Genomic DNA, 55,741 nt, shown 5'->3' with positions numbered 1-55,741 from the left:
TCCACCGGTGCGCTGTCGGTGTCGATGTCCCACCAGCGGGCGCACTCGATGTGCAGTCGCACGCGATCGGTGTCGACATAGGGGTTGTGGCAGTAGGCCACCGCATGGGAGCCGCGGACGGTCGTACGGCAGGCGGCCCCGAAGAGACTCGGCGCGGGGGGCTTTCCGTCGGCCACGCGCGCGAGGGGCTTTCCGTCGTCCACGCGCGCGTGCGGCTTTCCATCGGCCACGCGCGCGTAGGGCACCGCGTCGTACGGCAGACAGAGCACGAGGGCCAGGGCCACGGTCACCGGGGCCAGGCTTCGGGACAGGCGCACAAGGGGACCTCCTCGGCCGGGCTGGGGAGGGACGCGCAGGGTGGACGCTCGTGTCCAGGGTGTGCCGCCCGAACCGGGGGCGCCCGGCCGGTGGGCCGAACGGGTGACGCCCCGCGCCTCGACATGCGCCGTCACCTGGCCGCATCCGCCGCCCCCGGCCCCTCGCCGCACCTCCCGGTCGTCGCGTCCCCGCCCCCGTCCCCGTCCCTGGAATCCATGCCGCCACCCCGGCCGCCATACCCCCGTCGGCGCTCCCCTCCCCGGGAACCACCTCCTCGCCCCCTCTGGCACGGCCGAGGCCCGCGTCCCCGAGGGGACGCGGGCCTCGGCCGTCGGTCATGCCTGAGCGGCAGCGGTCACGCGCCGATCGCGTGCAGACCACCGTCGACGTGGATGATCTCGCCGGTGGTCTTCGGGAACCAGTCGCTCAGCAGGGCGACGATGCCGCGGCCGGCCGGCTCCGGGTCCTTCAGGTCCCACTCCAGCGGGGAGCGGGAGTCCCACACGGAGGCCAGTTCGCCGAAGCCCGGGATGGACTTGGCGGCCATGGAGCCGATCGGGCCCGCGGAGATGAGGTTGCAGCGGATGTTCTGCTTGCCCAGGTCGCGGGCCATGTAGCGGCTGGTCGCCTCCAGGGCCGCCTTGGCCGGGCCCATCCAGTCGTACTGCGGCCAGGCGAACTGCGCGTCGAAGGTGAGGCCGACGACCGAGCCGCCGTTCTGCATCAGCGGCAGACAGGCCATGGTGAGCGACTTCAGGGAGTACGCCGAGACGTGCATGGCGGTGGCCACCGACTCGAACGGGGTGTTGAGGAAGTTGCCGCCGAGCGCGTCCTGCGGCGCGAAGCCGATGGAGTGCACGACGCCGTCGAGGCCGCCCAGCTCCTCGCCGACGATGTCGGCCAGCCGCCCGAGGTGCTCGTCGTTGGTGACGTCCAGCTCGATGACCTTGGTGGGCTTCGGCAGCTTCTTGGCGATGCGCTCGGTCAGGGTGGGCCGCGGGAACGCGGTCAGGATGATCTCCGCGCCCTGCTCCTGCGCCAGCTTGGCCGCGTGGAAGGCGATGGAGGACTCCATCAGCACACCGGTGATCAGTACGCGCTTGCCCTCGAGGATTCCGCTCATGGTGATCAGTGACCCATTCCCAGTCCGCCGTCAACGGGAATGACGGCTCCAGTGATGTACGAGGCGTCGTCCGAGGCGAGGAACCGCACCGTCGCGGCGATCTCCTCCGGCTGCGCGTAACGGCCGAGCGGCACCTGCGAGACGATGTTCTGGCGCTGCTCGTCGCTGAGCACCTTGGTCATGTCGGTGTCGACGAAACCGGGCGCGACGACGTTGAAGGTGATGTTGCGCGAGCCCAGTTCACGGGCGAGGGAGCGCGCGAAGCCGACCAGGGCGGCCTTGGAGGCGGCGTAGTTCGCCTGGCCCGCCGAGCCGAGCAGGCCGACCACGGACGAGATCAGGATGACGCGGCCCTTCTTGGCGCGCAGCATGCCGCGGTTGGCCCGCTTGACGACGCGGAACGTGCCGGTGAGGTTGGTGTCGATGACCGAGGTGAAGTCCTCCTCGGACATGCGCATCAGCAGCTGGTCCTTGGTCACACCGGCATTGGCGATCAGTATCTCGACCGGACCGTGCTGCTCCTCGATCTCCTTGTAGGCCTGCTCCACCTGCTCCGGGTCGGTGATGTCGCACTTGACCGCCAGGAAGCCGGCCGGCGGCTCACCCGAGCGGTATGTGATCGCGACCTTGTCGCCTGCGTCGGCGAACGCGCGGGCGATGGCGAGGCCGATGCCCCGGTTTCCTCCGGTGACGAGAACCGAGCGGCTCAACGGATCACCCTTTCGATAGCGGTCTGAAGCGGTCGGACTGCCCGCCCGAACACGTCGATGACAGGCGGCTTCATCGAAAACCTATCGGTCGCACCGCACGCTCGGGGAAGCGGGCACCCACAGTGGCTCGGGTGAGTCCCTGTCGGATCCCTACAGAAAGGATCCGGCCGGGACCGAAACCGTGTAGTCCGCGGGGCCGCGTCCGCGTCATGATCGGACCCGACAGGCCACGACAGCAGGGAGACCTCCGTGCCTCATTCCATCGACGAAGCCTTCACGGCGCTTCCGCTAAGGTCCCTCGCCGACGCCGCGCTGGCACGCGCGCGTGCGCTCGGGGCCGAGCACGCGGACTTCCGTCTCGAGCGGGTGCGCAGCGCGTCCTGGCGGCTGCGGGACGCGAGGCCCGCGGGATCGTCGGACACCACCGACCTCGGGTACGCGGTGCGGGTCGTGCACGGCGGTACGTGGGGCTTCGCGTCCGGTGTGGACCTGACCATGGACGCGGCCGCCAAGGTGGCCTCCCAGGCGGTGGCCATGGCCAAACTGTCCGCTCAGGTCATCAAGGCGGCGGGGTCCGACGAGCGGGTGGAGCTGGCCGACGAGCCGGTGCATGCCGACAGGACGTGGATCTCGTCGTACGAGATCGATCCGTTCTCCGTGCCGGACGAGGAGAAGGTCGCGCTGCTCACGGACTGGAGCACCCGGCTGCTGGCCGCGAACGGCGTCAACCATGTGGACGCCTCCCTGCTCACCGTGCACGAGAACAAGTTCTACGCCGACACCGCCGGAACCGTGACGACCCAGCAGCGGGTGCGGCTGCATCCGCAGCTGACCGCGGTGTCGGTCGACGACTCCAGCGGGGAGTTCGACTCCATGCGGACCATCGCGCCGCCCGTGGGACGGGGCTGGGAGTACCTGACCGGCACCGGCTGGGACTGGGACGAGGAACTGGAGCGGATCCCGGAGCTGCTCGCCGAGAAGATGCGGGCGCCGAGCGTGGAGCCGGGCCTGTACGACCTGGTGGTCGACCCGTCCAACCTGTGGCTGACCATCCACGAGTCCATCGGACACGCGACGGAGCTGGACCGCGCGCTCGGCTACGAGGCCGCCTACGCCGGCACCTCCTTCGCCACCTTCGACCAACTGGGCAAGCTGCGGTACGGCTCCGAGCTGATGAACGTCACCGGCGACCGCACCGCCGAGCACGGCCTCGCGACCGTCGGATACGACGACGAGGGCGTCGAGGCGCAGTCCTGGGACCTGGTGAAGGACGGCACACTGGTCGGCTACCAGCTGGACAGGCGGATCGCGCGGCTGACCGGGTTCGACCGGTCCAACGGGTGCGCGTTCGCCGACTCCCCCGCGCATGTGCCGGTGCAGCGCATGGCCAACGTCTCGCTGCGGCCGGACCCGGCGGGGCTGTCCACCGAGGGTCTGATCGGGAGCGTCGACCGGGGCATCTACGTGGTCGGCGACCGGTCCTGGTCGATCGACATGCAGCGGTACAACTTCCAGTTCACCGGACAGCGCTTCTTCAAGATCGAGAACGGCCGGATCACCGGACAGCTGAAGGACGTCGCCTACCAGGCCACGACCACCGACTTCTGGGGGTCCATGACGGCCGTCGGCGGTCCGCAGACCTATGTGCTCGGCGGCGCCTTCAACTGCGGCAAGGCCCAGCCGGGGCAGGTCGCTTCCGTGTCGCACGGGTGCCCGTCCGCCCTCTTCAAGGGCGTCAACATCCTCAACACCACGCAGGAGGCCGGTCGATGAGCGCCCGTACGAACAAGCCGCACGAGATCGTCGAGCAGGCGCTCGCGCTGTCCCGGGCCGACGGCTGTGTCGTCATCGCCGACGAGCACTCCACGGCCAACCTGCGCTGGGCGGGCAACGCGCTCACCACGAACGGCGTGACCCGCGGCCGTACGCTCACCGTGATCGCGACCGTGGACGGCAAGGAGGGCACGGCCTCCGGTGTCGTGTCGCGCTCGGCGGTCACGGCGGAGGAACTGGAGCCGCTGGTGCGCGCCGCCGAGACCGCCGCGCGCGGCGCGGGGCCCGCCGAGGACGCGCAGCCGCTGGTCGGGGGCGTGCCGCAGTCGCCGGACTTCGCGGACGCGCCCGCCGAGACCTCCTCCGCGGTGTTCGCCGACTTCGCCCCGGCGCTCGGCGAGGCGTTCGCACGCGCGCGTGCGGGCGGCCGTGAGCTGTACGGCTTCGCCAACCACGAGCTGGTGTCGACGTACCTGGGCACGTCCACCGGGCTGCGCCTCCGGCACGACCAGCCCACCGGCACTCTGGAGCTGAACGCCAAGTCGCCCGACCGCACGCGCTCGGCCTGGGCGGGCCGCGCCACGCGGGACTTCAAGGACATCGACCCCGGCGCGCTCGACGCGGAACTGGCCGTACAGCTCGGCTGGGCCGAGCGGCGCGTGGAGCTGCCCGCCGGGCGCTACGAGACGCTGCTGCCGCCCACGGCCGTCGCGGACCTGCTGATCTACCAGCTGTGGTCGGCGTCGGGCCGGGACGCGGCCGAGGGCCGGACGGTGTTCTCCAGGCCGGGCGGCGGCACGCGCGTGGGCGAGCGGCTCGCCGAGCTGCCGCTGACCCTGCGCAGCGACCCGAACGAGCCGGGCCTGGAGTGCCCGCCCTTCGTGGTCGCCCACTCCTCCGGCGGGGACCAGTCCGTGTTCGACAACGGGCTGCCGACCCACGCGACGGAGTGGATCAGCGAGGGTGTGCTCAGGCACCTGCCCACCACCCGGCACAGCGCGGGCCTGACCGGGCTGCCGGTCGCCCCGGTGCTCGGGAACCTGATCCTGGACGGCGGGGACGGCCGCTCGCTCAAGGACATGGTCGCGGGCACCGAGCGCGGGCTGCTGCTGACCTGCCTGTGGTACATCCGCGAGGTCGACCCGGCCACGCTGCTGCTCACGGGCCTGACCCGGGACGGCGTCTACCTCGTGGAGAACGGCGAGGTGACCGGGCAGGTGAACAACTTCCGGTTCAACGAGTCGCCGGTGGACCTGCTGCGGCGGGCCACGGAGGCGGGGCGCACCGAAAAGACGCTGCCGCGGGAGTGGAGCGACTGGTTCACCAGGGCCGCGATGCCCGCGCTGCGGATCCCGGATTTCAACATGAGCTCTGTCAGTCAGGGCGTATAACCTCGTAGGCGGTAGTCGATCGACTGCCCGAAGACCATCAAGGAGATACGAGAACCGTGACGGACATCGTCGACGAGCTGAAGTGGCGCGGGCTCATCGCCCTCTCCACGGACGAGGACGCACTGCGCAAGGCGTTCGCGGACGGCCCCGTCACGTTCTATTGCGGCTTCGACCCGACCGCGCCCAGCCTGCACCTTGGCAACCTCGTGCAGATCCTGACCATGCGCCGGATCCAGCAGGCGGGCAACCGCCCGCTGGGCCTGGTCGGGGGGGCCACCGGTCTGATCGGTGACCCGAAGCCGAACGCCGAGCGGACGCTGAACTCTCCGGAGGTCGTCGCCCAGTGGGTGGAGCGGCTGCGCGCTCAGATCGCCCCTCTGCTGGACTTCGAGGGCCCGAACGCAGCGATCATGGTCAACAACCTGGACTGGACCCAGGGCATGTCGGCCATCGAGTTCCTGCGGGACATGGGCAAGCACTTCCGGGTCAACAAGATGATCGCCAAGGAGGCCGTCGCCCGGCGGCTCAACTCCGACGCCGGCATCAGCTACACCGAGTTCAGCTACCAGATCCTGCAGGGCATGGACTTCCTGGAGCTGTACCGGCGGTACGGCTGCACCCTGCAGACCGGCGGCAGCGACCAGTGGGGCAACCTGACGTCGGGCACGGACCTGATCCACCGGGTGGAGCAGGGCGCCGTGGTGCACGCGCTCGGCACCCCGCTGATCACCAAGGCGGACGGCACCAAGTTCGGCAAGACCGAGTCGGGCACGGTGTGGCTCGACCCCGAGATGACGACGCCGTACGCGTTCTACCAGTTCTGGGTGAACGCGGACGACCGGGACATCTCGAAGTTCCTGCGCATCTTCAGCTTCAGGTCCCGTGAGGAGATCGAGGAGCTGGAGCGGCAGACGCAGGAGCGACCGCAGGCCCGGGCCGCGCAGCGGGCGCTCGCCGAAGAGCTGACGACACTGGTGCACGGCGCCGACCAGACGGCCGCGGTGATCGCCGCGAGCCGTGCCCTGTTCGGGCAGGGTGAGCTGGCCGAGCTGGACGGAGCGACGCTGGCCGCGGCGCTGGCCGAGGTGCCGCACATCCAGGTCGCCGAGCTGGGTCCGGTGGTCGACCTGTTCGCCGAGGTGGGGCTCGTCGCCAGCAAGTCCGCTGCGCGGCGGACGGTGAAGGAGGGCGGGGCCTACGTGAACAACGTGAAGGTCGTCGCCGAGGACGCGGTGCCCTCGTCCGAGGATCTGCTGGACGGGCGGTGGCTGGTGCTGCGGCGGGGGAAGAAGAACCTCGCCGCGGTGGAGGTCCTGGGCGCCTGAGCGCCGCGGGGGCGTGGGTGGACTGGTGAGCGCCCCTTACGGGGCGCTCCGGTTCAGGGCGCTGTCCCGCCCGACTGCGTTCACGCTCCCGCTCTCTCCTGCTTCCTCTTCCCCAGCGTCGCCATGTAAAGGGCGTCCACGGCTGCGACGATGATGATCGCGGCCACGAGCTGGAAGATGTGGCGGCTCCAGTCGATACCCCGGGTCGAGGCGACGCCCACGGCGCGGGCGACCGCGTTGCCCACGATGGCGCCGAGCATGCCGCAGATGGTGGTCAGCCAGAGGGGGCTGTGCTGCTTGCCCGGGATGACCGCCTTGGCGATCACGCCCAGCACGAATCCCACGATGATCGCCCACAACCAGCCCATGGCTGCCTCCTCGTACGGCTCGACGTGAGCATTACGCACAGTGTGGGTCGGTGCGCCGTACGGCGCATGTCGACTTCACCCGTGCGCGGCAGGGCCGGTGGCGTCGCCGCAGGCAGCGGGCGCCCCGGTCTCGTGGCCGGTGCAGCCGCGGCGTAACGTAAGAAGGTCGGGCAGGGCCGATGTGGGCGGATGGTGGAATGTGATGCGGAAACAGCACGGCGGCAGCGTCCAGGTGTTCCGGATCACCGGGGCCCGGACGGGACTCGCCGAGGACGTACGGGGCCGGCAGCGCAGGTACGTCATCTCGATGACGATCCGCACGGTGTCGGTGATCCTCGCGGTCTCCCTGTGGAACGTCGAGCGGTACGTCGCCATCGTGGCGCTCGTCGCCGGAGCGCTGCTCCCCTATATCGCCGTGGTGATCGCGAACGCGGGCCGTGAGCGGCCGCCGTCGCTTCCCTCGACGTTCATCGCCACGCCGACGCGGCCGATGATCACCCCGCCGCGGCCGGAGGAGGCGCAGGCGGAATCCGTTCCGGGAGCTGAGCAGCGGGGACAGGGTGGGACGGCTGCATGACCGTGTGCCAAGCTCAAGAAAAGCTCAGATCAATCGTGTAGTTCCAGTGCCGGGCGACGGGGTTGCCGTGACATACTGCGTACGCGCTCCGCATCCCCCGTCGGAGCGACGGACCGACGCCGGGCAGCTCCCCCCGTGGCTGCTCGGCGTCGCCTTGTTGGGGCCCCTTCTGTACGACGAACCCGAGACGAACCCGTGAGTGACGAGACGCCGATCTGCTCCGCCAAGGGCTGCCGTGCCGACGCCGTGTGGGTGCTGGCGTGGAACAACCCGAAGATCCACACGCCGGAACGGCGCAAGACGTGGCTCGCGTGCGAGGAGCATCGCGAGCATCTTTCGCGGTTCCTCGGGGTGCGGGGCTTCCTGAAGGACGTCGTGAGGTTCGCTGATTGGCAGGGTCCCGAAGGGGCCTGACCGTGGCCTAACCGCCGATCGCCGACATCGGCCGGTCCGGCTGCACGAACGACGGGTCGTCCAGTCCGGCTCCCGCCTTCTTGCCCCACATCGCCAGCTTCCAGATGCGGGCGATCTCCTCGTCCGGGGCGCCGGAGCGCAGGGCCGCGCGCAGGTCGGTCTCCTCGGTGGCGAACAGACAGGTCCGTATCTGGCCGTCGGCCGTGAGACGGGTGCGGTCGCAGGCCGAGCAGAACGGGCGGGTGACCGAGGCGATGACGCCGACCCGGTGCGGGCCGCCGTTCACCAGCCAGCGCTCCGCCGGGGCCGAGCCGCGCGCGTCGGCGCCCTCGGGGGTGAGGTCGAAGCGGGTGCGCAGGGAGGCCAGGATGTCGCCGGCGGTGACCATGCCCTCGCGCTTCCAGCCGTGCTGGGCGTCCAGTGGCATCTGCTCGATGAACCGCAGTTCGTAGTCGTGCGCCACGGCCCAGGCCAGCAGGTCGGGGGCCTCGTCGTCGTTCAGGCCCGGCATCAGGACCGAGTTGACCTTGACGGGGGTCAGGCCGGCCTCGCGGGCGGCCTCGAGGCCTTCGAGGACGTCCTTGTGGCGGTCGCGGCGGGTCAGGGTCTTGAAGACGTCGGGACGGAGGGTGTCCAGGGAGACGTTGACCCGGTCCAGGCCGGCCGCCTTGAGCGCGGTCGCGGTGCGCTTGAGGCCGATGCCGTTGGTGGTGAGGGACGTCTGCGGGCGGGGGGCGAGGGCCGCCACGCGCTCGACGATGCCGACCAGGCCGGGGCGCAGCAGCGGCTCGCCGCCGGTGAAGCGGACCTCCTCGATGCCGAGCAGGCGCACGGCGATGTCGACGAGGCGGACGATCTCGTCGTCGGTGAGCAGATCGGGCTTGGCCAGCCACTGCAGGCCCTCCTCGGGCATGCAGTACGTGCAGCGCAGGTTGCACCGATCGGTCAGCGAGACCCTCAGGTCGGTGGCCACCCGGCCGTAGGTGTCGATGAGCACGTGGGCCCCCTCCCTCGAATCCCGGAGCGCTTGTCTTCCGTCACCTGCGAGCCTACGTGACGCCACTGACAACAACAGCGGCCCGTTCCGACGAGGTACGACCCGGCCGCGTCGTAGGACCGTACAGTCCCGGCACGACGCGGCCGTCGTACGAAGGTCAGTGTGCTCCCGTGCCGGTCAGGGACCGCACCTCCAGTTCGGCGTACTTGCCGGCGTCCGGGGCCTCCTTGGACAGCAGGGTGCCCACGACGCCGAGCAGGAACCCGACCGGGATGGAGATGATGCCGGGGTTCTCCAGCGGGAACCAGTGGAAGTCGACGTCGGGGAACATCGAGGCCGGGCTGCCGGAGACGACCGGGGAGAACAGCACCAGGCCGACGGCGGTGACCAGGCCGCCGTAGATCGACCACAGGGCGCCCGAGGTGGTGAACCGCTTCCAGAACAGGCTGTAGAGGATGGTCGGGAGGTTGGCGGAGGCCGCGACCGCGAAGGCGAGGGCGACCAGGCCGGCCACGTTCAGGTCGCGGGCCAGGGCGCCGAGGACGATCGAGACCGCGCCGATGCCGACGGTGGCCCAGCGGGCCGCGCCGACCTCCTGCTGCTCGGTGGCCTGCCCCTTCTTGATGACGTTGGCGTAGATGTCGTGGGCGAAGGAGGACGACGAGGCCAGGGTGAGGCCGGCGACGACGGCCAGGATCGTGGCGAAGGCGACGGCCGAGATGGTGGCGAGCAGGATGGCGCCCCCGTTGGAGTCGACGCCGCCCAGGTGCAGCGCCAGGAGGGGTGCCGCGGTGTTGCCCGCCTTGTTCGAGGCGATGATCTCGCCCGGTTTGATCAGTGCGGCGGCGCCGAAGCCGAGGGCGAGGGTCATCAGGTAGAAGGCGCCGATCAGGCCGATCGCCCAGATGACCGACTTACGGGCGGCCTTGGCCGTGGGCACGGTGTAGAAACGGATCAGGATGTGCGGCAGACCCGCGGTGCCGAGGACCAGGGCGAGGCCGAGCGAGATGAAGTCCAGCTTGGTGGTTCCGGTGGCGCCGTACTTCAGGCCCGGCTCCAGGAACGCCGCGCCCTTGCCGCTGTTGTCGGCGGCCTTGCCGAGCAGGTCGGAGACGTTGAAGTGGAACTTCAGCAGGACCAGGAAGGTCAGCAGCAGGGCGCCGGCGATCAGCAGGACCGCCTTGACCATCTGCACCCAGGTGGTGCCCTTCATGCCGCCGATGGTGACGTAGACGATCATCAGGACGCCGACCAGGGCGACGATGCCGATCTTGCCGCCGTCGCTGGTGATGCCGAGCAGGAGCGAGACGAGGACGCCGGCGCCGGCCATCTGGGCCAGCAGGTAGAAGATCGAGACCACGATCGTGGAGACGCCGGCGGCCGTGCGGACCGGGCGCTGGCGCATGCGGTAGGCCAGCACGTCGCCCATGGTGTACCGGCCGGAGTTGCGCAGGGGTTCGGCGACCAGGAGCAGGGCGACGAGCCAGGCGACGAGGAAGCCGATGGAGTACAGGAAGCCGTCGTAGCCGAACAGGGCGATGGCGCCGGCGATGCCGAGGAAGGATGCGGCGGACATGTAGTCGCCGGAGACGGCGAGGCCGTTCTGGAAGCCGGTGAACTGCCGTCCGCCGGCGTAGAAGTCGGCGGCGTCCTTGGTCTGGCGGCCCGCCCAGACGGTGATGACGAGGGTCGCGGCGACGAACACCGCGAACAGGGTGATGATCAGCGTCCGGTGCTGGCTCGCCTCGCCGGCGGCCAAGGTGATCGCGGGGCTCATGCGCCGCCCTCCATCCGGGACTTGATGGCCTCCGCCTTGGGGTCGAGCCGGGTGGCGGCGTGCCGGGCGTACCACCAGGCGATGAGGAAGGTGGTGAGGAACTGGGCGAGGCCCAGGACGAGGGCCACGTTGATGTTTCCGGCCACCTTGGTGCCCATGAAGCCGCCCGCGTAGTTGGAGAGCAGCACGTACAGCAGGTACCAGGCGGTGAAGGCGATGGCCAGCGGGAAGGCGAACGAGCGGTGGGCGCGGCGCAGTTCGCCGAACTCCGCGCTCTGCTGCACCTCGGCGAACTCCTCGGTGGAGGGAAGTGGGGCCCCCGGTGTGGCGGGGGGCGGTGTCTCGGTGGCCACGGGGTCTCCTCGCGTTGCGGATGCGATGACGAACGGGGAGCTCGATCGTGCTGGCGCTCCCTGCCCAAGGTCCACGGCGCCACGCGAGGACCGGTTCAAGTCCTATGAGTTGTTTCGCAAGTGGTCTTGTCGAGCCATTGCCAAGTCATTGCCGAGCAGTGAGCCGTGGGGTTAGCGTCTGCCTGCACCACGCGTCATGTACCTGCCCGAGCACCGTTCCGTGTCTCGGGCGGTTCTGTATCCGGATGAAGTGGAGATCCCATGGTTCCTCTGCGTTCCAGACGCAGGCTCGCGCTCGCCGTGCCCGTCGTGCTGTCGCTGACCGCCTCGCTCGGCTTCCTGCCGGCAGCGGCCTCGGCTGCCTCCGGTGCGGCCGGTGCGGTGGGCGCGGCGGACGGGCCGAACCTCTCGTACGTGGTCAACACGCGTACGGATCACCGCACGTTCGAGTCCGTGCAGCGGGAGGTCGTCCGCAACGGCGGCTCGGTCGTGGTCGGTTACGACAGGATCGGTGTGATCGTCGCCCACTCCGCGAACCCGGACTTCGCCGCGCGGATGCGCGCGGTGCGCGGGGTGGACTCGGCCGGTGCCACGCGGAACGCGCCGCTGCCCGCCCAGTCCACGACCGATGTCGGCACGCCGCAGGTGCTCAGCGCCGAGCAGGTCGCCGAGGCCGGCGCGCGGGCGAGCGCGGGGCAGGACCCGCTGGAGCCGCTGCAGTGGGACCTGCCGGCCATCAAGGCGGACAAGGCGCACGAGAAGACCCTGGGCAGCCCGGACGTCACGGTCGCGGTCATCGACACCGGGGTGGACGACACGCACCCGGACATCGCGCCCAACTTCGACCGGGCGGCCTCGGTCAACTGCGTGTCGGGAAAGCCCGACACGACGGACGGCGCCTGGCGGCCCAGCGCGTCAGAGAGCCCGCACGGCACGCACGTCGCCGGTGAGATCGCGGGCGCGAAGAACGGCGTCGGCATCACGGGTGTGGCGCCGGGGGTCAGGGTGGCCGGCATCAAGGTCGCCAACCCGGGCGGGTACTTCTACACCGAAGCCGTGGTCTGCGGCTTCGTGTGGGCGGCCGAGCACCACGTCGACGTGACCAACAACAGCTATTACACCGACCCTTGGTACTTCAACTGCACCACCGACCCTGACCAGCGGGCCCTGGTGGACGCCATCACCCGGGCCTCGCGGTACGCGGAGGAGAAGGGCACGGTCAACGTCGCGGCGGCGGGCAACGAGAACTACGACCTCGCGTCCGACTCGATCACCGATCCGGTCTCCCCGAACGACGGCACCCCGTCGGACCGCGTCGTCGACCCGCACACCTGCTACGACATACCGACCCAGCTGCCGGGTGTCGTGACGGTCGCGGCGACGGGCGCGAAGGGCCTGAAGTCGTCCTTCTCCAACTACGGCCTCGGGGTGATCGACATCGCCGCGCCCGGCGGCGACTCGACCGCCTACCAGAAGCCGGAGCCCCCGGCGACCAGCGGTCTCATCCTGGGCCCGCTGCCGGGCGGCAAGTGGGGCTACATGGCCGGTACGTCGATGGCCACGCCGCATGTCGCGGGTGTTGCCGCATTGATCAAGTCAACCCATCCGCACGCCCCGGCCTCCCTGGTCAAGGCGCTGCTGTACGCGGAGGCCGACGCCACGCCGTGCCCGGACCCGTACGACATCAACGGTGACGGCAAGGTCGACGCGGTGTGCGAGGGAGCGAGGAACCACAACGGCTTCTACGGTCACGGCACGGCGGACGCGCTGGCCGCGGTGACCAGGTAAGGCTGGGGCCGACCGCCATATCTTGATTCAGTCAAAGGTGCACTGAGTCAATAATGCATAGTGCAGTCATGACTGCTATCAAGTTCGCCTGGTCCGCGCTGGGTGGCGACCCCGCCCACCTCGCGCGGCTCACCACCATGGCGCGGGAGGGCGCGCTCCGGGCGCGCCTTCCCGTGCGGGAGCTCGCCGGTGCCTGTGTCGGCGCCTGTGCGCTGGCCGCCGCGGAACTGGCGGCCCGCCGCGCCGGGCTCGCCGAGGTGCCCGCCGTCCGGGTCGACGACGGCGCCGTGGCGGCCGCCTTCCACAGCGAACGGCACCTGCTGGTCGACGGGCGGGCACCGGCCGTCTTCGCGCCCCTGTCGCGGTTCTGGCGGACGGCGGACGGCTGGGTGCGCACCCACGCCAACTACCCGCACCACCGGGCCCGGTTGCTCGGCGCGCTCGGCCTGCCTGCGGACGCCTCCGTGGAGACGGTGGCCGCCCGACTCGCCGAGTGCTCCGCGCCGTCCGTCGAAGAGGCGGTGCACGGCGCCGGCGGCCTCGCGGTGGCCCTGCGCACCCCGAAGGAGTGGCAGGCGCACGAGCAGGCCGCCGAGGTGGCCGCTCGGCCGCTCGTCGAGCGCGAACGGCCCACCACGGCACCCGCGCGCCTGCTCGCGCCGCTGGACCCGGCCACCGCTCCCCTGCTGCCCGCCGCCGGACTGCGCGTGCTGGACCTGACCCGGGTCCTCGCCGGCCCGGTCGCCACCCGCACCCTCGCCCTGCTCGGCGCGCAGGTGCTCCGGCTGGACGCCCCCTGGCTGCCCGAACTCCCCGACCAGCACGCCGACACCGGCTTCGGGAAGCGCTCGGCGACCCTCGACCTCACCGCCGACCGCGCCACCTTCGAGGAGCTGCTGGCCGCGGCCGACGTGGTGGTCACCGGTTACCGGCCGGGCGCCCTCGACCGGTTCGGGCTCGGGCCTGAGGCACTGTTCGCGCGCCGTCCCGGGCTGGTCGTGGCGCAGATCTCGGCATGGGGTGCGTACGGCCCCTGGGGCGGGCGGCGCGGCTTCGACAGCCTGGTGCAGGTCGCGACCGGCATCGCCACGACCGAGGGCTCGGCCGAAGAGCCCGGTGTACTGCCCGCGCAGGCACTGGACCACGGCACCGGCTATCTCCTGGCGGCGGCCGTACTGCGGGCGCTGACCGAGCAGTCGTACGACGGGGGTGGCCGGTTGGTACGGCTGGCGCTGGCCCGGACCGCGCGCTGGCTGACCGACGGAATCCGGCCCACCCCTGCCACGGGTGTGCCGTACGAGGGCCCGGACGCCTGGCTGGCCGAGACGGACAGTCCCCTCGGCCGGCTGCGGCACGCACTGCCGCCGGTGTCCTTCACGGGCGGCCCCGCCGACTGGGCGCGGCCTCCGGTGCCGTGGGGGACGGACAGCGCCCGCTGGCGGTGAGCAGGGGACCGGCCGGAAACAGGTGAGCACACGGGCGGCCGGAAACGTATGTATGCGTGGAATTCCGTACTGCCAGTTGTTTTCCGGTACTTGCCCGGTTCTGCGGCGGCTGGCGAAGATCACGGGGTGAGCTTGATACGACCGACCGCCGAGGCGACCGGCGAAGAGGGCCCCGCGCGGCGGTCCGGCACCGGCCGGGCCGCCGCTCTGGTGACCCTGGTGGCGCTGGGCGCCCTGATCCCCCTGTTCGGTCCGTCGGCCGCGCTGCACGGCACCGGGGAGGCCGCCGCACCGGGGGTCGGCGGCATCGGGCTGCTGCGCGCGGTGCTGCTCGCCGCCCTGAGTGTGCCCCTCGGCGAGCTGTTCGTGCAGCGCCTCGCCCGGCGCCTGCCCGGTGCCCCGGCTGAACGGCCGTGCAGCTGGGCGCCGTTCGCGACCGCCGCCGGGTTCGTCGCCGCGCTGGCCCTCGCCTCGGTGGTGTCCGCGGGCAATCTGATCCCGCACCGCCTCGGCCAGATCGACATCGGCGGCCTGTACGGCTCCCGTGACGGCCGGCTGGCCCTGCTGGAGGTCAACGCCTTTGCGCTGGCGGCCCTGTGCGCGTTCCTGCGCCGTCCGGCCGCCCAGGTGTGGCCGCTGGCCGCGGTGGTGGTCGCGGAGGCGCTGCGCGCCCACCCCACGACCGAGCAGAGCCCGCCGGCCGGCTCGGGCCTGACGCTGGTGCACCTGACGTGCGCGGCGCTGTGGGCGGGCGGTCTGCTGCACGCCCTGCGGCTCGTCGGGCGTTGGCGCGGCGATCCGGCCGGGGCCGCGCTGCTCGGCCGCTACGCGCGCGTGGCGGCCGTTCTGCTCGCGGCCATCACCGCGACGGGCGTGTGCAGTGCGCTGCGCCGCATGCCGTCGGCGACGATCCTCGACCAGGTGACGACGACGGCGTACGGACGCACCCTGTTGGCCAAGGTGATCCTGGTCGCCGCCGTCGCCCTGCTCGCCCTGTGGGCGCGGATCCGGCTGCGCCGCGCCGCCGACCCGCTGGCCGCCTGCGCGCCCGCGTGGGCCGAGGTGATCGCCCTGGGCGCGGTCGTCGCGGTCTCGGGGCTGCTCACCGCCCTGCCGCTGCCGATCCGCTGGAGCTAGGCCCTGTCGCCCGTGACCAGGACCTTGAGGGCGGTGCGCCCGTCCATCGCCTTGTAGCCCTCGGGCACGCCCTCGATGTCGACGGTCATGTCGAACACCGGCGAGGGGTCGATCGTGCCGTCCAGAACGTCGGGGAGCAGGTCGGGGATGTAGGCGCGGACCGGGGCGACGCCGCCGCGCAGGGCGATGTTCCGGTCGAACATGACGCCGAGGTCGAGGCCGGTGCCGCTGCCGTGCGGCACACCCACGAAGCCGATCGCGCCGCCGTCGCGGGTGATGTTGACGGCCGTACGCATGGACTGTTCCGTGCCGACGGCCTCGACGACGGCGTGCGCGCCCTGGCCGCGGGTGAGTTCGCGTACGGCCTCGACGGCCGCGTCCCCGCGCTCGGCGACGACGTCGGTGGCCCCGAAGCGGCGCGCGATGTCGGTACGGACCTCGTGCCGCCCGAGCGCGATGATCCGCTCGGCGCCGAGCCGCCTGGCGGCCAGGACCGCGCACAGGCCGACCGCGCCGTCACCGACGACGGCGACCGTGGCGCCGGGGCGGGCGCCCGCGCCGAGGGCGGCGTGGTGGCCGGTGCCGAGGACGTCGGAGAGGGTCAGCAGGGCGGACAGCAGATGGTCGTCGGAGGCGGCGTCCTTGGGCAGCTGGACGAGGGTGCCGTCGGCGAACGGCACGCGCACGGCCTCGCCCTGGCCGCCGTCGTAGCCGACGGAGCCCCAGAAGCCGCCGTGCTCGCAGGACGTCGTCAGCCCCTCGCGGCAGTAGTCGCAGACGCCGTCGGACCACATGAACGGCGCGACCACCAGGTCACCGCGCCGGACCGTGCCCACCTCGGAGCCGGTCTCCTCGACGATCCCGAGGAACTCGTGCCCGATGCGCTGCCCCGGCTGCCGGGCCGCCTCGCCCCGGTAGGCCCACAGGTCGCTGCCGCAGATGCAGGCGCGCAGCACTCGCACCACGGCGTCGGTGGGCAGCTGCACCACGGGCTCGGGGACGTCCTCCACGCGCAGGTCGTACGGGGCGTGGATGGTGGTGGCGCGCATGGCGAGGGTCCTTCTCGTGCGGGTCGGTGCGGGGCGCTCAGGGGGTGGTCGAGCGCACCTCACGGTACGCGGTCACCGGCCCGGCCCGCGCGCCCCGGGCCCAGGGCCCCGGCATGGCCAGGCTCCGCGCGCCCGGGGTCCCCGGCGCGTGTCAGACGCCCGCCGCGCCCAGCAGGCGGCCCGCCGCGTAGGTGACTCCCATCGCCAGCGCCCCGCCCGCCACGTTGCGCAGCACCGCGCGTCCCGGGTCGGCCGCGCCGAGCCGGGCGCTGCTCCAGCCGGTGAGGACGAGCGCGGCCAGGACGGAGACGACGGTCACGCCCAGCCGCCAGCCGGCCGGGGGCAGGACGATGGCCAGCAGCGGCAGCAGCGCACCCACGGTGAAGGCCAGGAAGCTCGCCCAGGCCGCGTGCCAGGGGTTGGTCAGGTCCTCCGGGTCGATGCCGAGCTCCACGCGCGCGTGGGCCCTGAGCGGGTCCCGCGCGGTGAGCTGTTCGGCGGCCTCCCGGGCCACCTCGTGGGACAGTCCGCGTTCCTCCAGCAGCGTGGTCAGCTCCTGCAGCTCAGCCTCCGGCTGCTCGCGCAGTTCCCGCTTCTCCACGGCCAGCGCGGCCATCTCGGAGTCGCGCTGGGTGGAGACGGAGACATACTCGCCGGCCGCCATCGACATCGACCCTGCGAGCAGGCCGGCCAGCCCGGCGGTGAGCAGGGCGGAGCGGCTCTGGGTCGCGCCGGCCACGCCGACGACGATGCCCGCGGTGGAGACGATGCCGTCGTTCGCGCCGAGCACGGCGGCCCGCAGCCAGTTCAGCCGCGAGCCGAGCGCGCCCCCATGGGCCTCTTCGTGGGTTGGTTCGGTCACAGGACCGAGGATGGCACCTTCCCGGCCGCGGGACCCGTACGACGCACCTCGTCCCTCACGTTGCCGCCGAGCATGGCCGCGGCCTCCTCCCGCGGCACGCCCGCGTAGGCGAACCGCAGGGCCTCGCGGGTGTACGGATGGGTGCCCTCGTCGTGCGGGTGGTCGCTGCTCCACATGATCCTGTCGACCCCGATGCGGTCCCGCAACGGCACCTCGTGCGGGCGCATGAAGCCGGCGCCGACGAAGCAGTTCTCCCGCCACACCTGAGAGGGTGCGGCGCCCTGTTCGGTCAGCACCAGTCTCAGCCCGGGGTACCGGCGGAAGGCGCCGCCGAACACCAGGTGCCACAGGGCGCGGTGGGAGAACCAGGTCGTCTCCACCATGAACACCGCGCGGGCGGCCGGTTCCTCGCCGAGCGGCGGGGAGGCCGAGCCGGCGTGGTGGTTGACGGGGACGCCGAGTTCGGCGCACGTGGCCCAGATCGGGTCGTAGACCCGCGAGTACAGCTCGGGGCGTGAGGGGAAACCGCCCCCGCATCCCCGGACCACGGACACGATCCGTGCGCGCCGGACGCGGAGCGAAAGCGGTCGACCAGAACGCCCAACACCGTTCGGGGCGTTCGGCTGAGCACGAGTCCTGGCAACAGGGCGCGTACGTGCGTGCGGCACCCGTGCACCCGTACGGGGTCCGGCGGGCGGGGCCGGCACCTGAAGGTCAGCGGTGTCAGCCGTGGCCCGTATCCTCAGTGACCATGCTCGAAGACCGTGCGACCGCAGTGTCCTCCCCCACCCAGTGGCCGGCCGCGTATCCGAAGGGATACGCGGTCGTTGACGTGGAGACCACCGGCCTGGCCCGGGACGACCGGATCATCTCGGCGGCCGTCTACCGACTGGACGAGCGCGGCGAGGTCGAGGACCACTGGTACACGCTGGTCAACCCGGAGCGCGATCCGGGACCGGTGTGGATACACGGTCTGACGAGCGAGGTACTCGAAGGGGCGCCGCTCTTCGCAGACATCGCCGAGGAGTTCGCGGCCCGGCTGGACGGCCGGGTGCTGGTCGCGCACAACGCCGTCTTCGACTGGCAGATGATCGCGCGGGAGTACGCGCGCGCGAAGCGTGAGGCGCCGGTGCGTCAGCGGCTGTGCACCATCGCGCTGTCGAAGGAGCTGGGGCTGCCGCTGCCCAACTTCAAGCTGGAGTCGCTGGCGGCGCACTACGGCGTCGTACAGCAGCGGGCGCACCATGCGCTGGACGATGCGCGCGTGCTGGCGGAGGCCTTCCGGCCGAGCCTGCGGGCCGCGGCGGCCGGCGGCGTCCGGCTGCCGCTGCTGGAGTGCCGGCCGCTGACGGAGTGGTCGGACCGTCCGGTGCCCCGGCAGTCGACCGGCGGACAGGGCGGCTACGGCGGCTACCGGCCGACCAGTTGGCGCCCCTCCCGCAGAAGGCCCGCATGCCCCTATCCCAACCCGGGTCGCTACGAAGACGGCAAACACCTCAAACAGGGCATGCGGGTGGCGTTCTCCGGGGACACCTCCGTCGACCGCGAGCTGCTGGAGGACCGGGCCACCGAGGCCGGTCTGCACGTGGCGTCCAGCATCTCCCGGCTGACCAGCCTGCTGGTGACCAACGACCCCGACTCGGGCACGTCCAAGGTGGTCAAGGCGCGGCAGTTCGGTACGCCGATCGTCGACGAGGCCGCGTTCGGGCAGCTGCTGCGGGATGTCGAACCGGCCGACGAGTGACGACACAGGACACCACACCAATCCGACAGGAAATCGTACGAACGGGTGGTTGCCGGGCGACTCACCCGGCGGCCGCTCGCCCGCCCGGCGACGACGGCCCACCCTGTGGCGCATGGCTAAATGCGAAGTTTGCGGCAATGACTACGGAATGACCTTCGAGGTCCACGCACAGGGTGCGGTGCACGTCTTCGACTGCTTCTCCTGTGCGATCCACCGGATGGCCCCCATCTGCGAGCACTGCCGGGTGCAGATCATCGGCCAGGGCGTGGAGGCCGACGGCCGGTTCTACTGCGGGGCCCACTGCGCCCGCGCCGAGGGAAAGGTGGGAATCGTCGACCGGGTGTGACCCGGTACCCGCCTGAATGCACCCCACGGCCCGGAGGTACCGTCGTGGGGTGCACCGCTACCGCTTTCTGTTGTCCCGCCAGTGGGTCATCCTCACCCTCGTCGCGATCGCGCTGATCCCGACGATGATCAGGCTGGGCTTCTGGCAGAAGCACCGGTACGAGGAGCGCACCGCCCGCAACGACCTGGTCTCCTCCGCTCTGCACGCCAAGCCGGTCCCGGTCGAGCAACTGGCCTCCCCCGGGCACGCCGTGACCCGCACCGAGAGGTACCGCACGGTCACCGCGACCGGCACCTTCGACACCGCCAGGGAGGAAGTGGTCCGGCGCCGGACCAACTCCGACGGCGAGGTCGGCTTCCACGTGCTCACCCCGCTCGTCCTCACCGACGGCAGGGTCCTCCTGGTCAACCGCGGCTGGATCCCCGCGAACGGCGTCCAGACCGCCTTCCCGAAGATCCCCGCCCCGCCGTCCGGCCGGACCACCATCACCGGGCGGCTGATGGCCGACGAGACGACCGCGGCGAGCGGCATCAAGAACGTCCAGGGCCTCCCCGACCGGCAGATCATGCTGATCAACAGCGCGCGGGAAGCGCACCGGCTCGGCGCGCAGGTGCTCGGCGGCTATGTCGAGCAGACGGCGCCCACGCCCAAGGACGGCCCGGAGCAGATCTCCGACCCCGGCAGCGAGGACGCCCCGCTGAACTACGCGTACATGATCCAGTGGTGGCTGTTCGCCGCGGGCGTCCCGGTCGGCTGGTGGTTCCTCGTCCGCCGGGAGATCCGCGACCAGCAGGAGGCCGCGGCGGAGGCGAAGCCGGAGGAGAGCGCACCGGCCCCGGTGTGACCGCCGTCACTCCCCCGGCGCACCACCTGATTGGCCCTCTGGTCCGCCGGGAAGCCGGGTCCCGTGAACGCGCGCATCGAGGACTACGCACTCATCGGTGACGAGCAGACCGCCGCGCTGGTCGGCAAGAACGGCTCGATCGACTGGCTGTGCCTGCCCCGCTTCGACTCCGGCGCCTGCTTCGCCCGGCTGCTGGGCGACGACAGCCACGGCTACTGGCGGATCGCCCCCACGGGAGCGGACACCTGCACGCGCCGCGCCTACCGGCCCGACACCCTCGTCCTCGACACCGAGTGGGAGACCGACCAGGGCACGGTCCGGGTCACCGACCTGATGCCGCAGCGCGACCGGGCGCCCGACGTCGTACGCATCGTCGAGGGCGTCAGCGGCCGGGTCACCGTCCGCAGCACCCTGCGGCTGCGCTTCGACTACGGCTCGATCATGCCGTGGGTGCGCCGCGCGGACGGGCACCGGGTGGCCGTCGCGGGCCCGGACTCGGTCTGGCTGCGCTCCGAGCCCGCCGTGCACACCTGGGGCGAGGACTTCGGCACCCACTCGGAGTTCACCGTCGCCGGGGGCGAGCGGGTCGCGTTCGTGCTCACCTGGCACCCCTCGCACGAACGCCGCCCGCCGCTCAAGGACCCCTTCGAGGGCCTGGAGTGCAGCGTCGAGGACTGGCAGAGCTGGGCTCGGCAGTGCCTTTACCGGGGGCCCTACCGGGACCTGGTCGTCCGTTCCCTGCTCACCCTCAAGGCCCTCACCTACAGGCCGACGGGCGGGATCGTGGCCGCGGCGACCACCTCGCTGCCGGAGCAGCCGGGCGGGGTGCGCAACTGGGACTACCGGTACTGCTGGCTGCGCGACTCCACCCTCACCCTCGGCGCGCTGCTCAACGTCGGCTACCACGACGAGGCCTCGGCCTGGCGCGACTGGCTGCTGCGCGCGGTCGCGGGCGACCCGGCCGACCTGCAGATCATGTACGGCGTCGCGGGCGAGCGGCGGCTGCCGGAGATGGAGCTGGACTGGCTGCCCGGCTTCGCCGACTCCGCCCCCGTACGCATCGGCAACGGCGCGGTCGAGCAGCTCCAGCTCGACGTGTACGGCGAGGTGATGGACACGCTCGCCCTGGCCCGCAGCTCGGGCCTGCCCCCGCGACCGCACATGTGGGCGATGCAGCGCGCCCTGATGGGCTTCCTGAAGTCGGCCTGGCGGCAGCCGGACGAGGGCCTGTGGGAGGTGCGCGGCGGCCGGCAGCAGTTCGTGCACTCCAAGGTGATGGTGTGGGTGGCCGCCGACCGGGCCGTCAAGACGCTGGAGGAGTACCCGGACCTCAGGGGCGACCTGGAGGGCTGGCGCAGCCTCCGCGACGAGGTCCATCGGGAGGTGTGCCAGAAGGGCTACGACCCCGAGCGCAACACCTTCACCCAGTACTACGGCTCCCGCGAGCTCGACGCGGCGCTGCTGCTCATCCCGCGCGTCGGCTTCCTGCCGCCCGACGACCCGCGGGTGGTCGGCACGGTCGACGCGATCCGCGACGGCCTCGGCCACGGCGGCTTCCTGCGCCGGTACGACACCGAGGACTCGGTGGTCGACGGGCTGCCGAGCGGCGAGGGCTCCTTCCTCGCCTGCTCGTTCTGGCTGGCCGACGCCCTGTGTCTGACCGGCCGGAAGGACGAGGCGCGGGAGCTGTTCGACCGGCTGGTGGGCCTGGTCAACGACGTCGGGCTGCTGGCCGAGGAGTACGACCCCGTCGACGGCCGTCAGCTGGGCAACTTCCCGCAGGCCTTCAGCCACATCGCGCTGGTGAACACCGCCCTCACCCTGTTCGGGGACGACGGGGCAGGATAGGGGCCATGGATCTTGGACTGAAGGACCGGGTGTACGTCGTCACCGGGGCGACCCGCGGGCTGGGCAACGCCGCCGCGCGGGAACTCGTCGCCGACGGGGCGAAGGTCGTGATCAGCGGCCGGGACGGGAAGCGGGTGGCCGACGCCGCCGCCGAACTGGGCCCGAACGCGGTGGGCGTCAGCGTGGACAACGCCGACCCCGAGGCACCGGAGCGGCTGATCGGGGCCGCCCGTGACGCCTTCGGCGCGTTCCACGGCGTGCTGGTGAGCGTGGGCGGGCCGGCGCCGGGGTTCGTCGCGGACAACACCGACGAGCAGTGGCGGGGCGCGTTCGAGTCGGTGTTCCTCGGTGCGGTGCGGCTCGCGCGGGCGGCGGCCGCCGAGCTGGAGGACGGCGGCGTCATCGGGTTCGTGCTGTCCGGGTCGGTGCACGAGCCGATTCCGGGGCTGACCATCTCCAACGGGCTGCGGCCCGGCCTGGCCGGGTTCGCCAAGTCGCTCGCGGACGAGCTGGGGCCGCGCGGGATCCGGGTGCTGGGGCTGCTGCCGGCGCGCATCGACACCGATCGCGTGCGCGAGCTGGACGCGCTGTCCGCCGACCCGGAGGCCACCCGGGCCGCGAACGAGTCCCGGATTCCGCTCAGGAGGTACGGGAAGCCGGAGGAGTTCGGCCGGGTCGCGGCGTTCCTGCTGTCTCCGGCGGCCTCCTATCTGAGTGGGATCATGGTGCCTGTGGACGGGGGGATGCGGCACGGGTTCTGAGGTGTGCGGGTCGTCAAGTGACCCGTTCCGCACGGTGCTTGACCGCCCGCAGCCGTACCTCCGCCGGCAGCGAGGGCAGGCGGGCCGACCGGCGGGCGTGGGTAAGGGCCCCGGCCGTGAACTCGTTCAGGGCCGTTGCCGGGTCCACGTGCGGTTCCAGTCGCAGCCACACCCGCGCCCCCGGCGCCGTACGGCGGCCCCGCAGGAGGATCTCCGCGTGCGCCACGCCCTCCTGCCGCACGGCGTCCTGGGCCAGGGCCGACTCCAGGGCCCTGGCGCGCAGGAGGGCTGACTCGTCGTCGCCGGTGTCGATCAGGATCTCGGTCAGCCGGCGGCGGCGCAGGACCGCCGTGAGCCACCACAGGCTGAGCAGGACGACGAGGGCCAGGAACGCGATGACCGCCGGCCACCACCAGCCGGTGGCCCGCCAGTGGGTGCGCTCGGCCTTGGTGAGCAGGACGTCGTGCGGGCCGGTGTGGATCCACCAGGAGGGCGACGGCGCCCCCAGGCCGACGGCCAGCACCGCGCCGCCGAGCGCGAGCAGGAGCAGGCCGACGAGGGCCAGCAGGACCCGGTTGAGGCCGCCGCCGCGCATCGTCCTCACCCCTTCCGCCCGGGCCGGGACACGTGCAGCGACAGCTCGGGCGGCCGGGTCAGGCCGAGGCCCCGGATCGCGTCCGAGAGCACGGCGTCCAGGTCGGCGCGTACCTCGTCCAGGTCACGGAAGTGCGCGACGGCACGCACGTCGGCCTTCCTGCGGCGCATCCGCACCCGGACCGACCGGACCCCGGACACGTCCATGGCCCGGTCGCGGAGCAGGAGCGCCGCCGCGTCGCGCCCGAGTGCGGCGCGCACATCGGGGTGCGGGCGCCGCATGGGCAGCAGTCCGCGCAGGCCGGGGGTGACCGCGAGGGCGATCAGCCACAGGCCCAGTACGACGGCGACGGCGGCGCCGGTCAGCACCCAGGGGTCGTCCAGGGGCCGCTCGGCCAGTTGCCCGGCGAGGGCACGGCGCCAGTGCATCGCGGGGTGGTGGGCGCGCACGGCGGCGATGTCGTAGAGCAGCAGGCCGGCGCCGGCCAGCAGCAGGAGCGCGACGACGGCGGCCGGGACGCGGCGCGGCGACCAGAAGCGGCCGCTGCCCCCGGCGGGGGCGGGCGGGGCGGTGCCGGGGTCCTTCTCGAGGGTCGGGGTGGCCGGCTGTGACTCGCTCATCACGCCCTCCCGTGCGGTTCCGGGTGCAGCCGTTCGACGTGGACGGCGACCTCGGGCACCGCCATGTCCACCAACGCGCCTACCCGCTCGGCGACATGGCGACGCACGGCGGCGCACTGGGCGCCGATGTCGCCGGGGTAGCCGAGTTCGAGATGGACGCTCGCGCGGACCGTCTCCTGGTGCACGACGACCGTGGCGTGCGGGGCAGCCGCGTCCGCGGGCGGCGGCGGCAGCGCCTCACGGGCGGCCTGTGCGGCGATCTTCGCCACGACCCGGTCGGCGATCCGGGTGGCGCCGCGCTCGCCCGGTGGCACGAGGCCCGACGGCGGGCGCCCCACGCCGGTCTCGGCACTCACCTCCGGTCACCGCCGCCGGTCGCGCCGGTGGTCGCGGATGCGGAAGAAGTCGCCCGGTTCCAGGTCGCCCTCCGCGAACCGGCCGACGACGAAGCCGATCGCGCCCAGGGCCGCCACCAGGAGAAAGGCACCGAAGCCGCCGAAGTACCCGGCGAAGCCCAACGCCATCCCGGCGATCATGCCGACCACGGCCATGCTCATGGAACGCTCCTCAGCTCGTCGGGCGTGCAGGGTCCGGCACCGGTTCTCACTGGATCCGGGGCTCCGGTTCCTCTTCCTCTTCCTCGGGCAGCTTGACGTCGCTCACCGCGATGTTGACCTCGACCACCTCGAGTCCGGTCATGCGTTCCACGGCGGCGATCACGTTCTCCCGCACGGCGCCGGCGACATCGGTGATCGAGACGCCGTAGTCCACGACGATCTCCAGGTCGAGCGCCGTCTGCACCTCGCCGACCTCGGCCTTCACGCCCCGGGTGACCGACTTGGAGCCGCCGGGCACCCGGTCGCGCACGGCGCCGAAGGTGCGGGCCAGGCCGCTGCCCAGGGCGTGCACGCCGACCACGTCGCGGGTCGCGAGACCGGCGATCTTCTCCACGACGCCGTCGGCGATGGTCGTCCGTCCACGGGTGGCCGGATCGCCGCCGCCACGCCGGGTCGCCTTGCGGGTCGTGACCTGTGGCTCCTGGTCGCCCTCGGGGGGCGTCGTCATCTCGGTCATCGCCGTAGGTCCCTTTCGGTCGTCCCCTTCGATCGTCCTGAGCCCACCGTAAGCAAGGTTCCCCGTCCGCGCGCCGGTGATACGGCAGGCTGGAGGAATGACGGCGGACCGGTGGACAGAGATGGTGCGGCGCCAGGTCGGACTGGGCAGGCTGCTGCCGCTCGGCGGGCCGGGCGACGGCGCCTGGATCGCGGAGGGCGCGGCGGCGGCGGTACTGGAACGCGCGGCGGCCGACGGGATGCCCGGCGTGCGGATCGGCGCGCTGCGGCTCGGGCTCGCCGGACCGGAAGAGGCGCCCGAGCCCGTCGTACCGGCTCCGCCGAGTGCGCTGCCGCCGGGCCCGCTGCGGCTGACGGCGGACTTCGCCGCGACGGCCGCCGAGCCGCTGCCGACGGTGGCGTCCGGGCTGCGCCTGACGCTGGCGACGGCCGCGACGGAGCGCCTCGGGCTCGCCGTGACGGAGGTGGACCTGCGGGTCACCGAGCTGCTGGACGCGGCGGAACCGGCCGCGCGGGTGCGTGCTCCGCAGCCGGTGCCCGCGCGGGAGCCCACCGACCCGGACGAGGCCCGGGTGACCGGTGCCGCGTTGTCCGTCCCCGGGGTCACCGGGCTGACGGGTTCCCTCGGCGGTCTCGGCCGGGCGGTGCACCTGGAGCAGCGCCCGGCCGGTACGGCGCTGCCGCACCGGCATGTGCGCGTGGAGCTGACGACCAGCGCGGACCGCCGGGCCGTCGAGGTGGCCCGGCAGGTGCGTGCGGCCGTGCGGGATGCGCTGGAGGACCGGCCGACGGTGGCGGTGTTGATCACGGCGGTCGGCTGACGCGCCCCTGTGGGGCCCGGGTACCGCCGTGCCTCCCGACTACTCGCCGAGACCGGCCAGATCCCGAAGGCGGCGCGCCTGGGCAGCCCGCTCCGCCGCACGCTGCTCGTCGTACGTACGGTCCACCGCGCCCCGCAGCAACGCCTTGGTCTCGACCACGGCGTCCCGCGGAGCGGCCAGCAGCGCGGCCGCCAAGTCCCCTGCGGCCGCATCGAGTTCAGCGGCCGGCACGGCGACGTTGGCCAGCCCGGACGCCACGGACTCCGCCGCGCCGACGAACCGTCCGGTCGCGCAGATCTCGAGCGCGCGGGCGTACCCGACGAGACCGACCAGCGGGTGCGTGCCGGTCAGGTCGGGAACGAGGCCGAGGCTGGTCTCGCGCATGGCGAACTGAACGTCGTCCGCGACGACCCGCAGATCGCACGCGAGCGCGAGCTGGAAGCCGGCCCCGATGGCGTGCCCCTGCACGGCGGCGATGGACACGATGTCGTTCCGCCTCCACCAGGTGAACGCCTCCTGGAACTCGGCGATGCTCGCGTCGAGCCCGGCGTCGTCACGGCGCGCGAGGTCGATGAAGGTCGGCTCGCCCGGGATCCCCTCCGGGGTGAACATCTGCCGGTCCAGCCCGGCGGAGAAGGACTTGCCCTCGCCGCGCAGCACGACAACACGGACGGAGCCCGGCAGCATCCGCCCGGCCTCGGTGAGCGCCCGCCACAGGGCGGGGCTCTGCGCGTTGCGCTTGTCCGGGTTGGTCAGCGTCACCGTGGCGAGCGCGTCGTCGACGGTGAGCCGTACGCCGTCCTTGTCGAGTACAGGAGCGAGGTCCTGGTCGGGCGAAGCCATGGGGCGCCTCCGATGGGTGCGGTCATCACGCAGTGCCGTTACGGCATGCTAAGTGACTGCACAGTAACCACCCGGCCGATCCGGCGGTCCCCCGGGCCCCTCAAGGCCCAGGGGGAGGTCGGCCGGGTGGCCACCGCCGAAGACGATGGGCCGCCCGGAGTCAGGACGATGCGGCCTTCTTGCCCCGGGTCGCTCCGCCACGCCCGCGCAGCGTGACGCCCGACTCACTGAGCATCCGGTGTACGAAGCCATACGAGCGGCCGGTCTCCTCGGCCAGCGCCCGGATGCTCGCACCGGAGTCGTACTTCTTCTTCAGGTCTGCCGCGAGCTTGTCGCGCGCGGCGCCGGTCACCCGGCTGCCCTTCTTCAGAGTCTCGGCCACCCGTGCCTCCTCATGGGAAGTGCGCTCTGGTCTCCTCATGATCACCCCTCCCGGCCCTGATGGCCACCCATTCGGCAAGGTCCGTGGGACATCGTTGTGACGACAGGAGTGGATCCCCACAAGCGGAATCAAGGATTCCGAGGGGTGGTGTCGGCGGGGCCGAACGGGTGGATTCGCGAAGTGCCAGGTCAGAGACGCGAAACGGCCGACCCCTTGGCGCGCAAGGGATCGGCCGGAAAATGCGTGTACGACACACCCCGATACGAGGAGATCTCACACAGATGATGGATCACGGATGAGCCGAATGATCCATCCGCAGTGGATCAGTACGCAGTGGATCAGGCTTCGGTCAGGCCAGGGCGACGAGATCCGCGTAGTCGGAGCCCCACAGGTCCTCGACGCCGTCCGGGAGGAGGATGATCCGCTCCGGCTGGAGCGCCTCGACGGCGCCCTCGTCGTGGGTGACGAGGACGACCGCGCCCTTGTAGGTGCGCAGGGCGCCGAGGATCTCCTCGCGGCTGGCGGGGTCGAGGTTGTTCGTCGGCTCGTCGAGCAGGAGCACGTTCGCCGAGGAGACGACCAGCGTCGCCAGGGCGAGACGGGTCTTCTCGCCGCCGGAGAGGACACCGGCCGGCTTGTCGACGTCGTCGCCGGAGAACAGGAACGAGCCGAGCACCTTGCGGACCTCGACCAGGTCCATGTCGGGGGCGGCCGAGCGCATGTTCTCCAGGACCGTGCGGTCGGGGTCCAGGGTCTCGTGCTCCTGGGCGTAGTAGCCGAGCTTGAGGCCGTGGCCGGGGACGACCCGCCCGGTGTCGGGCTGCTCCACGCCGCCGAGCAGGCGCAGCAGGGTGGTCTTGCCCGCGCCGTTGAGGCCGAGGATGACGACCCGGGAGCCCTTGTCGATGGCGAGGTCGACGTCGGTGAAGATCTCCAGTGAGCCGTACGACTTCGACAGACCCTCGGCCATCAGCGGGGTCTTGCCGCAGGGCGAGGGCTCCGGGAAGCGCAGCTTGGCGACCTTGTCGGACATCCGGACCTCTTCGAGGCCGGAGAGCAGCTTCTCGGCGCGGCGGGCCATGTTCTGCGCGGCGACCGTCTTGGTGGCCTTGGCGCGCATCTTGTCGGCCTGGGCGTTGAGGGCGGCGGCCTTCTTCTCGGCGTTGGCCCGCTCCCGCTTGCGGCGCTTCTCGTCCGCCTCGCGCTGCTGCTGGTAGAGCTTCCAGCCCATGTTGTAGATGTCGATCGCGGACCGGTTGGCGTCCAGGTAGAACACCTTGTTCACCACGGTGTCGACCAGATCGACGTCGTGGCTGATGACGATGAACCCGCCGCGGTAGGTCTTCAGGTAGTCCCGCAGCCAGATGATCGAGTCCGCGTCGAGGTGGTTGGTCGGCTCGTCGAGGAGCAGGGTGTCGGCGTCCGAGAACAGGATCCGGGCCAGCTCGATACGGCGGCGCTGACCGCCGGAGAGGGTGTGCAGCGGCTGGCCGAGGACGCGGTCGGGCAGGTTCAGCGCGGCGGCGATGGTGGCGGCCTCGGCCTCGGCGGCATACCCGCCCTTGGTGAGGAACTCCGTCTCCTGGCGCTCGTACTGCTTGAGGGCCTTCTCGCGGGTGGCGCCCTTGCCGTTGGCGATGCGCTCCTCGTTCTCGCGCATCTTGCGGATCAGTACGTCGAGGCCGCGCGCGGAGAGGATGCGGTCGCGGGCGAGGACGTCCAGGTCGCCGGTGCGGGGGTCCTGCGGGAGGTAGCCGACCTCGCCGGAGCGGGTGATCTGGCCCGCGGCCGGGATGCCCTCGCCGGCCAGGCACTTCGTGAGGGTGGTCTTTCCGGCGCCGTTGCGGCCGACGAGGCCGATGCGGTCGCCCTTGGCGACACGGAAGGTGGCGTTCTCGATGAGGACGCGCGCACCGGCGCGCAGCTCGATACCGGAGGCGGAGATCACGGACAGACTCCAGGGCGTACAGGGATTGACGGGTGGGCGGCTGAGGACGTTCCCGCCGTCTAATGCGCGAGGAGAATGGCCATGGGGAGAAGTCTAACGGGGGTGTGCAAGCGGTTTTCTCCGTCCGTGCGTTCGGTCCGTACCGCGGAGATCGTTGCGGAAGATCGTTGCGGGCGAGCGTCGCGGACCTGGACGCACGTTCGTCATGAAGCTGTGCCGACACGTTGCGCCGAGGCGTTGTCGGTGGCGGCTGCGAGACTGAACGGGACGCCGGAGAACCGACGCACGAAGGAGTGATCGGCATGGCAGGCACGGGCGGCGCACGGCCGAGTCTCTACCCCACGCTGCTGTACACGGACGCGAAGGCGGCGATCAGGCAGCTCACGGAGGCCCTCGGCTTCACCGAGCTGTCGCTGTACGAGACGGAGGACGGCAAGGTGATGCACGCCGAGCTGGTCCAGGGCAACGGCGCGGTGATGATCGGCTCCAAGGGGCGGGGCGGCCTGTTCGACACCGCGATGAAGGACGCCGGACCCGCTGGGGTGTACGTCGTGGTGGACGACGTGGACGCCCACCACCAGCGGGCCCTGGAGCACGGCGTGGAGATCCTGATGCCCCCGACGGACCAGGACTACGGCTCGCGGGACTACATGGCCCGCGACACCGAGGGCAACATCTGGAGCTTCGGGACCTACGCCCCCGAGATCGGCGCCTGAGCGGCCCCCGCGCCGCTCATCCTCCGGTGTGCACCTGGAAGGCGGCCCGGCGCACCGCCTTGGCCAGGGCCGGGTCGGGATGCGCCGCCGCGAGCGCGACCAGGACCTGCACGGTGCGCGGGTGCCCGACGGCGCGGACCTCGTCGAGCAGCTGGGGGACGGTGGGCTGCACCGCGGACTCCAGATGCCGGACCAGCATCGGCGACTCGCCGTGGTCGGCGACGGCGGCGGCGGTGTCCACCCACAGCCAGGTCGCCTCCTGCCGGGTGAGGACCTCGTGGGCGTCCTCCGGGTCGACCCCGTCGTGCTCGGCGAGCCACAGCAGGGCGTAGGGCCGCAGGGCCGGCTCGTCCACGACGGCGCGTACGTCGGGCTCCGCCGGGGCGCCAACGACGCGCAGCGCCTCGAAGGCCAGGCCGCGCAGCAGGGCGTCCTCGCCGCGCGCGGCATGGATCAGCTCGGTGACGGCGTCGCCGACCGTGCGGGCGGCGAGCCAGGCGCGGTATTCGGCGCGGGCGGCGTTGGGGCGGAGCTGGGCGCAGCCGCGGAGCATGTCCTCGGCGGACTGCTCGATGTTGCCGGCCGGGCTCTGCGCGGCCACGCAGATCTGCTCCAGCTTGACCCACACCGCCCAGCTGCCCAGGGGGGTGAGGGTGGCCTGGCCGGCGCCGTAGGTCAGCGCGCCGACCGAGGCGAGGGCCCGCAGTGCCCAGTCGAGGAGGGGCGCGAGCGGGGTGTCGCCGGTGGGCGCGGGGTCTCCCGGGACGGCCACGAGTTCCGCCGGGCCCGGGGAGCCGCCCGCCGGGCGCCCGTGTCCCGGCTCGGCCGGCGGCCGCGCCCCCGCCAGGCCCTGCCGCACGGCCCCGGGCTCGGACGGCTGCCGTGCAGCCGGCACGGTCGGCAGAGCGGTGCTGGTCTCGACGTGCGCCACGGCCCCGGGCTCGGTGAGCCGTGCGGTGCCGGGCTCGGGAAGCCGTACGGTGCCGGGCTCGGGAAGCCGTACGGTGCCGGGCTCGGGAAGCCGTACGGTGCCGGGCTCGGCGGGCCGTGCGGACTCGGGCCCGGCAGGCCGCACGGACGCAGACTCGGCGGGCCGTGCTGACCCGGGCTCGACGGGCCGTGCCTCGGGCTCGGCAAGCCGCACGGAGCCAGGCCCGGCGGGCCGGGCGGACCCCGGCTCGGTAACCCGCACGGAGCCAGGCTCGGCAGGCCGTGCGGACCCCGGCTCGGCGGGCCGGGACGGGACGGGCTCGTAGGGGATCTCGCAGCGTTCGGTGCGTAGTTCGGTGACGCGCTGCTGGAGCAGGTCGAGGAGCTGCTCGACCGGGACGGGCCCGGCGGAGAGCTGGAGGAAGGAGAGCACCTGGGGCATGGCCGAGACGACCTCGGCGACGGCGGCCGGCTCGTGCTCCTCGGGTTCCGGGGAGGCGAGCGACCAGGCGTCGAAGAGGGCGACCCAGCCGCGCAGTACGGCGCTGTCGTCGCGGTCCCAGGCACGCAGCCGCCAGCCGGGGCGTGCGCTGTCGCCGTGCACCTCGACGAGTCCGGCGAGGCGTGCGGTGTCCCAGTCGGTGCGGACCTGAGCGACGCTCAGGCCGAGATCGGCGGCGGCGCGTCGGGCTGTGGCGTCGGAGAGGGTGGCCTTGCCGTCGGCGGTGGCGCCGTCGCTGCCGGGGCCGAGTGCGGCGTCGGCCCAGCGAGCCACACGGACCGGACCGGCCAGCCCGGTGCGGGCCATTCCGGCCAGTTCCGCGGGGGCGGGGGTGCCCTCCGGCGGCCGGGGTGCGGGGCGGCGCGGGCGCCGCTGGTTCACAGCTCTGGGGGCGGCGGCCAGGGGTCGCGGTCGGACGAGTCGAAGCCTGGAGTCGCGCGGGATACGGGACGTCACGGGTGCAGTCTTCCGGTTGACGGTCCGAAAACCCAAACGGAATGTCACGGGGGGCGACGGGGCTGGCCAAGGCACGGGGTCCGGGGCGGGGCGAGCGTGGTGATCAGGCCAGTCGTACGGCCTTAAACGGAATGTCCGGCACCGGGCCTTCCGGCGCCTGCCCGAGGCCCGGAGCATGCTCACACCAGCGGGGTCAGAAAGCGGCGCAGCCGCTCCTCGTACTCCTTGGGGTCGGCGTTCCACATCGCCGCGTGCGGGGCCTGCGGCACGGTGTGCAGGGCGACGAGATCGGGGCGGCTGCGGGCGAGCCGGCGGGTGAACTCCCATGGGGCAACCGCGTCGTCGGGCCCGTGGAAGATCAGGGTCGGCACGGTGAGCAGACCGGGGTCGGTGAGCTCGGGGACCCGGTCGGCGTGCAGGCCGGTCCGGCCCTGGGCGGCGCGCACCGCGAGCGGCAGCAGCGGCGGCGGGGTGCGGCGGGCCCGGGCGAGGGCGCGCAGCGTGGCCTCCCAGCTGAGCACCGGCGAGTCGAGGACCAGTCCGGCGATGCGCTCGCGCACCGGGGAGTGCTCGGCGGCGCGCAGGGCCATGGTGGCGCCGGTGGACCAGCCGAGCAGGACGACGCGGCGGGCGCCGCGGCGGACGGCGTAGCGGATCGCCGCGTCCAGGTCGCGCCACTCGGTCTCGCCGAGGTGGTTCAGGCCGTCCGGCGGGCGCGGGGCACCGGGGTCGCCCCGGTAGGCGAGGGCGAGCACCGGCACCCGGCGGGCATGCAGGGGGGCCATGAGGTTCATGGCCTGTTCCCGGGTGGCACCGAGGCCGTGCACGGCGATCACCCAGGTCTCCCGGGCGCCGGGCACCAACCAGGCGGGCAGCTCGCCGAGTTCGCCGGGCACGTCGATGTCGGCGTGGTCGAGGCCGAGGGCGGTGCCGGGGTCGCCGATGTGCAGGTTCGGGGTGAGCCACACCGCGTCGCCGGGGGCGAAGGTGCCGTGGGTGACGCGTTCCAGGCGGCGTACGACGGTGTCGGCCTCGTGCCGGGCCGCCGCCAGGACGGGGCCGGCGACCGCGTGGGAACCGTCGCCGACGAGGCCGTAGGTGCCGGGGCGCAGCGAGGCCAGGTCGCGGGTGAGGGTGATCTGGCCGGCGGCGGTGCCGTGCACGGTGAGACGGGGCTCGGTGGGCAGCGGGCGGCCCGCGGGCGCCTTCAGCGCGGCGTCGCTGGCGATCCGGCCGGCGGCGACGGAAGCCATGGCCATGCCGGCGGCTATGGCCGTGGTGAGGGCGGTCGCTTTGACGGTGCGCACGGGTCCAGTGTCGTGGGGGTTGCCATCACCGGCCAGCGGAGCGGCGAGGGGCGAAGGAGGCTCGGGATTTACCTCCGCTGGCCGTACCCCCGCAATCGCTCCCCCGCCTCGGCCAGTTGTGCCTCCGTCAGCAGGGTGGGGGTCAGGCCCGGCACCGAGGACGCCGTCAGCCACAGGCGGCACATCCACTCCAGCTGGGCGGTGCGGTCGTAGGCCTGGTCGAGGCCTGCGCCGTAGGTGATCGTGCCGTGGTTCTGCAGCAGGCAGCCGGAACGGCCGGCCAGGGCGCGGAGCATGTTCCCGGCGAGTTCGTCGGTGCCGTACGTGGCATAGGGGGCAACGCGCACGGGGCCGCCGAGGGCGGCGGCCATGTAGTGGACCAGCGGCAGCTCGGGCACGAGTGTGGAGACCGCGGTCGCGTGCACGGCGTGGGTGTGGACGACCGCGCGGGCGTCGGTGCTGCGGTAGACGGCGAGGTGCATGGGCAGCTCGCTGGTCGGCACCAGCGTGCCGAGCACCTGGCGTCCGGCGAGGTCGACGCCGGTGATGTCGTCCGGGGTGAGCCGGTCGTACGGCACACCGGAGGGGGTGACGAGCACCAGGTCGCCGACGCGCGCCGAGACGTTCCCGGAGGTGCCGACCACCAGCCCGTCGGCTACGGTCCGCCGCGCCGTCGCGACCAGTTCCGCCCAGGTCCGTTCCCGTTCCGCGTCCCGCCGCTGTTCAGCCATGCCGCGATCCTGCCAGCCGCGCCCACAAGGAGAGGGCGGGCGGCCGCTTCCGGCCGCGAGCGCGCACCCCCGAACGGGTGGTTGTCGGCAGGAATCGCCGCACATGAGGCGCCGATTCGTTGATCGCCGGGCCTTCAATGGGCTGCCTGGCCCGCCGGGCGAGATCTCGTCCGCCGACCCGGGGAGACACATGGCCCAGGTACGCACTCATCTCCGTCGCCGCGCCGGTGTTCTCGTGGCGGCCACGGCGGCGCTCGCCCTCGCGGGCACCGCGCCCGCGGCGGCCGGACCTCTGGCGCTGGCCGCGGCCAAGCCCCGGGGACACGACGTCTCCTCGCACCAGAAGCGCGTCGACTGGGCGGCCGCCCGGTCCAGGGGCGCGCGGTTCGTATACGTCAAGGCGACCGAGTCCACGGACTACCGCAACCCCTACTTCTCCCAGCAGTACGACGGTGCGCGCAAGGAGGGCCTGTACCGGGGCGCGTACCACTTCGCACGGCCGGACAGGTCCTCCGGCGCCCGGCAGGCCGCCTACTTCGTGCGGCACGGCGGGGACTGGCGGGCGGACGGCCGGACGCTGCCGCCCGCGCTCGACATCGAGTACAACCCGTACAGCAAGAGGCACAAGTGCTACGGGCTGGGCAGGACGCGGATGGTCCGCTGGATCCGGTCCTTCAGCGACGAGGTCAAGCGGGAGACCGGCCGCCGCCCGGTGATCTACACGACGACCCAGTGGTGGCGGCTGTGCACCGGCAACAGCCGTGCGTTCTCGAAGAGCCACGCCCTGTGGATCGCCCGGCACGGCACCTCGCGGCCGGGGAAGCTGCCGGGCGGGTGGCGGTACTGGACGTTCTGGCAGTTCGGCAGCGGGGGCCGGCTGCCGGGTGACCAGGATCTCTTCAACGGCACCGGGAGCCGGCTGCGGACCTTCGCGCGCGGTCGGTAGCCAAGGGACGCCTGGGACACCGGGGCCGAGCGGAACCGCACTCCCCCTCCACGGAACCGTAATCCCCCTCCGCAGACACCCTGGCGTACGACTCAGTTCATCTTCCGTTCACCCAGGTTGCCTACGGTCGTCCACCCAATGACCTCGAACGATTGCCTGGGTAAATGGAAAGCTTCTCGCTGATCCTCGCGATAGTGGTAGTAACCGCTCTCGCGTTCGATTTCACGAACGGTTTCCACGACACCGCCAACGCGATGGCCACCACCATCTCCACAGGCGCCCTGAAGCCCAGGATCGCGGTGGCCATGTCCGCCGCCCTGAACCTGGTGGGCGCCTTCCTCTCCGTGCAGGTCGCCAACACGATCTCCAAGGGTCTCGTCGACGAGAAGGGCATCCGTCCCGAGGTCATCTTCGCCGCCCTGGTCGGCGCGATCCTCTGGAACCTCGTGACCTGGCTGGTGGGCCTCCCCTCCAGTTCCTCGCACGCCCTGATGGGCGGCCTGATCGGCGCCACCGTCGCCTCCGCCGGCCTCGGCGCCGTGCACGGCGACGTCCTGGTCACCAAGGTGCTGCTCCCGGCGGTCGCCGCGCCGGTCGTGGCGGGCGTCGCGTCGATGCTGGCCACCCGGTTCTCCTACGGCATCGGCGGCAAGGCCGAGGGCGAGGCCACCCGCAAGGGCTACCGCGCCGGGCAGATCGCCTCCGCCGGCCTGGTCTCCCTCGCCCACGGCACCAACGACGCGCAGAAGACGATGGGCGTCATCACTCTCGCGCTGATCGCGGGCGGTGCCATCGCCCCGGGCTCGAACCCTCCCACCTGGGTCATCCTCTCCGCCGGCCTGGCCATCGCGCTCGGCACCTACATCGGCGGCTGGCGGATCATCCGCACCATGGGCAAGGGCCTGACCGACCTGGAGCCGCGCCAGGGCTTCGCCGCCCAGACCAGCGCCGCCACCGCCATCCTGGCCTCCTCCCACCTGGGCTTCTCCCTGTCCACCACGCATGTCGTCTCCGGCTCCGTGATGGGCGCGGGCCTCGGCCGCAAGGGCGGGGTGGTCCGCTGGTCCACCGCGACCCGCATGGCGATCGCGTGGGTGCTCACCCTTCCGGCCGCCGCGCTGGTCGGCGCGGGCGCCGAGTCCGTCACCGGCCTCGGTGACTGGGGCACCGCGGTGGTCGCCGTCCTCCTGGTCGCCGCGAGCGCCGCGATCTGGAAGATCTCCCGCCGCGAGGTCGTCGACCACACCAACGTGGTGGCCGAGACCGGGGAGCCTGCCGGTGTGGTGACCGCCGCCATCGCCGCGGTGACCCCGCCCCCGGCGGGCACCATCACCGAGGACCTGACGGCCACGATCCCCTCCCCGGCCGCCGCCGAGCCCGCGCCCGCCCCCGAGGCCGCCCCGCCGGCCGCCACCGTCTGACCCCGGCCGCACCGGTAACCAAGGAAGCAACCCATGAAGATCGACTGGTCGGCCCTCGGCTCCGTCATCGGCGTCAGCCTCGTGTTCACGGTGGGCCTGGTGGCCCTGTTCACCCTCGGCGTCAACGGTCTGGCGCGGCGCGAGAAGGCCGCGGCCCAGGGCGGCTCCGCCACCCTCGCCGTCACCGGCGCCTACGTCTGCTTCGCGGCCTGCGCGGCGGCGGTGGCGTACGGCATCTTCCTCATCGTCTCCAAGTCCTGACCGAGCACCACGAACCAGGCAGCCCGAAGGCTCCCCTCCGTCCGTGACGGAGGGGAGCCTTTTTCACGCCCACAGGTCACGGGCGCCCCACGATGTGGGGATCGGCACACTCTCCCCTCGCAGGTCAACGGCAAGTTGACGGCCCTTCGGGGCACGTGGTGGACTGCCCAGGCCATGTACGGCGGCAGGAGAGGAAGCCGGTGCGAATCCGGCGCGGTCCCGCCACTGTCACCGGGGAAGAACCCCCGGGAGCCAGGAACTCTCACCGCCGAATCTCGTCGAACCAGGGCGCGGACACCCTGAGTGAGGACATCGATCGCCATGCCCGGCTGCCGAAGGACAAGGACCACCACCAGGCGCTCCGCGGGGAGTGCCACGACAGGCCGTCGGTCGTCCGCAGGCCCGTCGTGGCTGGTCGCTCCCCCAAGTTCTCGGCTTCGCTCGAACCCGGGGGGACCCCCATCCCGGCGGCAGCCGCTTGTCCCACTCAGCCCCGCGCCCCTTCGGGGCGCTGCTGCCATCCACCTCGGCTGAGCCGATGGGTGCCGATCGCAGTTACGCGTACGGCGCCGCCGCCGGCCTTCTCGGTGATCTGCTCCTCGGCGATCCGCGCCGCGGGCATCCGGTCGCCGCGTTCGGACGTGCGGCCGCTGCCGTGGACCGCGCGTTGTGGCACGACCACCGCGGCTGGGGCGCCGTGCACACCGCCGTGTGCGCCGGTGGCGCCGTCGCGCTCGGCACGCTGGCCGCACGCGCCGTACGCCCCTCCCCCGCCGCCTCCGTCGCGCTGACCGCCGCCGCCACCTGGGCGGTCGTGGGCAGTACCTCGCTCGCCCGGGAGGCCCGCACGATCGGGCGCGCCCTGGAGTTCGGGGACGTCGAGGCGGCCCGCGCCCGGCTGCCGCATCTGTGCGGCCGGGACCCGCAGGCGCTGGACGCCGACGGGATCGCCCGGGCCGTGGTCGAGTCGGTCGCCGAGAACACCTCCGACGCCGTGGTGGGCGCCCTGGTGTGGGGAGCCGTGGCCGGGGTGCCGGGGCTGCTGGGCTTCCGGGCCGTCAACACCCTGGACGCGATGGTCGGTCACCGGTCCCCCCGCTACCGCCGCTACGGCTGGGCCTCCGCCCGGCTCGACGACCTGTCCGGCTGGCCGGGGGCCCGGCTGACCGCCGTACTCGCCGCCGCAGCCGGACCCGACCCGCTCGGTGCCCTGCGCGCCTGGAAGGCCGATGCCCGCAGGCACCCGAGCCCCAACGCCGGGCCCGTGGAGGCCTCCTTCGCCGGCGCACTCGGCGTCCGCCTGGGGGGCACGCTCTCCTACGGCGGCCGCGTCGAGCACCGGCCCGTGCTCAACGGCGACGCCGGCCGGGCCGTCCGGGTCTCCGACATCGACCGGGCCGTACGGCTCTCCCGCCGCGTCGGCCTGCTCGCGCTCGGCACCACGGTCGCCGCGCGCCTCCTCGTCAGCAGCGTCAAGAGCCTCAGGAGCCCGAAGGGACGTGGGAAGTGAACGGGGGACTCCTCGTCGCCGGCACCACCTCCGACGCCGGCAAGAGCGTCGTGACGGCCGGGATCTGCCGGTGGCTGGTGCGTCAGGGCGTGAAGGTGGCGCCGTTCAAGGCGCAGAACATGTCGCTCAACTCCTTCGTGACCCGCGAGGGCGCGGAGATCGGCCGGGCCCAGGCCATGCAGGCCCAGGCGTGCCGGATCGAGCCGACCGCGCTGATGAACCCGGTGCTGCTCAAGCCGGGCGGCGAACAGAGCAGCCAGGTGGTGCTGCTGGGCAGGCCGGTGGGCGAGCTGAGCGCGCGCGGGTACCACGGCGGACGCCAGCAGAAGCTGCTCGGCACGGTGCTGGACTGCCTGGCCGAGTTGCGGGGCACGTATGACGCGGTGATCTGTGAGGGCGCGGGCAGCCCGGCCGAGATCAATCTGCGCCGGACCGACATCGTCAACATGGGGATCGCGCGGAACGCGCGGCTGCCCGTGCTCGTCGTCGGCGACATCGACCGGGGCGGCGTCTTCGCGTCCTTCTTCGGGACCCTGGCGCTGCTCTCGCCCGAGGACCAGGACCTGGTCGCCGGGTTCCTCGTGAACAAGTTCCGGGGCGATGTCAGCCTGCTGGAGCCCGGCTTGGACATGCTTCAGGGCCTGACCGGGCGGCGGACCTACGGCGTCCTGCCCTTCCGGCACGGGCTCGGCATCGACGAGGAGGACGGGCTGCGGGTCTCGTTGCGCGGCACCGTGCGCGAGTCGACCGTGACGCCGCCCGTCGGTGAGGACGTACTGCGCGTCGCCGTGTGCGCGATCCCGCTGATGTCCAACTTCACGGACGTGGACGCGCTGGCCGCCGAACCGGGGGTCGTGGTGCGGTTCGTGGACCGCCCGGAGGAGCTGGCGGACGCCGACCTGGTGGTGATCCCGGGCACGCGCGGGACCGTACGGGCCCTGGAGTGGCTGCGGGAGCGCGGGCTCGCGGACGCCCTCGTCCGAAGGGCCGCCGAAGGACGCCCGGTCCTCGGCATCTGCGGCGGCTTCCAGATCCTCGGCGAGCGCATCGAGGACGAGGTCGAATCGCGCGCCGGCGCGGTCGACGGGCTCGGCGTGCTGCCCGTGCGGGTGCGGTTCGCCCGCGACAAGACCCTCACCCGGCCGGCCGGCGAGGCCCTCGGCGAGCGGGTCGAGGGGTACGAGATCCACCACGGGGTCGCCGAAGTCACCGGCGGCGAAGGGTTCATCTCTGATGACAAGGGACACAGCCTGGACGGCTGCCGGGTCGGCCACACCTGGGGCACCCACTGGCACGGTTCGCTCGAGTCGGACGGCTTCCGGCGGGCTTTCCTGCGCGAGGTGGCCGCCGCCGCGGGCCGCCGCTTCGTGCCCGCACCCGGCACCTCCTTCGCCGCGCTGCGCGAGGAGCAGCTCGACCGGCTCGGCGACCTGATCGAACAGCACGCGGACACGGACGCGCTGTGGCGGCTCATCGAGTCGGGCGCGCCGCAAGGACTGCCTTTCATCCCACCGGGAGCGCCTGCATGAGCACAGTGTTGTTGTTGTCGACCGCCGACACGGATCTGCTGGCGGCCCGGGCCTCCGGCGCGGACTATCGGATCGGCAACCCGACGCGGGTGGACGTCGAGCAGGAGCTGCCGGAGCTGCTGGAGGGCGCGGACCTCGCCGTCGTACGGCTGCTGGGCGGCAAGCGGGCCTGGGAGGAGGGGCTGGCCGTGCTGCGGGCGTCCGGTGTCCCGACCGTGCTGCTGGGCGGCGAGGCCGTCCCCGACGCCGAGCTGATGGCCGAGTCGTCGGTGCCGGCCGGTGTGGTGGCGGAGGCGCTGAAGTACCTGGTCGAGGGCGGCCCCGCGAACCTGCTGGAGCTGTCCCGGTTCCTGTCGGACACCGTGCTGCTCACCGGCGAGGGCTTCGAGGAGCCGCGGAAGATGCCGGAGTACGGCGTCCACGGCGATCGTGCCCTCGTCGACGGACGCCCGACCGTGGGCGTGCTCTTCTACCGGGCGCACGAGCTCAGCGGCAACACCGCCTTCGTGGACACCCTGTGCGACGCCATCGAGGCGAAGGGCGCCAACGCCCTCCCCGTCTACTGCGGTTCGCTGCGCGGTGCGGACGCCGGGCTGTACGAGCTGCTGGCGAAGGCCGACGCGCTGGTCGCGACCGTGCTGGCGGCCGGCGGTACCCACGCCTCGCAGGCCTCGGCGGGCGGCGACGAGGAGTCCTGGGACATCGGTGCGCTCGCCGACCTCGACATCCCGGTTCTCCAGGGGCTCTGTCTGACCTCGTCGAAAGAGGCCTGGGAGGAGTCGGACGCGGCGCTCTCCCCCATGGACGCGGCGATGCAGGTCGCGATCCCGGAGTTCGACGGCCGGCTGATCACCGTGCCGTTCTCCTTCAAGGAGCATGGCCCGGACGAGGTCCCGGTGTACGTCGCCGATCCGGAGCGGGCCGCGCGGGTGGCCGGAATCGCCCTACGGCACGCGCGGTTGAAGCACAAGCCGAACGCCGAGAAGAGGATCGCGCTGGTCTTCACCGCGTACCCGACCAAGCACTCCCGGGTCGGCAACGCGGTCGGCCTGGACACACCCGCGTCGGCGGTGCGCGTCCTGGACGCCCTCCGGGAAGCCGGCTACGGCGTCACCGAATACCCCTCCGGCGGCGACGAGTTGATCCACCGGCTGATCGAGGCCGGCGGCCATGACGTGGAGTGGCTGACCGAGGAGCAGCTGGCGGCGGCGCCCGCGCGGGTGCCGCTGGCCGACTACCGGGCCTGGTTCGACAAGCTCGATGCGGACCTCAGGGCAGCCATGGTGGAGGCGTGGGGCGAACCGCCGGGCTCGCTGTACGTCGACGGCGACGACGTCGTGCTGGCGTCCCTGCAGTTCGGGAACGTCGTCGTCATGATCCAGCCGCCGCGCGGCTTCGGCGAGAACCCGATCGCGATCTACCACGACCCCGACATGCCGCCGTCGCACCACTACATGGCGGCGTACAGGTGGCTGGAGAACAGTTTCGGCGCGGACGCGATCGTGCACATGGGCAAGCACGGCACGATGGAGTGGCTGCCCGGCAAGGGGCTGGGACTGTCGCGGGGGTGCGCGCCGGACGCCGTGCTCGGCGACCTGCCGCTGATCTACCCGTTCATCGTCAACGACCCCGGCGAGGGCACCCAGGCCAAGCGGCGCGGGCACGCCACGGTGGTCGACCACCTGGTGCCGCCGATGGCACGTGCGGACACCTACGGCGACCTGGCCAAGCTGGAACAGCTGCTGGACGAGTACGCGCTCGTCTCCGACCTGGACCCGGCGAAGGCCCCGGCCGTCCGCGCCCAGATCTGGACGCTGGTCAAGGCGGCCGAGCTGCACCACGACCTGCATGTGGACGAGCAGCCGGACGACGAGGCGTTCGACGAGTTCGTCATGCACATCGACGGCTATCTGTGCGAGATCAAGGACGTGCAGATCCGCGACGGCCTGCACATCCTGGGCGGCGGCCCGGTGGGCGAGCCGCGCGTGAACCTGGTGCTGGCCGTGCTGCGGGCATCCCAGGTGTGGGGCGGGCAGGCGAACGCGCTGCCGGGGCTGCGGGCCACGCTGGCGGCCCATTTCGGCCTGGTGGAGAAGGAGTTGCTGGCCGAGCCGGGCGCTCCGGTGAAGGTGCCGGTGGAGCTGACGGACCTGGTGCAGGGTCCGGCCCGTACGGCGTCCGACGCGATCGACCTCCTGGAGCTGCTGTGCCGGCGGATCGCGGAGGGCATGGAGGCGCGGGCCTGGGACCGCGCGGCCGTACCGGCGGTCCTGAGTGACGCCCTCGGCAGCGAACTCCCGGATGCCGTGGCCGTTTTGGAGTTCGCGTGCGAGGAGGTCGTACCGCGGCTGGCGAGGACCACGGACGAGATCGGGCACATCCTGCGGGCGCTGGACGGCGGTTACGTCCCGGCGGGTCCGTCGGGGTCCCCGACCCGTGGCCTGGTGAACGTGCTGCCGACCGGCCGTAACTTCTACTCGGTCGACCCCAAGGCGATCCCGTCCCGGCTGAGCTGGGAGGTCGGACAGTCGCTCGCCGACTCCCTGGTGCAGAGGTATCTGCAGGACACGGGCGAGTACCCGAAGTCCGTCGGCCTGACCGTCTGGGGTACGTCCGCGATGCGCACCCAGGGTGACGACATCGCCGAGATCCTGGCGCTGCTGGGCTGCCGCCCGGTCTGGGACGACGCCTCGCGCCGGGTGACCGGCTTCGAGATCGTGCCCCTGGCGGAGCTGGGCCGACCGCGCGTCGACGTCACGGTCCGCATCTCCGGGTTCTTCCGGGACGCGTTCCCGCATGTGGTGGGGCTGATCGACGACGCGGTGCGGGCGGTGGCGGAGCTGGACGAGCCGGCCGAGAGCAACTTCGTGAAGGCCCACGCTGACGAGGACACCGCCGAGCACGGTGACCGGCGCCGGGCCACGGCCCGTATCTTCGGCTCGAAGCCCGGAGCGTACGGCGCCGGTCTGCTGCCGCTGATCGACGCCCGGAACTGGCGCAGCGACGCGGATCTGGCCGAGGTGTACGCCGTCTGGGGCGGTTACGCCTACGGGCGCGGGCTCGACGGGCGGGCGGCGCGCGGGGACATGGAGACAGCGTTCAAGCGCATCGCCGTTGCGGCGAAGAACGTCGACACCCGCGAGCACGACCTGGTCGACGCCGACGACTACTTCCAATACCACGGCGGCATGGTGGCGATGGTCCGGCATCTGACCGGCGCCAACCCCGAGGCCTACGTGGGCGACAGCGCCGTACCGGACCAGGTGAGGACGCGGACGCTGGGCGAGGAGACACATCGCGTGTTCCGAGCGCGGGTGGTCAACCCGCGCTGGATGGCGGCCATGCGCCGGCACGGCTACAAGGGCGCCTTCGAGATGGCGGCCACCGTGGACTACCTGTTCGGGTACGACGCCACCGCCGGCGTGGTCGACGACTGGATGTACGAGAAGCTCAGCGCGGAGTACGTCTTCGACCCGGAGAACCGGGACTTCATGGAGAAGTCCAACCCGTGGGCGCTGCGCGGCATCACCGAGCGGCTGCTGGAGGCGGCGGACCGGGGCCTGTGGGCCGAGCCCGACGCGGACACGCTGGAGCGGCTGCGCGCCACCTACCTGGAGCTGGAAGGCGACTTGGAGGGCGACGACCAGTGACAACCCCCTTCCCCTTTACGGCCGTCGTGGGCCAGGACGACCTGCGGCTCGCGCTGCTGCTGAACGCCGTGTCCCCGGCGGTCGGCGGTGTGCTGGTGCGCGGCGAGAAGGGCACGGCCAAGTCGACGGCGGTGCGCGCCCTTTCGGCACTGCTGCCCGAGGTTGCCATCGTCCCCGGCTGCCGGTTCTCCTGCGACCCGGCGGCACCGGATCCGTCGTGCCCGGACGGCCCGCACGAGCCGGGGCCGGATGCGCACCGGCCCGCCCGGATGGTCGAGCTGCCGGTCGGCGCCTCGGAGGACCGGCTGGTCGGCGCGCTCGACATCGAAAGGGCGCTCTCGGAGGGCGTCAAAGCGTTCGAACCGGGGCTCCTTGCCAGCGCGCACCGAGGCATCCTCTACGTTGACGAAGTCAACTTGTTGCACGACCACCTCGTCGACCTCTTGTTGGACGCGGCAGCAATGGGCGCCTCGTACGTCGAGCGCGAAGGCGTCTCCGTACGGCACGCGGCCCGGTTCCTGCTCGTCGGCACCATGAACCCGGAGGAGGGCGAGCTGCGGCCTCAGTTGCTCGACCGGTTCGGACTCACCGTGGAGGTTGCCGCCTCGCGGGAGCCGGAGCAGCGGGTGGAGGTCGTACGGCGGCGGCTGGCGTACGACGACGACCCGGCCGCCTTCGCCGCGCGGTGGGCGGACGAGGAAGCTGCCGTACGGCAACGGATCGTAGCGGCGCGGGAGTTGCTGCCGCAGGTGCGGCTGGGCGACGGTGCGCTGCGGCAGATCGCGGCGACCTGTGCCGCCTTCGAGGTGGACGGGATGCGGGCCGACATCGTGATGGCGCGGACGGCGACCGCGCTGGCCGCGTGGGCCGGGCGGACCGACGTGCTCGCCGAGGACGTACGGCAGGCCGCACTGCTCGCGCTGCCGCACCGCAGGCGCCGCAACCCCTTCGACGCGCCGGGTCTGGACGAGGACAAGCTGGACGAGACGCTGGAGCAGTTCTCCGGCGAGAGCGACGACGATCCCGATCCCGACGGGCCCAGCGGCGGTGGGCAGCCCACGCCCGACTCCGGTCCGCAGGGCGGCGGGGACACCGCCGCGCGCCCCGAGGCCGGTGAGTGCGGGGAACCTCAGGCGTCCGGCGCCGGGGAGCAGTCGGCCGTACGGGCCGCCGAGCCGTTCCGGACCAAGGTGCTCAGCGTGCCCGGGATCGGTGAGGGTGCCGCCGGGCGGCGGTCGCGGGCGCGGACCGAGCACGGGCGGACGACCGGGGCCCGGCGTCCGCAGGGTGCGCTGACCAAGCTGCACCTGGCGGCGACCGTGCAGGCCGCTGCGCCGCACCAGCGGGCGCGCGGGCGGTCGGGGCCGGGGCTGGTGCTCCGCCGGGACGATCTGCGGCAGGCGACCCGGGAGGGGCGCGAGGGGAACCTCGTGCTGTTCGTCGTGGACGCCTCGGGGTCGATGGCGGCGCGGCAGCGGATGAGCGCCGTGAAGGGCGCCGTGCTGTCGCTGCTGCTGGACGCCTATCAGCGGCGGGACAAGGTGGGGCTGGTGACCTTCCGGGGGTCGGCCGCCGAGGTGGCGCTGCCGCCGACCTCCTCCGTCGACTCCGCCGCCGCACGGCTGGAGTCGCTGCCCACCGGCGGCCGTACGCCGCTCGCGGCCGGGCTGCTCAAGGCGCACGAGGTGCTGCGCGTGGAGCGGCTGCGGGATCCGGCGCGGCGGGCTCTGGTGGTCGTGGTGACCGACGGGCGCGCCACGGGTGGCCCCGAGCCGGTCGCGCTGGCCGGGCGTGCGGCGCGGTTGTTCGCGGCCGAGTCGGTCGCCTCGGTGGTCGTGGACTGCGAGTCGGGTCCGGTGCGGCTCGGGCTCGCCGGGCAGCTCGCCGCCGAGCTGGGCGGTATGGCCGTCACGCTGGACGAGCTGCGGGCCGACTCGATCGCCGGGCTGGTCAGGGATGTGCAGGGGAACAGCAAGAGGAGGGCCGCGTAATGCCTCAGGGGCAGCCGAGTGTCGTACCCGATGACGGTCTGACGACTCGTCAGCGGCGGAATCGGCCGCTCGTCGTCGTGCACACCGGGATCGGGAAGGGCAAGTCGACCGCGGCGTTCGGGCTCGCGCTGCGGGCCTGGAACCAGGGGTGGCCCATCGGGGTGTTCCAGTTCGTCAAGTCGGCGAAGTGGAAGGTCGGCGAGGAGAACGCGCTGCGCGTGCTCGGCGCCTCCGGCGAGGGCGGGAGCGTCGCCTGGCACAAGATGGGCGAGGGCTGGTCGTGGGTGCAGCGCGACCGGCAGATGGACAACGAGGAGAAGGCCCGGGAGGGCTGGGAGCAGGTCAAGCGGGACCTGGCGGCCGAGACGTACCGGCTGTACGTGCTGGACGAGTTCGCCTACCCCATGCACTGGGGGTGGGTGGACACCGATGAGGTGATCTCCGTGCTGCGGGACCGTCCCGGGACCCAGCATGTCGTGATCACCGGGCGCAACGCGCCGGAGAAGCTGGTGGACTTCGCGGACCTCGTCACCGACATGTCCAAGGTCAAGCACCCCATGGACGTGGGGCAGAAGGGGCAGAAGGGCATCGAGTGGTGACATCGTCGGTGCCTCGGCTGGTCATTGCCGCGCCCTCCTCGGGCAGCGGCAAGACCACCGTCGCCACGGGGCTGATGGCCGCGTTCGCCGCGCGGGGGCTCGCCGTGTCCCCGCACAAGGTCGGGCCGGACTACATCGACCCCGGGTACCACACGCTCGCCACCGGGCGGGTGGGGCGCAACCTGGACGCGTATCTGTGCGGGCCGGAGCTGGTCGCTCCGCTGTTCCTGCACGGGGCACGGGGGTGTGACCTCGCCGTGGTCGAGGGTGTGATGGGGCTGTACGACGGGGCGGCGGGCGAGGGTGAACTCGCGTCCACCGCGCACGTCGCCAAGCTGCTGGGCGCTCCGGTGGTGCTGGTGGTCGACGCGTCGTCGCAGTCGCGGTCCGTCGCCGCGCTGGTGCACGGTTTCGCTTCCTGGGATCCCGAGGTGCGGGTCGGGGGCGTGATCCTGAACAAGGTCGCGTCCGACCGGCATGAGGAGTTGCTGCGGGAGGCGCTGGACTCGGCAGGGGTACCGGTGCTGGGTGCCTTGCGGCGGGCCGAGCAGGTGTCCACGCCTTCTCGGCATCTGGGGTTGGTGCCGGTTGCGGAGCGGGGCGCTGCGGCGGTCGACGCCGTCGCGGCGATGGCTGCGCAGGTGGCTCAGGGGTGCGACCTGGACGCCCTCGAAGCGCTTGCCCGTGCTGCAGGTGCCCTCCCAGGGGGCTCCGCCCCCTGGACCCCCGCCTCGCCCACCCACCACCCGACTCGCTCGGCCGAAAGGCGAAGGCCAGTAGTCGCCGTCGCCGGTGGCCCCGCCTTCACCTTCTCCTACGCCGAGCACCCCGAGCTGCTCGCCGCCGCCGGTGCCGAGGTCGTCACCTTCGACCCTCTGCGAGACGAGCAACTGCCCGACAACACCGCCGGGTTGGTCATCGGCGGCGGATTCCCCGAGGTGTACGCCGCCGAGCTGTCCGCCAACGAGCCGCTGCGCAAGGCCATCGCCGAGCTGGCCCTCTCCGGCGCCCCCGTGGCCGCCGAATGCGCCGGGCTGCTCTACCTGTGCCGGGAGCTGGACGGGCAGCCCATGTGCGGGGTGCTGGACGCCACCGCGCGGATGACGGAACGGCTGACCCTGGGCTACCGGGACGCCGTGGCCGTCGGAGACAGTTCGCTGGCCGCCGCGGGGACGCGGATGCGGGGGCACGAGTTTCACCGCACCGTCGTCGAGCCCGGCGCCGGCGCCGCGCCCGCGTGGGGTGTGCGGGCGCCCGCGCGGCGGGTCGAAGGTTTCGTACAGCGGGGCGTGCACGCGAGTTATCTGCACACGCACTGGGCGTCCGAGCCCGGTGTCGCCCATCGGTTCGTGGAGAGGTGCCGGACGTCATGAGCAGCAGGCTGGTCGGGGTCGGGGTGGGGCCCGGGGATCCGGAGCTGGTGACCGTCAAGGGCGTCAACGCCCTTCGGGGCGCCGAGGTCGTCGTCGTCCCCGTCATGGACACCGGGGAGCGGGGCCGGGCCGAGGCGACCGTGTTGCACTACGTGCCCGAGGACAAGGTCGTCCGGGTGGTGTTCGCGCTGAACGAGCGGAGGGACCGGGCGCGCCGGGAGGCCGCGTGGGACGCGGCGGGGGCCACCGTCGCCGGGTTGCTGGAGCGGCACGCGTCCGTCGCCTTCGCCACCATCGGCGACCCGAACGTGTACTCGACGTTCACCTATCTCGCGCAGACGATCGCCGGGCTGGTGCCGGGTGTGGTCGTGGAGACCGTGCCCGGGATCACCGCCATGCAGGATCTGGCGGCCCGGTCCGGTGCCGTGCTGGCCGAGGGCACCGAGCCGCTGACGCTGGTGCCGGTGACGGCCGGGTCCGCCGTGCTCAAGGAGGCGCTGGCCGGGCCGGGGACCGTCGTCGCGTACAAGTTCGGGCGGCAGGCCGCCGAGGTCGCCGAGGCGCTGAAGGAGAACGGGCGGCTGGCGGATGCCGTCTGGGGTTCGGCGCTGGGGCTGCCGGAGGAGTCGGTGCGGCCGGCCGCCGAGCTGGACGGGACGCCGTTGCCGTATCTGTCGACGCTGATCGCGCCCCCGCGGCGGGACGGCGGCCGGGGCGGGAAGCTGTGAGCGACACCCGGTGGGCGGCCGCCCGGTCAGCCGCCGGACAGACCCACCACCACCCAGATGAAGGCCGCGCCCGCCACCGTGCACAGCAGGGTGGAGCGCGCGGGGTGCTCGTGGTGGGCCTCGGGCAGGATCTCGGCGGCGGCGAGGTAGAGCAGGACGCCGCCGAAGAGGCCCAGGTAGCCGCCGAGCGCCGCCTCGGGGATGTGGAAGAACGCGGTCGACAGCGCGCCCAGCACGGGTGCGCAGGCGTCGGCCACCAGCATCGCGATCGCCCGGCGGCGGGCGTTGCCGTACAGGCTCGTGATGGTGAAGGTGTTGAAGCCGTCGGCGAAGTCGTGTGCGATCACGGCGAGCGCCACGGCCGCGCCCATGCCGCCGCCGACCTGGAAGGCCGCGCCGATCGCCACGCCGTCCATCGCGCTGTGGCCCACCATCGCGGCGGCCGCCACGAGGCCCACCTCCGGCGCCCGGTGATTGTGCTCGGCACCGCCGTGCGCGGCCTGCCGGGCGGCCAGGGTGCGCTCCACCAGGTGGGCCAGCAGGAACCCGGCCACGAACAGCAGCAGGGCGGCCGGTACGCCGAAGATCTCGCGGCCGGCCGCGTGCAGCGCCTCCGGCAGCAGGTCCAGGCCGACCACGCCCAGCATCAGACCGCCGGCCAGGCCCAGGACCAGGTGCCGCCGGTCGGTCACGCGCTGTGCCGTCCAGCCGCCGGCCAGCGTCATCAGGAACGCGCCGAGCGCGACGAAGACCGCCATAGGCCCTTGCTATCCGATCCAGGTGCCTTCGCGCACATCCGGCCGCGCCCACATCGGTGCCGAACCTGATTTTTCCCCCGCTTTTCATCCATGATCCCGTACGAGAGGACCCTCCCCATGGCCGATGCCCCCACCGGCAAGGTGACGTTCGTCGGTGCCGGCCCCGGCGCCGCCGATCTGCTGACGTTCCGCGCCGCGCGCGCCATCGCGGAGGCGGACGTGGTGATCTGGGCGGCGAGCCTGGTCCAGGCGGAGGTCCTCGAGCACGCGCGCGCGGACGCGGAGATCCTGGACTCGGCGACCATGCCCCTGGAGGAGGTCGTCGCCGTCTACCGGCGCGCCCACGGCGAGGGGCTGAGGGTGGCGCGGATCCACTCCGGCGACCCGGCGCTGTGGGGCGGCACGCAGGAGCAGCTGGACCGGTGCGCGGAGATCGGGATCGAGACCGAGGTCGTCCCCGGGGTCTCCGCCTTCTCCGCCGTCGCCGCTCTCGCACAGCGCGAGCTCACCATCCCCGAGGTGGCGCAGTCCGTCGTCCTCACCCGGCTGGGTGGTGGCAAGACGCCGATGCCGCCCGGCGAGGAGGTGCGCGAGTTCGCCCGGCACGGTACGACGATGGCGATCTTCCTGTCGGCGGCGCGCAGCGGGCAGCTGGTGCGCGAGCTGCTGGAGGGCGGCTACCCGACGGACACCCCCGTGGTCGTCGCCTACCAGGCGACCTGGCCGGAGGAGCTGGTCGTGCGGTGCACGGTCGGCACGCTGGAGGAGACGGTCAAGGAGCACAAGCTCTGGAAGCACACGCTCTTCCTGGTCGGCCCGGCGCTGGACGCGCACGGGACGCGGTCGCATCTGTACCACCCCGGTCACTTCCACGGGTACCGCAAGGCCGACCCGGAGGCCCGGCGGGCCCTGCGGGAGCGCGGAGCGAGCAGTTGATCACGGTCGTCGGGACGGGGACGGGCGCGCCGGTCACCGAGGACGTCCTCGCGGGGGCCGCCCTGGTGGTCGGCGGGCGCCGGCACCTGGACGCGGTACGGCTGCCGGAGGGCGCCGAGCGGGTCGTGCTCGGGCCGCTGGCGCCCGCCCTGGAGACGATCGCCGAGTATGTCGACAAAGAGCTTCCGGTGCTGGTGCTGGCCTCCGGTGATCCGGGGTTCTTCGGGATCGTGCGGGTGCTGGCCGAGCGGTTCGGGTCGCGGCGGCTGAAGGTGCGGCCCGGGGTCTCGTCCGTGGCCACCGCGTTCGCGCGGGCGGGGCTGCCCTGGGACGACGCCGTGGTCGTCAGCGCGCACGGCCGGGAGCTGCGTACGGCGGTCAACGTGTGCCGGGCGCGGCCGAAGGTGGCGGTGCTGACGGGGCCGGGCGCGGGTCCGGCGGAACTGGGGGCGGCGCTGCGGCACGGGGCACGGGGGCCGGAGCGTCTCCTCGTCGTCGCCCGTGCCCTCGGCTCCGCGGCGGAGCGCGTCGAGCGGGTCACGCCGGCCGAGGCCGCCGCCCGGGACTGGGGCTCGGACGTCAGCGTGGTGCTGTGCCTCGATCAGGCTCGCGCCCTCGGTGGGGTGCGCACGGTCGCCGGGGTGCCGGCCGGGCCTGCCGGGTGGGCCCTGGACGAGGGCGAGTTCGCCCACCGCGACTCGATGATCACCAAGTTCGAGGTGCGGGCGCTGGCGCTGGCCCGGCTGGGGCCCCGGCTGGGCGACCTGGTGTGGGACGTCGGCGCCGGGTCGGGCTCGGTGGCGGTGGAGTGCGCGCGGCTCGGCGCGGCCGTCGTCGCCGTGGAGAAGGCGGCGGACGGCGTGGAGCGGATCCGCGCCAACGCCCGCGCCCACGGCGTGGACGTGGACGTGGTGCACGGCTCGGCGCCAAAGGCCCTGGACGGGCTCGCCGACGATCCCGACGCCGTGTTCGTCGGCGGCGGGGGGCGCGAACTGCCCGCCGTCGTCACCGCGTGCGCCCGGCGGGCCCGGCGTACGGTCGTCGTCGCCATGGCGGCGCTGGACCGCGTACCGGCGGCGCGCGAGGCGCTCACGGCCGCCGGGTTCACCTGCGACGGGGTGCTGCTGCAGTCGTCGCGCCTGGCGCCGCTGCCCGGGGACGTGACCCGGCTCGCGGCGACCAACCCTGTGTTTCTGCTCTGGGGCGTCAGAGCCCCGGTGCCTAGTGAAGGAGTGTTCCAGTGATCGGCCTGATTTCCGCCACCGCGGCGGGGGCGGCGGCGCGGGACCGGCTGGCCGCGGCCTGGCCGGGCCGGGCGCGGGTGTACGAGGGTCCCGTCGGGGAGGCGGTGCGGGCCGCGTTCGCCGAGTGCGAGCAGCTGGTGTGCTTCCTGGCGACGGGCGCGGCGGTACGGCTGCTCGCGCCGCTGCTCGGCGACAAGACGGCCGACCCCGGCGTGGTGTGCGTCGACGAGGGCGGCCGGTTCGCGGTGTCGCTGGTCGGCGGGCACGGCGGCGGCGCCAACGAACTCGCCCGGGAGGTCGGTGAGTTGCTGGGTGCCGAGCCGGTGGTGACGACCGCGACGGACTCGGTGGGGCTGGCGGGCCTGGACACGCTGGGGCTGCCGTACGAGGGCTCGGTCGCGACCGTGTCGCGCGCCCTGCTGGACGGCGAACCGGTCGCGTTGGAGACGGAGTTGGCGTGGCCGCTGCCGCCGCTGCCGGTCTCGCCGCGGGGCGCGTACACGATCCGGCTCACCGACCGGGACGTCGAACCCGGCGAGCGCGAGGTGCTGCTGAGGCCGCCGTCCCTGGTGGTCGGGGTCGGTGCGTCCAGGGGCGCGCCGGTGGAGGAGGTCCTCGGGCTGGTCGAGGCGGCGCTGCGGGAAGCAGGGCTGTCGCACAGGTCCGTGGCCGAACTCGCCACCGTGGACGCCAAGGCGGAGGAGCCGGGCCTCGTGGCCGCCGCCGAGCGACTGGGGGTGCCCCTGGTGACGTACTCCGCCGGGGAGCTGGCCGCCGTCGAGGTGCCCAATCCCTCACACGCGCCGCTCGCGGCCGTCGGCACCCCGTCGGTGGCGGAGGCCGCCGCCCTGCTGCGCGGCGGTGAACTCCTCGTGCCGAAGCGGAAGTCGGCCATGGCGACGTGTGCCGTCGTACGGCGTCCGGGGCGCGGGCGGCTCGCGGTGGTCGGGCTCGGACCCGGCGCACGGGACCTGCTCACCCCGCGTGCCACGGCCGAACTCCGGCGCGCTTCCGTGCTGGTGGGCCTCGACCAGTACGTGGACCAGATCCGCGATCTGCTGCGGCCCGGCACCCGGGTGCTTCAGTCGGGGCTCGGCGCCGAGGAGGAGCGGGCCCGTACGGCGGTCGCCGAGGCCCGCAAGGGGCACGCGGTCGCGCTGATCGGCAGCGGGGACGCCGGTGTGTACGCCATGGCCTCCCCGGCGCTCGCCGAGGCGTCGGACGACATCGACGTGGTCGGGGTGCCCGGGGTGACGGCCGCGCTGGCCGCCGGGGCGATCCTGGGTGCGCCGCTGGGCCACGACCACGTGTCCATCAGCCTGTCCGACCTGCACACGCCGTGGGAGGTCATCGAGCGGCGGGTGCGGGCGGCCGCCGAGGCGGACATCGTCGTCACCTTCTACAACCCGCGCTCCCGGGGCCGCGACTGGCAGCTGCCGAAGGCGCTCGGCATCCTCGCCGAGCACCGGGAGCCGGGCACGCCGGTCGGTGTCGTCTGCAACGCCTCCCGGCCGGACGAGTCGAGCCGGGTGACCACGCTCGCCGGGCTGGACCCGGCGAGCGTCGACATGATGACGGTCGTCACCGTGGGCAACACCGCCACCCGGACCATCGCCGGGCGCATGGTGACGCCGCGCGGCTACCGCTGGCAGGAGGACAACCGGTGAACCGGATCGTGCACCCCATCGAGCAGGAGTCCTTCCGGCGGCTGCGCGCCCGCCTGGACACCTCGCACTTCCCGCCGCTGACCCGGGCCGTGGTGGAGCGGGTCATCCACTCCGCGGCCGACCTGGAGTACGCGACCGATCTCGTCATGGACGAGGGGGACCTGGCGAAGGCGCACGCGGCGCTGCACGCCGGGGCGCCGGTCGTCGTGGACGTGGAGATGGTCGCGGCCGGCATCACCCGGCGGGAGACCGTCTGCCGGCTGAAGGACGCCCGGTCCGGCCCCGGACTGACCCGCTCGGCCCATGCCGTCCGGCTCGCGTACGAGCAGGTCGGTCCCGGTGCCCTGTGGGTGATCGGCTGTGCGCCGACCGCCCTGGAGGAGCTGCTGACCCTGGACGTCTCCCCCGCGCTCGTCATCGGCCTGCCCGTCGGTTTCGTCGGCGCGGCCGAGTCCAAGGCCGCGTTGCGCGCGAGCGGGCTGCCCGCGGTGAGCAACGTGTCCGAGAAGGGCGGGTCGGCGGTCGCCGCCGCCGCGCTCAACGCCCTGCTGTACCACCCCGTTTCGTCTGAGGAGACCTCGTGACCACCCCGCCCGCCCTGCTCATCGCCGGCCACGGCACCCGTGACGACGCCGGAGCCGAGGCGTTCCGCGACTTCGTACGGGAGCTGGGGCGCCGCCATCCCGGGCTGCCCGTCGCCGGCGGTTTCATCGAGCTGTCCCCGCCGCCGCTGGGAGACGCCGTCACCGAGCTGGTCGAGCAGGGGGTACGCCGGTTCGCGGCCGTACCGCTGATGCTGGTCTCCGCCGGGCACGCCAAGGGCGACATCCCGGCCGCGCTGGCCCGCGAGAAGGAACGGCACCCGGGCATCTCGTACACCTACGGCCGTCCCCTGGGCCCGCATCCGGCCCTGCTGAGCGTGCTGGAGCGACGGCTGGACGACGCGCTGGGATCCTCCGCGCGGAGTCCCGAGGACCGGGCCGATGTGACGGTGCTGCTGGTGGGCCGCGGTTCGACGGACCCCGATGCCAACGCCGAGGTGTACAAGGCGGCGCGGCTGCTGTGGGAGGGCCGCGGATACGCCGGGGTGGAGACGGCGTTCGTGTCGCTGGCGGCGCCGGACGTGCCGAGCGGGCTGGACCGGTGCAAGGCGCTCGGGGCGCGCAGGATCGTCGTCCTCCCCTACTTCCTCTTCACCGGGATCCTGCCGGACCGGGTGCGGCAGCAGACCGAGGGGTGGGCGGCCGCGCACCCGGAGACCGAGGTGCGGTCGGCCGATGTCATCGGGCCCGAGCCGGAGCTGCTGGACCTGGTGATGGAGCGGTACGAGGAGGCCGTCAAGGGCGATCTGCGCATGAACTGCGACTCGTGCGTGTACCGGATCGCGCTGCCGGGCTTCGAGGACAAGGTGGGGCTGCCGCAGCAGCCGCACTTCCACCCCGACGATGACGACGGCCACCACATCCATGGACACGGGCATGGACACGGGCACGGGCATCACCATCACGGGGGGCACTCGCACAGCCATGCGCACTGAGGGCACCGGCCCGGGGCCGGATCTGCGGCATCACGGGGACGCCGAGGTACGGGACGAGGGGGCGGCGCTGGTCGACCTCGCCGTCAACGTCCGTGCGGACACGCCCCCTTCGTGGCTGCGGGAGGAGATCGCCGGCTCGCTGTCGTCCCTCGCGGCCTACCCGGACGGGCGGGCCGCGCGGGCGGCGGTGGCGGCGCGGCACGGGCTGCCGGTGGACCGGGTGCTGCTGACGGCGGGCGCGGCGGAGGCGTTCGTGCTGCTCGCCCGCGCGCTGAAGGTACGGCGACCGGTCGTGGTGCACCCGCAGTTCACCGAGCCGGAGGCGGCGCTCAGGGACGCGGGGCACACCGTGGACCGCGTGCTGCTGCGGGAGGAGGACGGGTTCCGGCTGGATCCGGCGGCGGTGCCGGAGGGCGCCGACCTGGTGGTGATCGGGAATCCGACCAATCCGACCTCGGTGCTGCATCCGGCGGAAGCGATCGCCCGACTCGCCCGGCCCGGCCGGGTGTTGGTGGTCGACGAGGCGTTCATGGACGCGGTGCCGGGTGAGCGGGAGGCGCTGGCCGGACGGACCGACGTGCCGGGGCTGGTCGTGCTGCGCAGTCTCACCAAGACGTGGGGGCTGGCCGGGCTGCGGATCGGGTATGTGCTGGCTCCCGCGGAGATCATCGCTTCGCTGGAGCGGGCGCAGCCGTTGTGGCCCGTCTCCACGCCGGCCCTGGCCGCCGCCCGGGCGTGTGTGGCGCCGCGGGCGCTGGCGGAGGCGGGGCATGCGGCGCATCGCATCGCGGCGGACCGGGGCCATCTGGTGGCGGGGCTGACGGAGTTCGCGTCCCGCGGGGTCCGGGTGGTGGAGCCTGCGGAGGGGCCGTTCGTGCTGGTCCGGATGCCGGGCGCTGCCGATGTACGACACCGGTTGCGTGAGCTGGGTTATGCGGTGCGGCGCGGGGACACGTTTCCGGGGCTCGGGGAGGAATGGGTGCGGGTGGCCGTGCGGGACCGTGGGACAGTGAACGGATTCCTGAAGGCGCTGTCGGCTGTGCTTCCGTAACCGGGGCTCCGCCCCCTGGCCCCCCGCCTCGCCCACCCACCACCCGAAGCTGTTGGCCGAGATGTTCCGTCAGGAGATCGCCCTCAGCCTGACCCTCGTATGTGCCCGGAGTCCGGCCAACGCCTCCGTCGTCTCCTCGTCCGCGGGCAGGTACACCACCAGCTGCTGGGCGTCGGCGGAGGCGTCCAGGGTTTCGCGGATGAGGCGGAGTTCGGGCCCCGTGGGGTGGTTGAGGCGGAGCACGCCCCGCTCCGGCACCACATGGCGGTTCATGCGGCGGGTGAACTCGGGGCCGGCCACGGGGGCCAGTTCCGCGCTGAGCCATTCCGAGTTCTCGACGGACGGGCCGAGCCACAGGTCGAAGGCCTGCTCGTCGGCGATCTCGTCCCAGTCGGCGAAGAAGGTGCGGGCGCGTGGGTCGGTGAAGACGTACCGGGTGAGGTTGGGGGTGTCGCCGTCGAGCAGTCCGGTGCCCGCGGTCACCAGCTCGTAGCCGCTGGTGCGGGCGAGGAGGTCGCCGAGGCGGTTGGTCACCACGGCGATGCCCGGCTCCAGCAGGTCCAGGGTCCTGCGGAGGGAGGGGCGGACGTCCCGGCGGGGCGGGGCGGGGCGGCGGTGGGCGGTGCAGGCACCGCCGGTGATCTTCGCGAGGTAGCGCAGGTGGTT

At 72.8% G+C, this 55,741-nt stretch carries 53 protein-coding genes, 2 pseudogenes and 1 riboswitch (2 of these 56 running past the window's edge); of the genes and pseudogenes, 31 read left to right on the top strand and 24 right to left on the bottom strand.

The window, feature by feature from the left end:
- The 3 genes from ACWC2T_RS25580 to fabG all read right to left on the bottom strand — a co-directional run.
- Positions 1 to 317, bottom strand: partial view of a hypothetical protein gene (locus ACWC2T_RS25580; protein ID WP_450672685.1) — the 5' portion only. It extends 88 nt beyond the left edge of the window; only the first 317 of its 405 coding nucleotides appear in the window; it begins with the start codon at positions 315 to 317; the stop codon falls past the left edge of the window.
- A gap of 356 nt (positions 318 to 673) precedes the next feature.
- The gene (gene fabI, locus ACWC2T_RS25575; protein ID WP_450672684.1) at positions 674 to 1,441 is read right to left on the bottom strand and encodes an enoyl-ACP reductase FabI; all 768 of its coding nucleotides are present in this window, start codon (positions 1,439 to 1,441) and stop codon (positions 674 to 676) included.
- 5 nt (positions 1,442 to 1,446) lie between these two features.
- Positions 1,447 to 2,151 carry a 3-oxoacyl-[acyl-carrier-protein] reductase gene (gene fabG / locus ACWC2T_RS25570; RefSeq protein ID WP_351209536.1) on the bottom strand — a complete coding sequence of 235 codons (705 nt, stop codon included), beginning with the start codon at positions 2,149 to 2,151 and terminating at the stop codon, positions 1,447 to 1,449.
- A gap of 249 nt (positions 2,152 to 2,400) precedes the next feature.
- Here fabG and ACWC2T_RS25565 point away from each other — a divergent pair, with 249 nt between their 5' ends.
- From ACWC2T_RS25565 to tyrS, 3 genes are read left to right on the top strand one after another with little or no spacing between them, the layout of a single operon-like run.
- On the top strand, positions 2,401 to 3,924 hold the full coding sequence (locus ACWC2T_RS25565) for a TldD/PmbA family protein (RefSeq protein ID WP_450672683.1): 1,524 nt from the start codon (positions 2,401 to 2,403) through the stop codon (positions 3,922 to 3,924).
- Positions 3,921 to 5,315 (top strand): metallopeptidase TldD-related protein, encoded by a 1,395-nt coding sequence (locus ACWC2T_RS25560; protein ID WP_450672682.1) that lies wholly within the window; start codon positions 3,921 to 3,923, stop codon positions 5,313 to 5,315. Before ACWC2T_RS25565 ends, ACWC2T_RS25560 begins: the two co-directional genes overlap by 4 nt.
- A 56-nt stretch (positions 5,316 to 5,371) precedes the next feature.
- The gene (gene tyrS / locus ACWC2T_RS25555) at positions 5,372 to 6,640 is read left to right on the top strand and encodes a tyrosine--tRNA ligase (RefSeq protein ID WP_450672681.1); all 1,269 of its coding nucleotides are present in this window, start codon (positions 5,372 to 5,374) and stop codon (positions 6,638 to 6,640) included.
- An 80-nt stretch (positions 6,641 to 6,720) separates the two neighbouring features.
- On the opposite strand, the gene ACWC2T_RS25550 is transcribed toward tyrS, so the two are convergent.
- On the bottom strand, positions 6,721 to 7,008 hold the full coding sequence (locus ACWC2T_RS25550; RefSeq protein WP_450672680.1) for a GlsB/YeaQ/YmgE family stress response membrane protein: 288 nt from the start codon (positions 7,006 to 7,008) through the stop codon (positions 6,721 to 6,723).
- Positions 7,009 to 7,210: 202 nt separating this feature from the next.
- On the opposite strand from ACWC2T_RS25550, the gene ACWC2T_RS25545 reads away from it, so the two are divergent.
- Complete coding sequence (locus ACWC2T_RS25545; protein ID WP_450672679.1) at positions 7,211 to 7,585, top strand: DUF3099 domain-containing protein; 375 nt, start codon at positions 7,211 to 7,213, stop codon at positions 7,583 to 7,585.
- A gap of 195 nt (positions 7,586 to 7,780) precedes the next feature.
- Positions 7,781 to 7,999 carry a hypothetical protein gene (locus ACWC2T_RS25540; protein ID WP_450672678.1) on the top strand — a complete coding sequence of 73 codons (219 nt, stop codon included), beginning with the start codon at positions 7,781 to 7,783 and terminating at the stop codon, positions 7,997 to 7,999.
- Positions 8,000 to 8,006: 7 nt separating this feature from the next.
- On the opposite strand, the gene moaA is transcribed toward ACWC2T_RS25540, so the two are convergent.
- The 3 genes from moaA to ACWC2T_RS25525 form a co-directional block, all read right to left on the bottom strand.
- Positions 8,007 to 8,996 carry a GTP 3',8-cyclase MoaA gene (moaA, locus tag ACWC2T_RS25535; RefSeq protein ID WP_450672677.1) on the bottom strand — a complete coding sequence of 330 codons (990 nt, stop codon included), beginning with the start codon at positions 8,994 to 8,996 and terminating at the stop codon, positions 8,007 to 8,009.
- A 157-nt stretch (positions 8,997 to 9,153) separates the two neighbouring features.
- On the bottom strand, positions 9,154 to 10,773 hold the full coding sequence (locus ACWC2T_RS25530; RefSeq protein ID WP_450672676.1) for a solute symporter family protein: 1,620 nt from the start codon (positions 10,771 to 10,773) through the stop codon (positions 9,154 to 9,156).
- Positions 10,770 to 11,126: a DUF485 domain-containing protein gene (locus ACWC2T_RS25525; protein ID WP_450672675.1), complete on the bottom strand. Its 357-nt coding sequence runs from the start codon at positions 11,124 to 11,126 to the stop codon at positions 10,770 to 10,772. Before ACWC2T_RS25525 ends, ACWC2T_RS25530 begins: the two co-directional genes overlap by 4 nt.
- Positions 11,127 to 11,387: 261 nt before the next feature.
- Between ACWC2T_RS25525 and ACWC2T_RS25520 the strand changes: the two genes are divergently transcribed.
- From ACWC2T_RS25520 to ACWC2T_RS25510, 3 genes are all read left to right on the top strand, one after another.
- Complete coding sequence (locus ACWC2T_RS25520; protein ID WP_450672674.1) at positions 11,388 to 12,914, top strand: S8 family peptidase; 1,527 nt, start codon at positions 11,388 to 11,390, stop codon at positions 12,912 to 12,914.
- A gap of 68 nt (positions 12,915 to 12,982) precedes the next feature.
- On the top strand, positions 12,983 to 14,359 hold the full coding sequence (locus tag ACWC2T_RS25515; RefSeq protein WP_450672673.1) for a CoA transferase: 1,377 nt from the start codon (positions 12,983 to 12,985) through the stop codon (positions 14,357 to 14,359).
- A 126-nt stretch (positions 14,360 to 14,485) separates the two neighbouring features.
- Positions 14,486 to 15,496: a CopD family protein gene (locus tag ACWC2T_RS25510; protein ID WP_450672672.1), complete on the top strand. Its 1,011-nt coding sequence runs from the start codon at positions 14,486 to 14,488 to the stop codon at positions 15,494 to 15,496.
- Here the strand turns inward: ACWC2T_RS25510 and ACWC2T_RS25505 are convergent.
- From ACWC2T_RS25505 to ACWC2T_RS25495, 3 genes and pseudogenes are all read right to left on the bottom strand, one after another.
- Positions 15,493 to 16,545 carry a zinc-dependent alcohol dehydrogenase family protein gene (locus ACWC2T_RS25505; RefSeq protein WP_450672671.1) on the bottom strand — a complete coding sequence of 351 codons (1,053 nt, stop codon included), beginning with the start codon at positions 16,543 to 16,545 and terminating at the stop codon, positions 15,493 to 15,495. The two genes, ACWC2T_RS25510 and ACWC2T_RS25505, sit on opposite strands and share 4 nt — an antisense overlap.
- A 151-nt stretch (positions 16,546 to 16,696) precedes the next feature.
- Complete coding sequence (locus tag ACWC2T_RS25500) at positions 16,697 to 17,407, bottom strand: VIT1/CCC1 transporter family protein (RefSeq protein WP_450672670.1); 711 nt, start codon at positions 17,405 to 17,407, stop codon at positions 16,697 to 16,699.
- 59 nt (positions 17,408 to 17,466) lie between these two features.
- Positions 17,467 to 17,919: pseudogene (locus tag ACWC2T_RS25495) on the bottom strand (amidohydrolase family protein); the annotation flags it as partial.
- 239 nt (positions 17,920 to 18,158) lie between these two features.
- Between ACWC2T_RS25495 and ACWC2T_RS25490 the strand changes: the two are divergent.
- The 5 genes from ACWC2T_RS25490 (at position 18,159) to ACWC2T_RS25470 (ending at position 22,950) form a co-directional block, all read left to right on the top strand.
- On the top strand, positions 18,159 to 19,151 hold the full coding sequence (locus ACWC2T_RS25490; protein WP_450672669.1) for a DEDDh family exonuclease: 993 nt from the start codon (positions 18,159 to 18,161) through the stop codon (positions 19,149 to 19,151).
- A gap of 112 nt (positions 19,152 to 19,263) precedes the next feature.
- Positions 19,264 to 19,497: a hypothetical protein gene (locus ACWC2T_RS25485; RefSeq protein WP_055704294.1), complete on the top strand. Its 234-nt coding sequence runs from the start codon at positions 19,264 to 19,266 to the stop codon at positions 19,495 to 19,497.
- A gap of 49 nt (positions 19,498 to 19,546) precedes the next feature.
- A complete protein-coding gene (locus ACWC2T_RS25480; protein WP_450672668.1) occupies positions 19,547 to 20,341 on the top strand; it encodes an SURF1 family cytochrome oxidase biogenesis protein in 795 nt (264 codons plus the stop codon).
- Between the two features lie 63 nt (positions 20,342 to 20,404).
- A complete protein-coding gene (locus ACWC2T_RS25475) occupies positions 20,405 to 22,189 on the top strand; it encodes a glycoside hydrolase family 15 protein (protein WP_450672667.1) in 1,785 nt (594 codons plus the stop codon).
- 5 nt (positions 22,190 to 22,194) lie between these two features.
- A complete protein-coding gene (locus tag ACWC2T_RS25470) occupies positions 22,195 to 22,950 on the top strand; it encodes an SDR family oxidoreductase (RefSeq protein WP_450672666.1) in 756 nt (251 codons plus the stop codon).
- Between the two features lie 13 nt (positions 22,951 to 22,963).
- On the opposite strand, the gene amaP is transcribed toward ACWC2T_RS25470, so the two are convergent.
- Genes amaP through ACWC2T_RS25445 form a run of 5 tightly spaced genes read right to left on the bottom strand, consistent with a single transcriptional unit; the run spans position 22,964 to position 25,239 of the window.
- Positions 22,964 to 23,545, bottom strand: a complete 582-nt coding sequence (gene amaP / locus ACWC2T_RS25465) for an alkaline shock response membrane anchor protein AmaP (protein WP_450672665.1) — start codon at positions 23,543 to 23,545, stop codon at positions 22,964 to 22,966.
- 5 nt (positions 23,546 to 23,550) lie between these two features.
- Complete coding sequence (locus ACWC2T_RS25460) at positions 23,551 to 24,165, bottom strand: DUF6286 domain-containing protein (RefSeq protein WP_450672664.1); 615 nt, start codon at positions 24,163 to 24,165, stop codon at positions 23,551 to 23,553.
- Positions 24,165 to 24,521: a hypothetical protein gene (locus ACWC2T_RS25455; RefSeq protein WP_450672663.1), complete on the bottom strand. Its 357-nt coding sequence runs from the start codon at positions 24,519 to 24,521 to the stop codon at positions 24,165 to 24,167. Before ACWC2T_RS25455 ends, ACWC2T_RS25460 begins: the two co-directional genes overlap by 1 nt.
- Positions 24,522 to 24,527: 6 nt before the next feature.
- The gene (locus ACWC2T_RS25450) at positions 24,528 to 24,722 is read right to left on the bottom strand and encodes a hypothetical protein (RefSeq protein ID WP_450672662.1); all 195 of its coding nucleotides are present in this window, start codon (positions 24,720 to 24,722) and stop codon (positions 24,528 to 24,530) included.
- Between the two features lie 46 nt (positions 24,723 to 24,768).
- Complete coding sequence (locus ACWC2T_RS25445) at positions 24,769 to 25,239, bottom strand: Asp23/Gls24 family envelope stress response protein (RefSeq protein WP_450672661.1); 471 nt, start codon at positions 25,237 to 25,239, stop codon at positions 24,769 to 24,771.
- 97 nt (positions 25,240 to 25,336) lie between these two features.
- Here ACWC2T_RS25445 and ACWC2T_RS25440 point away from each other — a divergent pair, with 97 nt between their 5' ends.
- Complete coding sequence (locus ACWC2T_RS25440; protein ID WP_450672660.1) at positions 25,337 to 26,059, top strand: nucleopolyhedrovirus P10 family protein; 723 nt, start codon at positions 25,337 to 25,339, stop codon at positions 26,057 to 26,059.
- Between the two features lie 39 nt (positions 26,060 to 26,098).
- Here the strand turns inward: ACWC2T_RS25440 and ACWC2T_RS25435 are convergent, their stop codons facing one another.
- From ACWC2T_RS25435 to ACWC2T_RS25425, 3 genes are all read right to left on the bottom strand, one after another.
- Complete coding sequence (locus ACWC2T_RS25435) at positions 26,099 to 26,902, bottom strand: enoyl-CoA hydratase/isomerase family protein (protein ID WP_450672659.1); 804 nt, start codon at positions 26,900 to 26,902, stop codon at positions 26,099 to 26,101.
- 160 nt (positions 26,903 to 27,062) lie between these two features.
- Entirely contained in the window at positions 27,063 to 27,284 is a 222-nt protein-coding gene (locus tag ACWC2T_RS25430; RefSeq protein ID WP_004002281.1) for a helix-turn-helix domain-containing protein, read from the bottom strand.
- 349 nt (positions 27,285 to 27,633) lie between these two features.
- On the bottom strand, positions 27,634 to 29,232 hold the full coding sequence (locus ACWC2T_RS25425) for an ABC-F family ATP-binding cassette domain-containing protein (protein ID WP_450672658.1): 1,599 nt from the start codon (positions 29,230 to 29,232) through the stop codon (positions 27,634 to 27,636).
- A 302-nt stretch (positions 29,233 to 29,534) separates the two neighbouring features.
- Here ACWC2T_RS25425 and ACWC2T_RS25420 point away from each other — a divergent pair, with 302 nt between their 5' ends.
- The gene (locus tag ACWC2T_RS25420) at positions 29,535 to 29,948 is read left to right on the top strand and encodes a VOC family protein (RefSeq protein WP_450672657.1); all 414 of its coding nucleotides are present in this window, start codon (positions 29,535 to 29,537) and stop codon (positions 29,946 to 29,948) included.
- A gap of 16 nt (positions 29,949 to 29,964) precedes the next feature.
- On the opposite strand, the gene ACWC2T_RS25415 is transcribed toward ACWC2T_RS25420, so the two are convergent.
- The 4 genes and pseudogenes from ACWC2T_RS25415 to ACWC2T_RS25400 all read right to left on the bottom strand — a co-directional run bounded on the left by ACWC2T_RS25415 (position 29,965) and on the right by ACWC2T_RS25400 (position 33,874).
- Positions 29,965 to 31,140: a hypothetical protein gene (locus ACWC2T_RS25415; RefSeq protein ID WP_450672697.1), complete on the bottom strand. Its 1,176-nt coding sequence runs from the start codon at positions 31,138 to 31,140 to the stop codon at positions 29,965 to 29,967.
- A gap of 15 nt (positions 31,141 to 31,155) precedes the next feature.
- A pseudogene (locus ACWC2T_RS25410) lies at positions 31,156 to 31,686 on the bottom strand (hypothetical protein); the annotation flags it as partial.
- 329 nt (positions 31,687 to 32,015) lie between these two features.
- Entirely contained in the window at positions 32,016 to 33,143 is a 1,128-nt protein-coding gene (locus ACWC2T_RS25405; protein WP_450672656.1) for an alpha/beta hydrolase, read from the bottom strand.
- A gap of 68 nt (positions 33,144 to 33,211) precedes the next feature.
- The gene (locus ACWC2T_RS25400; RefSeq protein WP_450672655.1) at positions 33,212 to 33,874 is read right to left on the bottom strand and encodes a class II aldolase/adducin family protein; all 663 of its coding nucleotides are present in this window, start codon (positions 33,872 to 33,874) and stop codon (positions 33,212 to 33,214) included.
- Positions 33,875 to 34,064: 190 nt separating this feature from the next.
- Here ACWC2T_RS25400 and ACWC2T_RS25395 point away from each other — a divergent pair, with 190 nt between their 5' ends.
- From ACWC2T_RS25395 to cobI, 10 genes are all read left to right on the top strand, one after another.
- A complete protein-coding gene (locus ACWC2T_RS25395; protein ID WP_450672654.1) occupies positions 34,065 to 34,820 on the top strand; it encodes a lysozyme in 756 nt (251 codons plus the stop codon).
- A 164-nt stretch (positions 34,821 to 34,984) separates the two neighbouring features.
- Positions 34,985 to 36,241, top strand: coding sequence for an anion permease (locus tag ACWC2T_RS25390; protein WP_450672653.1), 1,257 nt, complete (start codon positions 34,985 to 34,987; stop codon positions 36,239 to 36,241).
- A 33-nt stretch (positions 36,242 to 36,274) separates the two neighbouring features.
- A complete protein-coding gene (locus ACWC2T_RS25385; RefSeq protein ID WP_450672652.1) occupies positions 36,275 to 36,502 on the top strand; it encodes a hypothetical protein in 228 nt (75 codons plus the stop codon).
- 142 nt (positions 36,503 to 36,644) lie between these two features.
- A riboswitch (cobalamin riboswitch) is annotated at positions 36,645 to 36,786 on the top strand.
- Between the two features lie 254 nt (positions 36,787 to 37,040).
- Positions 37,041 to 38,012, top strand: coding sequence for a cobalamin biosynthesis protein (locus tag ACWC2T_RS25380; RefSeq protein ID WP_450672651.1), 972 nt, complete (start codon positions 37,041 to 37,043; stop codon positions 38,010 to 38,012).
- On the top strand, positions 38,009 to 39,541 hold the full coding sequence (locus ACWC2T_RS25375; RefSeq protein WP_450672650.1) for a cobyric acid synthase: 1,533 nt from the start codon (positions 38,009 to 38,011) through the stop codon (positions 39,539 to 39,541). The genes ACWC2T_RS25380 and ACWC2T_RS25375 overlap by 4 nt, the downstream gene beginning before the upstream one ends.
- Positions 39,538 to 43,191 (top strand): cobaltochelatase subunit CobN, encoded by a 3,654-nt coding sequence (gene cobN / locus ACWC2T_RS25370; protein WP_450672649.1) that lies wholly within the window; start codon positions 39,538 to 39,540, stop codon positions 43,189 to 43,191. Before ACWC2T_RS25375 ends, cobN begins: the two co-directional genes overlap by 4 nt.
- Entirely contained in the window at positions 43,188 to 45,182 is a 1,995-nt protein-coding gene (locus ACWC2T_RS25365) for a putative cobaltochelatase (RefSeq protein WP_450672648.1), read from the top strand. Before cobN ends, ACWC2T_RS25365 begins: the two co-directional genes overlap by 4 nt.
- Positions 45,182 to 45,781 (top strand): cob(I)yrinic acid a,c-diamide adenosyltransferase, encoded by a 600-nt coding sequence (gene cobO / locus ACWC2T_RS25360; protein ID WP_351209486.1) that lies wholly within the window; start codon positions 45,182 to 45,184, stop codon positions 45,779 to 45,781. The genes ACWC2T_RS25365 and cobO overlap by 1 nt, the downstream gene beginning before the upstream one ends.
- On the top strand, positions 45,775 to 47,154 hold the full coding sequence (locus tag ACWC2T_RS25355) for a cobyrinate a,c-diamide synthase (RefSeq protein ID WP_450672647.1): 1,380 nt from the start codon (positions 45,775 to 45,777) through the stop codon (positions 47,152 to 47,154). The genes cobO and ACWC2T_RS25355 overlap by 7 nt, the downstream gene beginning before the upstream one ends.
- Positions 47,151 to 47,882: a precorrin-2 C(20)-methyltransferase gene (gene cobI, locus ACWC2T_RS25350; protein ID WP_450672646.1), complete on the top strand. Its 732-nt coding sequence runs from the start codon at positions 47,151 to 47,153 to the stop codon at positions 47,880 to 47,882. Before ACWC2T_RS25355 ends, cobI begins: the two co-directional genes overlap by 4 nt.
- Before the next feature lie 26 nt (positions 47,883 to 47,908).
- On the opposite strand, the gene ACWC2T_RS25345 is transcribed toward cobI, so the two are convergent.
- Positions 47,909 to 48,640: a ZIP family metal transporter gene (locus ACWC2T_RS25345; protein ID WP_450672645.1), complete on the bottom strand. Its 732-nt coding sequence runs from the start codon at positions 48,638 to 48,640 to the stop codon at positions 47,909 to 47,911.
- Between the two features lie 117 nt (positions 48,641 to 48,757).
- On the opposite strand from ACWC2T_RS25345, the gene cobM reads away from it, so the two are divergent.
- The 6 genes from cobM to cobC are packed head-to-tail and all read left to right on the top strand — an operon-like array spanning position 48,758 to position 55,075.
- Positions 48,758 to 49,576, top strand: a complete 819-nt coding sequence (gene cobM, locus ACWC2T_RS25340; protein ID WP_450672644.1) for a precorrin-4 C(11)-methyltransferase — start codon at positions 48,758 to 48,760, stop codon at positions 49,574 to 49,576.
- Positions 49,573 to 50,820: a precorrin-6y C5,15-methyltransferase (decarboxylating) subunit CbiE gene (cbiE, locus tag ACWC2T_RS25335; protein ID WP_450672643.1), complete on the top strand. Its 1,248-nt coding sequence runs from the start codon at positions 49,573 to 49,575 to the stop codon at positions 50,818 to 50,820. The genes cobM and cbiE overlap by 4 nt, the downstream gene beginning before the upstream one ends.
- A complete protein-coding gene (cobJ, locus tag ACWC2T_RS25330) occupies positions 50,817 to 52,487 on the top strand; it encodes a precorrin-3B C(17)-methyltransferase (protein WP_450672642.1) in 1,671 nt (556 codons plus the stop codon). The genes cbiE and cobJ overlap by 4 nt, the downstream gene beginning before the upstream one ends.
- Positions 52,484 to 53,071 (top strand): precorrin-8X methylmutase, encoded by a 588-nt coding sequence (locus ACWC2T_RS25325; protein ID WP_450672641.1) that lies wholly within the window; start codon positions 52,484 to 52,486, stop codon positions 53,069 to 53,071. Before cobJ ends, ACWC2T_RS25325 begins: the two co-directional genes overlap by 4 nt.
- The gene (locus tag ACWC2T_RS25320; RefSeq protein ID WP_450672640.1) at positions 53,068 to 54,024 is read left to right on the top strand and encodes a sirohydrochlorin chelatase; all 957 of its coding nucleotides are present in this window, start codon (positions 53,068 to 53,070) and stop codon (positions 54,022 to 54,024) included. Before ACWC2T_RS25325 ends, ACWC2T_RS25320 begins: the two co-directional genes overlap by 4 nt.
- Complete coding sequence (gene cobC / locus ACWC2T_RS25315; RefSeq protein WP_450672639.1) at positions 54,014 to 55,075, top strand: Rv2231c family pyridoxal phosphate-dependent protein CobC; 1,062 nt, start codon at positions 54,014 to 54,016, stop codon at positions 55,073 to 55,075. The genes ACWC2T_RS25320 and cobC overlap by 11 nt, the downstream gene beginning before the upstream one ends.
- Positions 55,076 to 55,144: 69 nt before the next feature.
- Here the strand turns inward: cobC and ACWC2T_RS25310 are convergent, their stop codons facing one another.
- Positions 55,145 to 55,741, bottom strand: the 3' portion of a protein-coding gene (locus ACWC2T_RS25310) for a helix-turn-helix domain-containing protein (RefSeq protein ID WP_450672638.1). Its footprint extends 240 nt past the window's final position; 597 of the gene's 837 nt are visible here — the last part of the coding sequence; its start codon lies beyond the right edge, outside the window — the gene reads right to left on this strand; it ends in the stop codon at positions 55,145 to 55,147.

This window comes from Streptomyces sp. NPDC001393, from assembly GCF_053597455.1.
This window is presented reverse-complemented; position numbering and strand designations above follow the sequence as displayed.

What these genes read in the sequence shown, in the direction of transcription:
- fabI (WP_450672684.1), bottom strand. Translation starts at nt 1,441, where the DNA reads ATGAGCGGAATCCTCGAGGGCAAGCGCGTACTGATCACCGGTGTGCTG.
- ACWC2T_RS25560 (WP_450672682.1), top strand. Translation starts at nt 3,921, where the DNA reads ATGAGCGCCCGTACGAACAAGCCGCACGAGATCGTCGAGCAGGCGCTC.
- ACWC2T_RS25550 (WP_450672680.1), bottom strand. Translation starts at nt 7,008, where the DNA reads ATGGGCTGGTTGTGGGCGATCATCGTGGGATTCGTGCTGGGCGTGATC.
- ACWC2T_RS25545 (WP_450672679.1), top strand. Translation starts at nt 7,211, where the DNA reads ATGCGGAAACAGCACGGCGGCAGCGTCCAGGTGTTCCGGATCACCGGG.
- ACWC2T_RS25530 (WP_450672676.1), bottom strand. Translation starts at nt 10,773, where the DNA reads ATGAGCCCCGCGATCACCTTGGCCGCCGGCGAGGCGAGCCAGCACCGG.
- ACWC2T_RS25520 (WP_450672674.1), top strand. Translation starts at nt 11,388, where the DNA reads ATGGTTCCTCTGCGTTCCAGACGCAGGCTCGCGCTCGCCGTGCCCGTC.
- ACWC2T_RS25515 (WP_450672673.1), top strand. Translation starts at nt 12,983, where the DNA reads ATGACTGCTATCAAGTTCGCCTGGTCCGCGCTGGGTGGCGACCCCGCC.
- ACWC2T_RS25505 (WP_450672671.1), bottom strand. Translation starts at nt 16,545, where the DNA reads ATGCGCGCCACCACCATCCACGCCCCGTACGACCTGCGCGTGGAGGAC.
- ACWC2T_RS25490 (WP_450672669.1), top strand. Translation starts at nt 18,159, where the DNA reads ATGCTCGAAGACCGTGCGACCGCAGTGTCCTCCCCCACCCAGTGGCCG.
- ACWC2T_RS25485 (WP_055704294.1), top strand. Translation starts at nt 19,264, where the DNA reads ATGGCTAAATGCGAAGTTTGCGGCAATGACTACGGAATGACCTTCGAG.
- ACWC2T_RS25470 (WP_450672666.1), top strand. Translation starts at nt 22,195, where the DNA reads ATGGATCTTGGACTGAAGGACCGGGTGTACGTCGTCACCGGGGCGACC.
- amaP (WP_450672665.1), bottom strand. Translation starts at nt 23,545, where the DNA reads ATGCGCGGCGGCGGCCTCAACCGGGTCCTGCTGGCCCTCGTCGGCCTG.
- ACWC2T_RS25460 (WP_450672664.1), bottom strand. Translation starts at nt 24,165, where the DNA reads ATGAGCGAGTCACAGCCGGCCACCCCGACCCTCGAGAAGGACCCCGGC.
- ACWC2T_RS25450 (WP_450672662.1), bottom strand. Translation starts at nt 24,722, where the DNA reads ATGAGCATGGCCGTGGTCGGCATGATCGCCGGGATGGCGTTGGGCTTC.
- ACWC2T_RS25445 (WP_450672661.1), bottom strand. Translation starts at nt 25,239, where the DNA reads ATGACCGAGATGACGACGCCCCCCGAGGGCGACCAGGAGCCACAGGTC.
- ACWC2T_RS25440 (WP_450672660.1), top strand. Translation starts at nt 25,337, where the DNA reads ATGACGGCGGACCGGTGGACAGAGATGGTGCGGCGCCAGGTCGGACTG.
- ACWC2T_RS25435 (WP_450672659.1), bottom strand. Translation starts at nt 26,902, where the DNA reads ATGGCTTCGCCCGACCAGGACCTCGCTCCTGTACTCGACAAGGACGGC.
- ACWC2T_RS25420 (WP_450672657.1), top strand. Translation starts at nt 29,535, where the DNA reads ATGGCAGGCACGGGCGGCGCACGGCCGAGTCTCTACCCCACGCTGCTG.
- ACWC2T_RS25400 (WP_450672655.1), bottom strand. Translation starts at nt 33,874, where the DNA reads ATGGCTGAACAGCGGCGGGACGCGGAACGGGAACGGACCTGGGCGGAA.
- ACWC2T_RS25395 (WP_450672654.1), top strand. Translation starts at nt 34,065, where the DNA reads ATGGCCCAGGTACGCACTCATCTCCGTCGCCGCGCCGGTGTTCTCGTG.
- ACWC2T_RS25390 (WP_450672653.1), top strand. Translation starts at nt 34,985, where the DNA reads ATGGAAAGCTTCTCGCTGATCCTCGCGATAGTGGTAGTAACCGCTCTC.
- ACWC2T_RS25385 (WP_450672652.1), top strand. Translation starts at nt 36,275, where the DNA reads ATGAAGATCGACTGGTCGGCCCTCGGCTCCGTCATCGGCGTCAGCCTC.
- ACWC2T_RS25380 (WP_450672651.1), top strand. Translation starts at nt 37,041, where the DNA reads ATGGGTGCCGATCGCAGTTACGCGTACGGCGCCGCCGCCGGCCTTCTC.
- cobN (WP_450672649.1), top strand. Translation starts at nt 39,538, where the DNA reads ATGAGCACAGTGTTGTTGTTGTCGACCGCCGACACGGATCTGCTGGCG.
- cobO (WP_351209486.1), top strand. Translation starts at nt 45,182, where the DNA reads ATGCCTCAGGGGCAGCCGAGTGTCGTACCCGATGACGGTCTGACGACT.
- cobI (WP_450672646.1), top strand. Translation starts at nt 47,151, where the DNA reads ATGAGCAGCAGGCTGGTCGGGGTCGGGGTGGGGCCCGGGGATCCGGAG.
- ACWC2T_RS25345 (WP_450672645.1), bottom strand. Translation starts at nt 48,640, where the DNA reads ATGGCGGTCTTCGTCGCGCTCGGCGCGTTCCTGATGACGCTGGCCGGC.
- cobM (WP_450672644.1), top strand. Translation starts at nt 48,758, where the DNA reads ATGGCCGATGCCCCCACCGGCAAGGTGACGTTCGTCGGTGCCGGCCCC.
- cobC (WP_450672639.1), top strand. Translation starts at nt 54,014, where the DNA reads ATGCGCACTGAGGGCACCGGCCCGGGGCCGGATCTGCGGCATCACGGG.